Here is a 56,768-nt window from a genome sequence, read left to right on the forward strand (position 1 = left end):
CCGGTGGAGGCGCCGGGATCGTGGTCGGCGGGATCCGCGGGATCCGGGCCGGGACCGTCCGGGGAGCCGGGAGGATCCGGGCGGCCGGGAAGGCCCGGCGCATGGCGGGGAGAGGCCGGACGGCCCGCGTCCGGCGAGGTGGGGCGCCGCGGGTGTACCGGGGCGGCGGAGCTTTCGGGGCCGGGCTCGGCGGCGTACGCGGGCGTGGCGTACGTAGTGACGGTGCCGTACGGGGACAGGGCCGCCACGAGGACGAACAGCAGCCGTGTGCAGCGGTGTGTGATGTGCAGCCATGGAGTCACGTCGGTGACCTCTCGCAGCCCGGATGTCGTGATCGATGGATGACCGACGGAAATAAGCCTCACATTCACGAGCGAACAGGGCATTTCAGAATGCGCCGTCGGGTCTAAACGGTGGATCAGCCCCAAGAGGGGGCACCACGGTGATGAGGTGTACGGGTGCGAGAGAATGGCGGCATGGAGATGCCGAGGAACGAACGGTCGCCAGAGAACCCCCAGATCCTCGTCGTGGGCCAGGACGGGATGGCACTCGGCGGCGGCAACGGGGACGACGAGTCCCGCGAGATCCCGGTGACGGAGCAGGTGGAACAGCCGGCCAAGGTCATGCGGATCGGCAGCATGATCAAGCAGCTCCTGGAGGAGGTGCGCGTGGCTCCGCTGGACGAGGCGAGCCGGGTGCGGCTGAAGGAGATCCACGCCAGCTCGGTCAAGGAGCTGGAGGACGGCCTCGCGCCGGAGCTGGTCGAGGAACTGGAACGGCTCTCCCTGCCGTTCACCGACGACGCCACGCCGAGCGATGCGGAACTGCGGATCGCGCAGGCGCAGTTGGTGGGCTGGCTGGAAGGCCTCTTCCACGGGATCCAGACCACGCTGTTCGCCCAGCAGATGGCCGCGCGGGCCCAGTTGGAGCAGATGCGCCGCGCGCTCCCGCCGGGAGTGGGTGGCCACGAGGGCGACGACCCCCGCGCCGGGGGCCGCTCGGGCGGGCCGTATCTCTGACAGACCCTGCCTTCACCGACCCGTATCTGTGAGGGCCTTCACCGACCCGTATCTGTGACAAGCGGAGCCCGGCACGGACATCGTGCCGGGCTCCTTTGCCGTCTGCGGGCGGCCGGTGTCAGGCAGGCTTGCCGGTCGAGACCGTCAGCTGGATCGTGCCCGGGTTCTTCTTGTCGATGCCCGTGCCCTCGGCCGGGAACTGGTCCAGGACGGTGTCCTTGCCCCAGGTGTTGTCGTCCTGCGTGATGATCTTGTATTCCCAGCCCGCGGCCTGGAAGCACGCCTTCACGGAGTTGAGGTCCTTGTACCGGAAGTCGGGCAGGTCCACCTTGCTGGAGTCGTTCCAGGTCTCCGTCGGATCCGTGCACTTGGCCTTGTCGATGACCCGGGTCCGGTCCGGTCCGCGGTAGCCCACCGGGTTCGAGGACGCCGACGCCGACGCGCTCGCGCCGCCACCGCCCTTGTCGTCACTGCTGCCACCGCTCATCGTCAAGGCGACGACCAGGGCGACGACCGCGACGAGCGACACCACGACCGAGCCGATGATCACCGGCTTGTTGCTCTTGCCGCCGCCAGAGGCCGGCGTGGCCGGCTGGGCGGCGGGCTGGGTGGCCGGCTGCGGCGCGGCCGAGTACGCCGTCGGGCTCTGCGCGCCCTGCGGGCCGTAGCCCGCCGGAGGCGGCGTCTGGAAGCCGCCCTGCTGCGGGTAGCCGTAGGCCGGGGCGGGTGTCTGCGGCGTGCCGTACGGGCCCGGCTGGTACGGCGTCTGGACCTGGCCCTGGGCCGCCGGCGTGGTCCGGTCGACCGGCGGGAACACGGCGGAGCCGACGCCCGAGCCGCTCTGCGACGGACCGGCGCCCGCCACGATGCTCGGCGCGGCCGCCTGGAAGGAGGCGGCGACGCGCAGGCACTCGTCCCGCATGGCCTCGGCCGTCGGGAAGCGCTCGTTCGGGTTCTTCTTCAGCGCGCGGGCCACCAGCGCGTCCACCGCGGGCGGCAGGGAGCGGTTGATCGACGAAGGAGCCACCGGCTCCTCCTGCACATGCGCGTACGCGATCGCGAGCGGCGAGTCCGCGTCGAACGGCAGCCGCCCGGTGACCAGCTGGAACAGCATGATGCCGACCGAGTACAGGTCGGAGCGGGCGTCCACGCCCCGGCCGAGGGCCTGCTCGGGGGAGAGGTACTGGGGGGTGCCGACGACCATGCCGGTCTGTGTCATCGACGTCACGCCGGACTGCATGGCACGGGCGATGCCGAAGTCCATGACCTTGATGACGTTGCGCTTGGTCACCATTACGTTGCCCGGCTTGATGTCGCGGTGGACCAGCCCCATCTCATGGCTGATCTCCAGCGCGGCCAGCACGTCGGCCGTGACCTTCAGCGCCTTGTCGGCGGGCATCGCGCCGTGCTGCCGGATGTCCTGGTCGAGGACGGAGCCGAGCGGGCGGCCCTCGACGTACTCCATGACGATGTACGGCGTCGTCATGCCACCGAGATCGTCCTCGCCGGTGTCGAACACCGAGACGATGTTGGTGTGCGTGAGCTTGGCCACGGCCTGGGCCTCGCGGCGAAAGCGCTCGCGGAAGGCCTGCTCCCGGCCGAGCTCCGTGTGCAGCGTCTTGATCGCGACCTGGCGGTCGAGCACGGCGTCGTACGCCAGGTGCACCGAGGCCATGCCGCCCTCACCGAGCAGGTCCCGCAGCTGGTAGCGGCCGCCGGCCAGCGACTGCCCCGAGTACCGGCCGTGTGCGCCGTCCTGGCTCATCTCTCCGCGTCCCCCACTGGCCGTCCGGCGGCTTCGCTCATCGCACGGGCCTTGATCGAATGTGTCATTCCCGGCCAAGTCTGCCCCAGGGCAGTGACACGTCAAGCTCGGTGCCCGTTCCGTGACCGTACGCGCAAGAAGCGTCGCGCAAGCGTTACAGGGGCCCTACCACCGGTACACAGAATTTGCACGACAGCGCGTGCTAGAGGTTTTATGGCCGGTCTGGCTTCGGCCGGTCCCGGTTCCGGTTCCGAACCGGTGGCTCGCGCTAAGGCTGTAGCGTGGCCGACGGAGACCGTGACAACACCGCGCGCACCGCGGGCAGAAACGACGGCGAGGACTGATGGCACAGACGCAGCGCGCCCAGGGCCCGTCCGACCCCGAGGCGAGTGGCGGCGGTATGTCGGACGCGCCGGAGTTGTGGGGCAACGGAGGGCTTGTCGGCGACGGCCGGTACCGGCTGACCCACCGGCTGGGCCGGGGCGGCATGGCCGAGGTGTTCGCGGCCGAGGACGTCCGTCTGGGCCGTACCGTCGCCGTGAAGCTGCTCCGTGCCGACCTGGCCGAGGACCCGGTCTCCAAGGCGCGCTTCACGCGTGAGGCACAGTCCGTCGCCGGCCTCAACCACCACGCGATCGTCGCCGTGTACGACTCCGGCGAGGACTTCGTCGGCGGCCAGTCCGTGCCGTACATCGTGATGGAGCTGGTCGAGGGCCGCACCATCCGCGATCTGCTGCTGAACGCCGAGGCGCCGGGGCCCGAGCAGGCCCTGATCATCGTCTCCGGGGTGCTGGAGGCGCTCGCCTACTCGCACCAGCACGGCATCGTGCACCGCGACATCAAGCCCGCCAACGTGATCATCACCAACAGTGGCGCCGTCAAGGTCATGGACTTCGGCATCGCGCGTGCGCTGCACGGCGCACAGTCGACGATGACGCAGACCGGCATGGTCATGGGCACGCCCCAGTACCTCTCCCCGGAGCAGGCGCTCGGCAAGGCCGTGGACCACCGCTCCGACCTGTACGCGACCGGCTGCCTGCTGTTCGAACTGCTCGCGCTGCGGCCCCCGTTCACCGGCGAGACCCCGCTGTCGGTGGTCTACCAGCACGTCCAGGACATCCCGACCCCGCCCTCCGAGTTCTCCGACGGCTGCCCGCCGGAGCTGGACGGCCTGGTCATGCGTTCGCTCGCCAAGGAACCGGACGACCGGTTCCAGACGGCCGAGGAGATGCGCGGCATGGTCCAGTACGGCCTGCAGATGCTGTACGACCAGGGCGGCCACACCGGCACCTGGAACACCGGCCCGGTGGAGGCGCACGACGGCCGGCACACCCCGGCTGGCGGCTTCGCGGGGACGACCGCGATGCAGCACCCGGGCGCGTACGGCGCCGGCACCGCGCAGATCCCGCAGCCGATCCTGCCCTCCGGCTACGGCAACGGCGACGACGGAGGCTTCGAGGGGCACGGCAACAAGGGCAGCGGCCGCGGCAAGCTGTGGATCCTCGCCGTCCTCGCGGTCATCGCGATCGCGGCGGGCGTCGCGCTGGCCCTCAAGGGCACGGGCGCCGGCACCGGCACGGGCCCCGACACCAAGCCGCCGGCGACGCACTCGAAGTCCACGAAGGACGACACGGGCACCCCCACCCCGTCGGACGACACCACCGACCAGCCCTCCGACCCGGCCACCGACAACGGCTCCGACTCGAACTCGGGAGGGTCCGGCTACACGCCGTCGGACCCGCAGACGTCGCAGTCGCAGTCCTCGGGCCCGACCGACCAGCCGTCGGACCCGCAGACCTCGCCGTCGCAGTCCACGGACCCGACGACCGGCGGCACGGACGGCGGCACCACGGACGGCGGCACCACGGACGGCGGCACCACGGACGGCAGCGCGACGAACGGCGGCACCACGGACAGCGGCGCGACGAACGGCGGCACCGTCGCCGGCACCACGGCGGACGGCGGCGGCGCGGGCGACCCCACCGGTTGAAGGACACCCACGACACCGGCGACGGCCGCCTCCCCGTGAGCCGGCCCGTCGGCGCTCGCCTCCGCCGGCCCGTCCGCGCTCACTGCACGAACGCGTCGCACACCGCGTCGTACTCGCGTGTCCACCACACCGCGAGCGCCGACGCGGCCGGGAACTGGCAGTCCGCGCGCGTGTCACCGCGCTCGTAGTGCCAGCGCAGCATCCAGAAGTCGTTCAGGCGCTCCCACCAGACCCGGTGCACGGCCGCCGCCAGCTCGGAGGGCGCGGCATCGGCAGCGCGCCGGTACGCGCGCGCGTAGGCGCGCACTTTCGGCAGGTCCAGGGCGCCCACGGGGCGCACGAAGAAGATCGCGGCGGCGCGTACGGCCTCCTCGGCGCGCGGCTGTACGCCGAGCCGGTCCCAGTCGACGATGGCCGCCGGGGTGTCGTCCTTGTAGAGCACGTTGAACGGGTGGAAGTCGCCGTGCACCCAGCCCACCGAGCCGCCGGGCGGCGGGCGCCGGTCCTCGTGCTGCTCCAGGAGCGCGCGGCGTTCCAGCAGCCGGTGGCGGGCCAGTTCGTCGAAGGCGTCGGCGGGGCGGTGCCGGCGCACCTGGGCGAGCAGATCGTCGATGAGGGCGAAGGTGTCGGCGGGGTCGGCGCTCTCCACCGGGTGGGGGCTCGTGGCCGGGCGCGTGCGCCCCTTGGGTGGCATGACGCGCTCCAGACAGGCGTGCACGGCGCCCAGGAGCGCCCCCAGGCGTGCGCTCTCCCCACGGGTCAGCTGGCCGCCGTGACGGTGCCTGCCGTCGATCCAGGGGTGCAGGGCGTAGGCGTGGCCGCCGACGACGGCGACCGTACGGCCCTCGCGGTGCGCGAGCGGTACGGAGACCGGGACGCCGAGGTCGGCCAGGCGCTGGGTGGCGCGGTGCCGGCGCTCGATGGCGGCCGGGTCGGCGGTGTCGGGGTCGAAGTGGTGCTTGAGGAAATAGCGGCCGCGGGTGGTGCACAGCCGGTAGCCGCGGTTCAGCAGACCCTGGTCGACCGGCTCGCATGTGAGGGCGCTGCCCGCGGCGTACAGGCGGAGCAGGACGCCCAGAGGGGGCGCGTGGGAAGCGAGCGGTGGTACACATGAGCGCGGCACGCCGCAGATGTTAAGGCACGAAAAGCGGCTGTGAGCTGGGGCTTATCACAGGCAGTCGCCGACGATCGCTTTTGGTCACAGGGTACGCCGCACGCGCCAGGCTTTATCAAAGATTTCCGATACCGCGGCCGCCGCCGCTCTTTTCCGCTTGCATACGGGCGACATAAGCGGCGGCCTGCGAACGGCGCTGCATGCCGAGCTTGGAAAGCAGACTTGAGACGTAATTCTTGATCGTTTTCTCGGCGAGATGCAAACGCTCGCCGATCTGCCGGTTGGTGAGTCCCTCCCCGATCAGTTCGAGGATTTTCCGCTCCTGCTCGGTGAGTTGCGCGAGCTTGTCGTCCGTACGCGCGGTGCCGCCGTCGCGCAGCCGCTCCAGCACGCGCGCGGTGGCGACCGGGTCCAGCAGGGACTTTCCGCCGGCCACGTCCCGTACCGCCTGCAGCAGTTCATTGCCGCGGATCGCCTTCAGGACGTACCCCGAGGCGCCTGCCATGATCGCGTCGAACAGCGCCTCGTCGTCCGCGAACGAGGTCAGCATCAGGCAGCGCACCGTCTCGTCCCTGGAGCGGACCTCCCGGCACACCTCGACCCCGCTGCCGTCCGGCAGCCGTACGTCCAGCACCGCCACGTCGGGCCGGGTGGCCGGAATGCGCACCAGCGCGTCGGCCGCCGTGCCGGCCTCGCCGACCACCTCGATGTCCGGCTCGACGGAGAGCATCTCGTGGACTCCGCGGCGGACCACCTCATGGTCGTCGAGGAGAAATACCCTGATTTTTCCGCCTTCGTGCACGGAGTCAGTCTCACACACAAACTCTTCCCGTGAGCTGGGTCAGCGGGATAACGTGCGGTTGCTCCGGCCTTTCGCGAGGCTGTGACCAGCACGCTTCCGTACCTTCTCGATTTACTTGGAAATCCAAGCAAAATCGCAGGTCAGGTGGGGTTTCACAGAAATGTGGAGCACTGGGTAACGTGATGGTTGCAGGGCGCTCGCCGGGGCACCTGTCACGCCTGTTCCCGGCCGAGTGGCACCCACCCCGTGCCCGGTGGTCGAAACAGGTGAGCCGCACTGGCCTACCGGCAACCCCGGGGGCCGGAACGACGGAGGAGCACACGTGACCGTGGACAGCAGTGCCGCGCGCAAGCCGCGACGCAGCGCCGCAGGCAAGGCCGGCACCACCGGCAGCAAGACCGGCACCACCGGGGCGAAGTCCGGCACGTCCGGGAGCGCGTCCGGAGCCACCGGTACCAAGCGCACCACCCGCGCCGCGGCGAAGAAGAGCACCGAGCCGGAGCTCGTACAGCTGCTGACGCCCGAGGGCAAGCGGGTCAAGAACGCGGAGTACGACGCGTACGTCGCCGGTATCACCCCCGACGATCTGCGCGGCCTGTACCGCGACATGGTGCTCACTCGTCGCTTCGACGCCGAGGCCACCGCCCTGCAGCGCCAGGGCGAGCTGGGCCTGTGGGCCTCCCTGCTGGGCCAGGAGGCCGCCCAGATCGGCTCCGGTCGGGCTCTGCGCGACGACGACTACGTCTTCCCGACCTACCGTGAGCACGGCGTCGCCTGGTGCCGCGGGGTCGACCCCACCAATCTGCTCGGCATGTTCCGCGGCGTGAACAACGGCGGCTGGGACCCGAACGGCAACAACTTCCACCTGTACACGATCGTCATCGGCTCCCAGACGCTGCACGCCACCGGCTACGCGATGGGCATCACCAAGGACGGCGCGGACAGCGCGGTCATCGCCTACTTCGGCGACGGCGCGAGCAGTCAGGGCGACGTCGCCGAGTCGTTCACCTTCTCCGCGGTCTACAACGCCCCCGTGGTGTTCTTCTGCCAGAACAACCAGTGGGCGATCTCCGAGCCGACCGAGAAGCAGACCCGGGTGCCGCTCTACCAGCGCGCGCAGGGTTTCGGCTTCCCCGGTGTCCGCGTCGACGGCAATGACGTCCTCGCCTGTCTCGCGGTCACCAGGTGGGCGCTGGAGCGCGCCCGCAGCGGCGAGGGCCCGACCCTGGTCGAGGCGTACACCTACCGCATGGGCGCCCACACCACCTCCGACGACCCCTCCCGCTACCGGGCCGACGACGAGCGCGCCGCCTGGGAGGCCAAGGACCCGATCCTGCGCCTTCGCCGGTATCTGGAAGCCTCAAACCACACGGACGACGGATTCTTCACGGAACTCGAGGCCGAGTCCGAGACGTTGGGCAAACGAGTGCGCGAAGCGGTCCGTGCCATGCCCGACCCGGACCACTTCGCCATCTTCGAGAACGTGTACGCGGACGGGCACGCGCTCGTCGACGAGGAGCGAGCGCAGTTCGCCGCCTACCAGGCGTCGTTCGCGGACGCAAGCGAAGGGGGTCGCTGAGATGGCCGAGAAGATGGCGATGGCGAAGGCCATCAACGAATCGCTGCGCCGTGCCCTGGAGACGGACCCCAAGGTCCTGGTCATGGGCGAGGACGTCGGCAAGCTCGGCGGCGTGTTCCGGGTGACGGACGGTCTGCAGAAGGACTTCGGCGAGAGCCGTGTCATCGACACGCCGCTCGCGGAGTCCGGCATCGTCGGTGCGGCGATCGGCCTGGCCCTGCGCGGCTACCGCCCGGTGGTGGAGATCCAGTTCGACGGCTTCGTCTTCCCGGCCTACGACCAGATCGTCACCCAGCTCGCGAAGATGCACGCGCGCTCGCTGGGCAAGGTCAAGATGCCGGTCGTCATCCGCATCCCCTACGGCGGCGGCATCGGCGCGGTCGAGCACCACTCGGAATCCCCCGAGGCCCTCTTCGCACACGTGGCGGGCCTGAAGATCGTCTCCCCGTCGAACGCCTCCGACGCGTACTGGATGATGCAGCAGGCCATCCAGAGCGACGACCCGGTGATCTACTTCGAGCCCAAGCGGCGTTACTGGGACAAGGCCGACGTGGACGCCGAGGCGATCCCGGCCCCGCTGCACAGGGCGCAGGTCGTCCGCGAGGGCACCGACCTGACCCTGGCCGCCTACGGCCCGATGGTGAAGCTGTGCCAGGAGGTCGCGAACGCGGCGGCCGAGGAGGGCAAGTCCCTGGAGGTCCTGGACCTGCGCTCGGTCTCGCCGCTGGACTTCGACACCATCCAGGCCTCGGTCGAGAAGACCCGCCGCCTGGTCGTGGTCCACGAGGCGCCGGTGTTCTTCGGTTCCGGCGCGGAGATCGCCGCCCGGATCACCGAGCGCTGCTTCTACCACCTGGAGGCACCGGTGCTGCGGGTGGGCGGATATCACGCCCCCTACCCCCCGGCCCGCCTGGAGGAGGAGTACCTGCCGGACCTGGACCGCGTGCTCGACGCCGTCGACCGCTCGCTGGCGTTCTGAGGAGAGGGTCGTGACGACGATGACGGAAGCGTCCGTACGCGAGTTCAAGATGCCGGACGTCGGCGAGGGACTCACCGAGGCCGAGATCCTCAAGTGGTATGTCCAGCCGGGTGACACGGTCACCGACGGCCAGGTGGTGTGCGAGGTCGAGACCGCCAAGGCGGCCGTCGAACTGCCCATCCCCTACGACGGCGTGGTCCGGTCCCTGCACTTCCCCGAGGGCACCACGGTGGACGTGGGCACCGCCATCATCGCCGTGGACGTGGCAGGCGGCGGCGCGCCCGAGGCGCCGGCCGTGCAGCCGGAGGCGGAGCCCGCCGCCGTCGCGGAGGAGTCGAAGCCGCAGGGCCGCCAGCCGGTCCTCGTCGGGTACGGCGTGTCGACGTCCTCCACCAAGCGCCGCCCCCGCAAGAGCGCCGAGACCGGAGTCCCGGAGGCCGCCGCCCAGGCGATCCAGACCGAGCTGAACGGCCACGGCCACGGCACGGCCGTGGAAAAGCCCCGACCGCTGGCGAAGCCGCCGGTGCGCAAGCTCGCCAAGGACCTCGGCGTTGACCTGGCCACGATCACCCCGTCCGGCCCGGACGGCATCATCACGCGTGAGGACGTCCACGCGGCGGCCACGCCGCAGCCGGCCGGGCCGATCGAGCCGGCGGCCCCGATCGCAGCGGCCCCCGCCGTGCCGCAGACGCCGATCGCGTCGTACGACGGTGTGCGCGAGACCCGTATCCCGGTCAAGGGCGTCCGCAAGGCGACGGCGGCGGCGATGGTCGGTTCGGCGTTCACGGCACCGCATGTCACGGAGTTCGTGACGGTGGACGTGACCCGCACGATGAAGCTGGTCGAAGAGCTGAAGCAGGACAAGGAGATGCAGGGCCTGCGGGTCAACCCGCTGCTACTGATCGCCAAGGCCCTGCTGGTCGCCATCAAGCGCAACCCGGATGTCAACGCGTCCTGGGACGAGACCGCCCAGGAGATCGTGCGCAAGCACTACGTCAACCTGGGCATCGCGGCGGCCACCCCGCGCGGTCTGATCGTGCCGAACATCAAGGACGCGCACGAGAAGACCCTTCCGCAACTGGCCGAAGCACTCGGCGAGTTGGTGACGACCGCGCGCGAGGGCAAGACATCGCCCGCGGCGATGCAGGGCGGCACGGTGACGATCACCAACGTCGGCGTCTTCGGTGTCGACACCGGCACGCCGATCCTCAACCCCGGGGAGTCGGCGATCCTCGCGATCGGCGCGATCAAGCTCCAGCCGTGGGTCCACAAGGGCAAGGTCAAGCCGCGTCAGGTGACCACCCTGGCGCTGAGCTTCGACCACCGCCTGGTCGACGGCGAACTGGGCTCGAAGGTCCTGGCGGACGTGGCGGCGATCCTGGAGCAGCCGAAGAGGCTGATCACTTGGGCGTGACGGCGCTCGGGTAGGTAGTCTCGGAGATTCGGAAACGAGGCAGGCGGTCGCAACTTCGGATTGCGACCGCCCCCTCTACTCGTACGCTCCGTGTGTGGTTCCGTGACTTCCGGTCAGTGGCTCGAGACTTTCTCGATGCCCCTCCGGGACGTGATCGAGGAGAGCCTTGCGTGGCGTGGTGTAACCGAGTTCCGTGCACACATCCACCGCCGGGAACCAATGGTTCCCGTCCGGCATGGTCAGCCTTCGTACGCGGGCTCCGGTCGCCGCGTACGCGAAGTCGCTGATGTCGATCGCCTCGTACCGTTCGGACGCGTGTGATCGCTTGTTGAGTTCGCTCATGTGAACCACCTAAGTGAAGCTCGCCGGAAACGTGGGGCACGTGGACGTGCGTCAGCCTTCGCGATCCTGCACGGGAGTCCTGGTCCCCTCTTGACTACCGTAGATTTGCGGCATGGTGACGGGGGAGAAGGTCGCGGCTCGGCATGGGGAAGCGCGGGTGGCGGGAGGTGGTGTCGGGCGGGCCTCTGTGCTCATGGCCGGGGGGACCGTCGTCTCGCGGGCCAGTGGGCTGGTCCGGCAGGTGCTGCAAGGGGCCGCCCTCGGTACCGGGCTGCTCGCCACCACGTACAACACGGCCAACACCGTGCCGACCAGCCTGTACACCCTGCTCATCGGCGGTGCGCTGAACTCCGTGCTGGTGCCGCAGCTGGTGCGGGCGCGGGCCACGCACGCCGATGGCGGGCGGGCGTACGAGCAGCGACTCGTGACCCTCGTCCTCAGCGTCCTGGCCGTCGGGACCGTGCTCGCCGTGTGGGCGGCGCCGGAGATCGTCACCCTGTATGTCCGGGACACACCCAAGGAGCACGACGCGTTCCGGCTGACCGTCGTCTTCGCCCGGTTCCTGCTTCCGCAGATCTTCTTCTACGGCCTGTTCGCCATCTACGGCCAAGTGCTCAACGCGCGTGAGAAGTTCGGCGCCATGATGTGGACGCCCGTGCTCAACAATGTCGTCCTCGTCGCCATGTTCGGCATCTATCTCGGGATGATGACCGTCCCCGACTCCGTCGCCGACGTCACCGGCACCCAGGTCCGCTGGCTCGGTGTCGGCACGACCCTTGGGATCGCCGTACAGGCTCTCGCGCTCGTCCCGTTCGCCCGCGCCGCCGGGTTCCGGTTCCGGCCCCGTTTCGACTGGCGCGGCGCGGGACTCGGCTCCGGGATCCACGCGGCGAAGTGGACGCTGCTGTTCGTGCTGACCAACCTGGTCGGGCTCACCGTCGTCACCAACTTCGCCACCGCCGCCGACACGCGGCTGCCGAAAGCGGGCGTCGGCTACACGGCGTACAGCACCGCGCAGACGATCTGGATGCTGCCCCAGTCCATCGTCACCGTCTCCCTGGTCACGGCCCTGCTGCCGCGGATGAGCAAGGCGGCGGCGGAAGGGCGGATCGGGGATCTGCGCGCCGATCTGTCCCGGGCGCTGCGGGTCAGCGGAGTCGTGATCGTCCCGGCTGCCTTCCTGTTCACCGCGCTCGGGCCGGACATCGCCGTGCTGCTCTTCGGCCACGGCGCGGCCGACCCCGCCACGGCCCGCCCTCTCGGCCATATGCTCCAGGCCTTCGGGCTCGGCCTGATCCCGTTCTCGGCGCAGTATCTGCTGCTGCGTGGTTTCTACGCCTTCGAGGACACCCGTACGCCGTTCTTCATGGCCGTATGGACTCAGGCGGTGAACATCGCGCTCGCAACCGCCTGCCATCTGCTGCTGCCCACACGGTGGGCGGTCACCGGCATGGCCGGCGCCTACGCCGTCTCCTACGTCGTCGGTCTCGTCCTCACCGCCCGTCTGCTGGCCCGCCGCACCGGGGGCTGGCTCGACGACGGCACCCTGCGCCGCACCTACGTCAGGCTGCTGTGCGCCGGAGGCGGCGGCGCCGTGGCCGGCTGGGCGGCGGCGCGCGGCTGTGCCGGTGTGCTGGGGCATGGCACGGCGGGGGCGCTCCTGACGACCGTCGTCGGCACGCTCGCGCTGGCCCTCGGCTATCTGCTGCTGGGCAAGGCGCTGAAGATCGGCGAACTCCGCGGGATTCCCGGACTCGGCTGACATTTCCCCGCTCACCACCATGCCGGTCTCCCGCCCCTGACAGGGCCTCAGGGTCGGATCAGGGTGGTGTCGGGGACGTCACGGATGGTGGCGAAGTGGCTACGGCGGCACGCTGGTCACATGAAGAAATCCCGTGCCGCTGCCCCTGGTTCCCCTTCCGCCCGCCGGGCCGCCGCCGTCGCGGGCGCCGCTGTCCTCGCCGGTACGGCGGCGGTGTGCGCGCCGGGTGTCGCCTACTCCGCGCCTCGCGTCCCCGCCGCGGCCGCGACCGATTTCCGTGACTGCCCGTCCCTCCCGGGCGGCGTCGACCCGGCCCGCTGGAGATGTGAAGTGCACACCGCCGCCCCGCGGTTGACCATGGGGAGCGTCACGGTGGACCTCGCCCCGATCACCATGACGCACGCCGAAGGCCCGTTGCCGGACGGCGGCAAGGGGCAGGTGTGGGGTGCGATGCACAGCTCCCCCACCGCCATACCGGGAGGACTGACCGGCACCCCCGCAGGCGATCGCTCGGCCGTCCTGGCGCTGGCGATACAGCCGGAGTACGGCGGCCGGTCGGACTTCTACACCGGACAGTTCAGCCTCCGCTTCAGACTCGTCGGCCCGATGGTGCCGCACGGCTGCACCATAGGTGCGAGCGACCCCGTCGACTTCCAGCTGAAGCGCTCGGGCCCCTCCACATGGGTCTCCCAGGATCCCCCGGTGATCGAGTTCTCGGCGTACGACGACACGTTCACCGCCCCGGCCGCCGCACACTGCGGACCGCTCACCGGCCTCGTCAACCGACGGCTCGGCCTGCCGGCCACCGCCGGGAACCTGATGTCGTACGACGCCTCGTACACCTTCAGGACCTACGACCAGCTTCCGACGAAGGAGGGAACCTGACGAAGGAGGGAACCTTTCGCGCCGGCCCCGACTCCTGACCCGGCGACGCGGGCCCGAGGGGGGACCGCGCCGGCCGAGAGGAGCCACGCATGGCACCGCACACCGAGCATCCACTGCCAGAGCACCCACTGCCGGAGCATCCATTGCCGGAGCGTCCGGCGGACGCCCTCGCGCTGCGTCGCACGGCCGTCGTTCCCCCCCGGATGTCCATGCCCGGTTCAGTCCCGCCGGCGCAGTGCGTTCAGCAGGGCCGCGCCCCGCTCGGCGTCGTCCACGCTCACCGCGAAGTCCGCGCGGCGGCCTCGGGGGCGTATGACCAGGCAGTCGCCGGCGCGGAGCATGACCGTCGTGCCGAGGCCGCTGAGGCGGAAGCCCCAGCCGCCGACCTGGGACGGCAGCCGGTGTTCGGCGCGGGCGGACTCGATGGCGTCCGGGGCCCAGTGGCGGGCGGGCCAGCCGAGCGGGCCGAACGACACATCCAGGCCGGCCTCGGACACCTTCGCCTGCACCGAGGAGAAGGCGGCGCCGGCGAGCGAGGCGACGGCGCAGCCCCCGCACACCGGCCACAGCCCGGCGGGGTCGGCCAGTCCGACGGCGAGGGCGACCAGGGCGCCGACGGCGATCAATCCGGTCAGCGCGGCCAGCAGTTGCAGCCAGGGGTTGGCGGCGCGGGAGAACCACACCAGCCGCTCGCCCTCGGGCAGGTTCAGCGCGGGGGTGGCGGTGGCCGGGTCGCGGGTGGGGCGGGTGCTCACCCGCCAGGCCAGTACGACGGCGACCGCCGTCGACGCCAGGACCAGCACGATGTCCAGGCCCGGTTCGCGGGCGTCGTGCCAGTCGGCGCGGTCGAGGTTCGCGCGGACGATGGACGCCTGTGCGCCGATGAGCGCGGTCGCGGTGGGCGCCAGCGTCATCGTCCGCCAGGGCCGTACGGCCGGCCAGGAGCGGCGCCAGCGCACGCTCACCGCGAGGGCGATCAGCAGCCAGAGGCCGGCCGGGAACAGGGCGGCCGCCCACAGCGGCATCGAGTCGTCGGGGGCGGCACCGCCGCTCCAGTGGGTCGCCAGTCGGCCGGGCAGCCGGTCGCGCGCGGCCCAGGGCAGGCCCGCGAGCAGCACCGCGACGGCGGCGACGCATCCCGCGCGCCCCCAGCGTGCGGTGCGTTCGCGGCCGGCTCTGCCGATTTTGTCGTAGTCCCCGTCTGTCATGGTGTCGTGTCCCCGTTCGTCATGCGGTGGTCCCCCGGATCATGTCGATGAGATCGGTGCGGCTGTAGCCGAGGCGGGATGCCTCCGCGATCAGCTCCCGCACCTTGATCTGCAGTCCGGAGCGCCCGGCCGCCCCTTCGGCGACGGTGATCCCGCGGCCCCGGCGGAACTCCAGCAGGCCCTCGTCCCGCAGTTCGCGCAGGCCGCGCAGGACGGTGTTGACGTTGATGTCCAGGGTCGCGGAGAGGTGGCGGGCCGACGGCAGTCGGTCGCCGGCGCGGCACTCGCCCTCGGCGACGGCCCGCCGGATCGCCGCCGCGACCTGCTCGTGCAGGGGGCGGGTGTCGGTCGTGTCCAGACGCAGCAACATGGTGCTAATAAGACTAGCACCAACAGCTTCATTGTGGGGTGGGTGGGCAGCAGAACGGGCCCGCCGCTGGTCGCGATGGGCCCGTGGGTGCGGGGGGCGTGTCAGCCGAGCTTGGAGAAGCTGTAGTTGAGGAGCTTCGTGGCGTCCGTCGCGCGCTGTGCGTACGTGGTGGAGGCCAGGACCGTGCCGATGACCGTCTTGCCGTTGCGGGTGGCGGCGAAGACGAGGCAGGCGCCGGCCTCGGGGCCGGAGCCGGTCTTCACACCGATGGTGCCGCTGTAGCTGGACAGCAGCGTGTTGGTGTTCGTCCACGTGCCCATCGTGCGGGTGCCGCCCGTCTTGGTGACGGTCTTCGCGGTGTACGACTTCGTCTTGACGATCGCGCGGAAGTTCGCGCTCTTCATCGCGCTGCTGGCGATCTTCGTCAGGTCGCGCGGCGTCGAGTAGTTGTTGCCGTTGCCGATGCCGTCGAAGGAATCGAAGTGCGTGTTCTTCAGGCCCAGGCTCTTCGCGGCGGCGTTCATCTTGCCGATGAAGTTGGTCACGCGCGCGTCACGCGTGGAGCCCGAACCGTAGGTGTCGGCGAGCGCGTAGGCGGCGTCGCAGCCGGACGGCAGCATCAGCCCGTACAGCAGCTGGCGCACGGTGACCTTGTCGCCGACGATCAGGTGCGCCTGGGAGGCGTTGTTCTTGACGACGTAGTCGCTGTACGCCTTCTGGATCGTCACCTGCTTGTCGAGGTTGAGGTTCGACTGCGCGAGGACGACCTTGGCGGTCATGATCTTCGTGGTGGAGCCGGTGGAACGCTTGGTGTCCGCCGCCTTGGTGTAGAGCGTCGTACCGCTCACGTTGTTCATCACGTAGCCGCCCTTGGCCACGATCGAGGGGGCCGTGACGGCCTGCGCGGGCACCGCGGTGAGAGCGCCGGTCGCGAGCAGTGCGCCGGAGGTGACGCTGACGGCGGCGGCTCTGCGGATACGCGTGTTGCGGGTGCCCTTAATGCCGGTAATCAAAGTGATGTACCCCGATTGTGTTGAATGCCCCTGAGGTGCGGCCGAGTTGAGGTGGCGAGAGCAGGGGGCCGCACGTGTGAGACACGTAAGTAGCACAGAAGGTTGTGCGCCTGCTGCGGGCGAATCGCGCCACGTCCGGATACTGGACGCCGCTGCCGCATGTGTACGTGTTGTATCTATCATGTGGCCATGAAGACGGCCGTACAGCACACCCGCCCCCGGCACCAGAAGCCGCCGCCCGCCGCCGACCGCGTGTACGCCCACGTCAAACAGGGCGTCCTGGACCGCCGCTACGAGGGCGGCACCCTGCTCACCGAGGGCGAGCTGGCCGAGGCCGTCGGGGTGTCGCGCACCCCGGTGCGGGAGGCGCTGCTGCGGCTGGAGGTCGAGGGCCTGATCCGGCTCTATCCGAAGAAGGGCGCCCTGGTGCTGCCCGTCTCCGCGCAGGAGATCGCCGACGTGGTGGAGACCCGTCAGCTGGTCGAGGAGCACGCCGCGCGCAAGGCCGTACCCGCCCCGCCCGGTCTGCTGGAGCGGCTGGCCGAGCTGCTGGAACTGCAGAAGGCACAGGCCGCCGCCGGTGACCTGGCCGCGGCCGCGGTCACCGACCGCTCCTTCCACGCCGAGATCGTGCGCAGCGGCGGCAACGAGATCCTGTCCCGGCTCTACGACCAACTGCGCGACCGGCAGCTGCGGATGGGCGTCGCCGTCATGCACTCCCACCCCGACCGGATCGCCAAGACGCTCACCGAGCACGAGGAGATACTGGACGCGCTGCGCGCCGGGGACGCGGAGGCGGCCGTCGAGGTCGTGCACCGGCATGTCAGCTGGTTCGAGCACCTCGCCCGGGGTGAGGTCCGATGAGCAGCCCGGCGCGGAACCTCACTCTTCCGGGTGATCCGCCGGGTGGCCGACGCGCCGTCACCGTGTGGTCCATAGGCGTCGGCGTCTACTTTGTCGCCGTTATCTTCCGTACGTCATTGGGTGTGGCGGGACTGGACGCGGCAGACCGCTTCCATGTGAACGCCTCCGCCCTGTCGACGTTCTCCATACTTCAGCTGCTGGTCTACGCCGGCATGCAGATACCCGTCGGCCTGCTGGTCGACCGGCTCGGCACCAAGAAGGTGCTGAGCCTCGGCGCCGTACTGTTCACGGCCGGACAGCTCGGTTTCGCCTTCTCCCCGTCGTACGGCACCGCCCTCGCCTCCCGCGCCCTGCTGGGCTGCGGTGACGCGATGACCTTCATCAGTGTGCTGCGGCTCGGGACCCGCTGGTTCCCGGCCCGGCGCGGGCCGCTGGTCGCCCAGCTCGCGGGGCTGGTCGGCATGGCGGGCAATCTGGTCTCCACCCTGGTCCTCGCCCGGCTGCTGCACGGCCTCGGCTGGACCCCGGCGTTCGCCGGCAGCGCGTTCGCGGGTGTCGTCGTCCTCGTGTTGACGCTGCTGTTCCTGAAGGACCACCCCGAGGGATTCGAGCCCGAGCCGTCCCGGCATCAGGGCGCGGCCTATGTCCGCCGGCAGATCACGGCGGCCTGGCGGGAGCCCGGCACCCGCCTCGGGATGTGGGTGCACTTCACCACCCAGTTCCCGGCGATGGTGTTCCTGCTGCTGTGGGGTCTGCCGTTCCTGGTCCAGGCGCAGGGGCTCAGCCGGGCCTCGGCCGGTGAACTGCTCACGCTCGTCGTCCTGTCCAACATGGTGATCGGGCTGGTCTACGGCCAGATCGTCGCCCGGCATCACGCGGCGCGGCTGCCGCTGGCGCTGGGCACGGTGGGGGCGACCGCGCTGGTGTGGGCGGCGACGCTGCTGTACCCCGGGGCGCATGCGCCGATGTGGCTGCTGGTCGTGCTGTGCGCGGTGTTGGGGGCGTGCGGGCCGGCCTCGATGCTCGGGTTCGACTTCGCGCGGCCGGCCAACCCGCCCGAGCGACAGGGGACCGCGTCCGGTATCACCAACATGGGTGGTTTCGTCGCCTCGATGACGACGTTGTTCGCGGTCGGGGTGTTGCTGGATGTGACCGGGGACGACTACGACGTGGCGTTCTCGGCGGTGTTCGTGCTGCAGGCGCTCGGTGTCTCGCAGATTCTGCGGCTCCGGGCGCGGGCCGCGCGGCGCGAGCGTGAGCGGCTCGTGGCCAGCCGGGTGGAAACGCTGCACGTGCCTGCGGCTTAGCCGACTTCTCCCACCACGCACCGGTCTTCGCTACGGCGTCACCGTGAAGTTCTGCAGGATGGCCGTCGTCAGGGCCGGGTCGCCCTCGGTCTTGACGCGGTCCGCCACAGACTCGGGCGTGGTGCGGCCGCAGGCGAGGCGGACGTAGGTCTCCCAGTCGAGGGTGAGGGTGGCGGCGGGGCCGAGGGCCGGGGCGGTCTCCAGGCTGCCGCGGCCCTGGATGTCGACGCGGATCGTGCGCAGGAACTCCACCGGGCCGTGCACATCGAACACGATCGCCGAACTGCGCGGCGCGTGCGCGTCCTTCGCGACGACCTTGGGGAGCGCTTCGAGGAGCACGTCCCGGACGACGAGCGCGCCGGGCGAGTCCAGATTGCCGGGCATGCCGAGGGCCGTGCGCAGATCCTGCTCGTGCACCCAGACGTCGAACGCGCGGGTCCGGTAGGCCTGTTCCACCGTGACGTCCCGGCCCAGCGGGCCGCGCACCGTGGTGCCGGGATCGCGGGATTCGTTGCGCAGCTGGCGGTTGCGGCGGATGACCGTGTACTCCAGCTCGGCCGTCATCTCCGGAGCCGTGTGGTGGCGGCGGACGTCGACCTGCATCTCCATGTACCGCTGGTACTCGGTGGTGACGTGGAAGAGGTCACGCGGGAGCGAGTGGATGGGGCGCGGGTCGCCGAGCATCTCGCAGTCCATGCCGATCACATGGGACACGACGTCCCGTACGGACCAGCCGGGGCAGGGGGTCCGCCGGTTCCACTCGCCCTCGGCGAGCGACTGGACCATCTCGGATATCGCTTCGATGGAGTGCGTCCAGGCGTCGGCGTAGGGCTGGAGGGTGGGATGCAGACTCACGGAACGGGACCCCTCGGCGGTCGGTACACGGTCAGGTTGTGGCGGCGTTGCCAATGGGTGGCGGCACGGCGGCGGCGTCTGAGCCTCCCCCCGTTCTCGGCTTCGCTCGAACTGGGAGGACCCCCAAGTTACGCTGCTTGCAGGCACCCCGGCAGTGCTTTCGTGTGACGATCGTAGGCCTGTGTGGACGACTCGAATGCCAGGACGGTGGTAGTGTGCGCGCCTCGTTGATCCAGATCGCCGTGAACGAGGAGGAATCGGTCGACTCCCGGCGACAGCGGGTGGCCGAGCTGGTCCGCCGGCAGGCCGGTTCCGATCTCGTCGTCCTGCCCGAGCTGTGGACGACCGGCGCCTTCGCCTACGAGGAGTTCGGCCGCGAGGCCGAGCCGCTCGAAGGGCCGACGTACGAGGCCATGGCCAAGGCGGCGAGCGACGCGGGCGTATGGCTGCACGCCGGCTCCGTCCCGGAGCGCGACCCGGACGGGCCTCTCTACAACACCTCTCTCGTCTTCTCCCCCTCCGGTGAGCTTGCCGCCGCCTACCGCAAGATCCATCGCTTCGGCTTCGACAAGGGCGAGGCCGTGCTGATGGGCGCCGGGCGGGACCTGGTGACGGTCCGGCTGCCCGGGACCACGCTCGGCGTGGCCACCTGCTACGACCTCCGTTTCCCCGAACTCTTCCGCTCACTGGTCGACGTCGGCGCCGAGACGCTGGTGATCCCGGCGGGCTGGCCCGAGCGGCGACGCGCGCACTGGACGCTGCTGGCTCAGGCGCGGGCGGTGGAGAACCAGGCGTTCGTGCTCGCGTGTGGAACGGCCGGGACCCATGCCGGAGTTCCGCAGGCCGGTCACTCGATCGTGGTGGATCCGTGGGGCGAGGTGCTCGCCGAGGCGGGCCCGGACGAGGAGGTCCTCACCGTCGACTTCGACCCGGCGAAGGTGGCGGTGACCCGCGAGCAGTTCCCGGCGCTGAAGGACCGGGTGCTGGGTCTTGAGCCGCCGCGCCGCTGAGGGCCTCGCGACGGGCCTCGCGACGGGCCTCAGTCGTCCTCGCGTTCCTTCTGGGCCAGGTGGATCACGCACACCGCCACCGCGATGAGCAGGGCCGGATCCGCGTCGTCGCGCACGATGTCGACGCCGTACGTGTCCCTCAGGTGCAGCCAGCGGCGGGAGATCACCGCGAGGAGCTCGCCGTCGTACTCGATGGCGAACTCGTGGTCGAGGATCTTGCCGCTGACGTCCAGCTCGGTGCCGTCGGTCAGGGCTACCCGGTAGTGGTTGCGCAGCAGGGACAGCCGTTTGCGCTTGATGGTGGCGAGGCCCTCGCCGTCCCGCTCGATCACCATGGTGTCGCGCAGCGCGAGCATCTTCTGATGGATGTCGATCAGGACGCGTCCATGGGCGTCCTTCAGCTGGAAGGTGTCCCGCAGCCGCATGGCCTTGCCGTCGACGAGGAACACCTTCCGGCCGTGCTCGTCCTCGATCCAGTAGTCGTCACCGATACCGAGGAGCCGGTCGCGTACGAGGAGTCTCATACGGCTACCGTTCCCCGCCGCGGCGCGATCATCACAAAGCCGCGGGAAGGGGCTCACGGAGCCGGGAGCAGGGGGGACCGCGGGCCGAAACGGCGCCGGTAGTCCGAAGGGCTCAGCCCTGTCGCGCGGCGCAGCCGGGCCCGCAGGTTGGCCGCCGTACCGAGGCCGCTGCGGGCCGCGACGACGTCCAGGCGCTCCTCGCCCCGTTCGATCAGCCGGCACGCCAGCGCCACCCGCTCGCCGGTGAGCCAGGCCAGCGGAGTCGTCCCCAGCTGGGTGCGGAAGCGGCGGTGCAGCGTGGCGGGGCTGACGGCCGCGCGGGCGGCGAGGTCCGCCACGGCCAGCGGTTCGCCGAGCCGTTCCTGCGCCCAGGCCAGCAGCGGGCCGAGCGACTCGTCGGGCACGTCGGGCACCGGGCGCTCCACGAACTGCCGCTGGCCGCCGTCGCGGTGGGAGGCGAAGACGAGGCGCCGCGAGACGGCGTTCGCGAGCTCGGCGCCGTGGTCGCGGCGCCAGAGGTGCAGGCCGAGGTCGAGCGCGGCCGCGCTGCCGGCGGCGGTGAGGATGTCGCCCTCGTCGACGAACAGCACATCCGGCTCCAGCAGCACCCGGGGATGCAGTTCCCGGAAGGTGTCCGTCCACATCCAGTGCGTGGCGGCCCGCCGCCCGTCGAGCAGCCCGGCCTCGGCGAGGGCGAAGCTGCCCGTGCAGAAGCTGACGACGCGTGCGCCGCGCGCGTGGCTGCGCCGGATGGCGTCCAGGACGTCGGCACCGCGCGGTACGACGTTGTCGGGGCGGCCCGGTACGACGACGGTGTCGGCCCCGTCCACCGCGTCCAGGCCGGGCACGCCGGTCAGGGTGAAGAAGCCGTGGTTCATCCGCACCCCGGACGCGGGCGCGCACAGCGTCACCTCGTACAGCGGCCCCCGAAGGCCCAGTTCGGGCCTGGGCAGCCCGAACAGCTCGGTGGCGACCCCGACCTCGAAGGGGTTGGTGCCCTCGTCGACGATCACGGCGACCCGGTGCGGACGCGAGTGAGAGGATCCTTGCGGCATATGCGATTCCTAGCACTCGTCCGCCGGGTCCGGCCACCCGCACGATGAACCCATGGAACCGATCTTCGAACCCGGGCAGCCCGTCTCTCTCGCGCAGGCCCTCGCCTCCTTCACCGAGCAGTGGAGCCCGCGCATCGTGACCACCGTCAACGACTACGACGTACGCGTGGCGAAGGTGGCGGGCGAACACCTCTGGCACGTCCATGACCACACCGACGAGTTCTTCCTGGTCCTCGACGGGGAACTGCACATCGGTCTGCGCGAGCCGGCCGGCGAGCGCACGGTCGTGCTGCCCAGGGGCTCGGTGTTCACCGTCCCGCGCGGGACCGAGCACAAGCCGTACGCGCGCGTGCCCACCGAGATCCTCGTCCTGGAGCCCAGCGGCACCCTGTCGGTCGGCGACCGGCACGAGGAGGTGCCGGACCACGTGGACGCCACCATCGGCCACGCCCTGTCCTGACGGTTCATCGGAATCCATGGGTCGGGCCGGTGTCCCCCAGGTGAACTTCGGTTGCAGACAGGCAAGTTGACCAACCTTGGGCAACGGCCGCGAGTCGGACGTGGGGTAAGGCACACCACTGGCCACGTCCCTTCCGGAGGACCACCCGCCATGAGCCGCATACCGTCCGTACCCGCACTGGCCCTCGCCCTCGGCGCCGCCCTGGCCGTACCTCTCACCCTCGCCGGTACGGCCGGCGCCGCCACGGCACCGGCCACCGCCGCCGTCAACCAGTACGACTGGCAGCTCACCTACCGGGCGGCAGCCGGGCAGAACAACAACGCCACCGTCACCGCGTCGCTCACCGCGGACCGCACGGGCATCACCTATGTGATCGACGACGTCGTGCGGATCAGCGCGGGCCACGACTGCGTCTACCCCGACAGCGCGGACCACACGAAGGTCTCCTGCACCGTCACCCGCGTGGACAGCCAGGATCCCTACGCCGCTCTGGTCATGGACCTCGGCGACCGCGACGACACGGTCGTCTACAAGAACGCCACCGACCAGGTCTACTCCTACGCCGAGATCTCGCTGGGCGCGGGCAACGACAAGGCGACCGACTCCGGCCGTCTCGACGGTGCCTATGTCTCGGGTGACGCGGGTGACGACACCATCACGGTGGGCAGGCTGGGCCTGGCCTGGGGCGGCGCCGGCGACGACAGGATCGACGCGAGCGGCGGCGACAACATCGTGAAGGGCGGCAGCGGCGACGATGTCCTGCACGGCGGCGCCGGCGCCCAGGACCTCTCCGGCGACGACGGCAACGACACGATCACCGGCGGATCCGGCGCCGACACCCTGTACGGCGGCAGGGGCGACGACGTCCTCCACGGCGACAGCGGCGACGACCGGCTGTACGGCAACAGCGGGAACGACAAGCTGTACGGCGGCGCCGGCCGGGACATGCTCTCCGGCGGCCCCGGCACGGATGTGATCCACCAGGACTGACCGGCCGGGGTTTTCCACAGGCGTCGAAGGTTTCCACAGGCGCCGAAGGGCTGTCGGCGCCGGCTGGCACTCTTGGAGCCATGACCGACTCCGCACCTCGACGTGTCCGCGTCCGCGCCCCCGAGCTGATCGGCAAGGGCGGCTGGCTGAACACCGGCGACACCCAGTACACCCTTGCCGACCTGCGCGGACGCATCGTCGTCCTCGACTTCTGGACCTTCTGCTGCATCAACTGCCTGCATGTCCTGGACGAGCTGCGCGAGCTGGAGGAGAAGCACCGGGACACCGTGGTGGTCATCGGTGTGCACTCCCCGAAGTTCGTGCACGAGGCGGAGCACCAGGCGGTCGTCGACGCGGTGGAGCGCTACGGCGTGGCGCACCCGGTGCTGGACGACCCGGAGCTGGCCACCTGGAAGCAGTACGCGGTGCGGGCCTGGCCGACCCTGGTCGTGATCGACCCGGAGGGTTATGTCGTCGCCCAGCACGCGGGCGAGGGCCATGTGCACGCCATCGAGCGGCTGGTGACGGAGCTGGAGGCCGAGCACGCGGCGAAGGGCACCCTGCGCCGCGGCGACGGTCCGTACGTTCCGCCGGAGCCCGAGCCGACGACGCTGCGTTTCCCGGGCAAGGCGCTGCCGCTGCCCGGTGGGACGTTCCTGGTCAGCGATACCACCCGGCATCAGCTGGTGGAGCTGGCCGAGGACGCCGAGACCGTCGTACGCCGCATCGGCTCGGGCGGTCGCGGGTTCGTGGACGGCGGCCCGGACCAGGCGTCCTTCAGCGAGCCGCAGGGCCTCGCCCTCCTCGACGACGGCTCGGTGGTGGTGGCCGACACCGTCAACCACGCCCTGCGCCGCCTGGACCTCGCCACCGGTGCGGTGAGCACCCTGGCCGGCACCGGCAGACAGTGGTGGCAGGGGTCGGCCACCGCCGGCCCGGCCCGTGCCGTCGACCTCTCCTCCCCCTGGGACGTGGCGGTCTTCGGCGGCCGGGTGTGGATCGCCATGGCGGGCGTCCACCAGCTGTGGACGTACGACCCCGCGGCGGACACGGTCGAGGTGGCCGCGGGCACCACCAACGAGGGCCTGGTCGACGGCCCCGGCGCCGAGGCCTGGTTCGCCCAGCCCTCCGGCCTCGCGGCCGGCGCCGGCCGGCTCTGGCTCGCCGACTCCGAGACGTCCGCCCTGCGCTGGGTGGATCCCGACGGATCCGTCCACACGGCCGTCGGTACCGGTCTGTTCGACTTCGGTCACCGTGACGGCGCCGCCGGGCAGGCGCTGTTCCAGCACCCGCTGGGTGTCACCGCCCTGCCGGACGGCTCGGTCGCGGTCGCCGACACCTACAACCACGCCCTGCGGCGCTACGACCCGGCGACCGGTGAGGTCACGACCCTCGCCACGGATCTGCGCGAGCCCAGCGACGCCGTGCTCGCCGGCGCGGACATCGTGGTCGTGGAGTCGGCCCGGCACCGGCTGACCCGGCTGCGGCTGCCGGAGGAGGCGGTGCGGGTGGAGCCGGTCGCGCACCGCACGCAGCGCGCGGCCACCGAGGTCGCCCCGGGCCGGCTGAGACTGGACGTCGTCTTCCAGGCCCCGCCCGGCCAGAAGCTGGACACCCGGTACGGCCCCTCCACCCGTCTGCTGGTGTCCTCCACCCCGCCCGAGCTGCTGCTCAAGGGGGAGGGCGCGGACACGGAGCTGAGCCGCGAGCTGGAGCTGAACCCCGCCGTCCCGGAGGGGGTCCTGCATGTCTCGGCGATGGCGGCCTCCTGCGACACTCCGTCCGGGAGCGGCTCCGCCGACGCGTACCCCGCCTGCCATGTCCACCAGCAGGACTGGGGCGTCCCGGTCCGCCTCACCGAGGGCGCGACGGACCGGTTGCCGCTGGTGCTGGCGGGGATGGACGAGTAGCCGCCCGCTCAGCTCGCCAGAAAGGCCGTCAGGGCGTTCGCCAGCATGAACGGGTCGTCGGCGCCGCAGAGTTCACGGACGCTGTGCATGGAGAGGATCGCCACGCCGATGTCCACGGTCCGGATGCCGTGCCGGGCCGCGGTGATCGGGCCGATGGTGGTGCCGCACGGCATGGAGTTGTTGGAGACGAAGTTCTGGAAGGGGACGTTCGCCTTCTCGCAGGCGGCGGCGAAGACGGCGCGGCCCGAACCGTCGGTGGCATAGCGGTTGTTGACGTTGACCTTGAGGATCGGGCCGCCGTTGACGCGGGGGTGGTGCGTCGGGTCGTGCCGCTCCGCGTAGTTGGGGTGGACGGCGTGGCCGGTGTCGGAGGACAGGCACACCGTGCCGGCGAAGGCGCGGGCCCGGTCCTCGTAGGAGCCGCCGCGGGCGAACACCGAGCGTTCCAGCACGGATCCGAGCAGCGGGCCGTCCGCGCCGCTGTCCGACTGGGAGCCGTTCTCCTCGTGGTCGAAGGCGGCCAGCACCGGGATACGGGTCAGCGGTGCGCCGCAGGTCGCGACGGCGGCCAGCGCGGCCACGCCCGCGTGCACCGACAGCAGGTTGTCCATCCGCGGACCGGCGACCAGGTCCCGGTCCCGGCCGAGGTAGGCCGGTGCCTCCACCGGGTGCGTCATCAGGTCCCAGCCGGTGACCGAGCCGGCCGCGAGCCCGGCCTCCTGCTCCAGGAAGGCGATCAGATCGCCGTCGCGCACATCGTCACCGAGGCCCCAGACGGGCTGCAGATGGCGCTGCTTGTCGAGCTTGAGCCCCTCGGTGCTGACCGAGCGGTCCAGGTGGATGGCGAGCTGGGGCACCCGCAGCAGCGGCCGGTCCACGTTGACCAGCACCGTGGAGCCGTCGCGCAGGCTCAGCCGGCCGGCCAGGCCCAGGTCGCGGTCCAGCCAGGAGTTCATCAGCGGGCCGCCGTAGATCTCGACGGCGACCTGGCGCCAGCCGTGCGCTCCGCTGTCGGGCCGCGGCTTGATCCGCAGGTTCGGGGAGTCGGTGTGCGCGCCGACGATGTGGAACGGCGTGTGTGCCACGGCGTCCTCGGGGACGTACCAGGCGACGATCGCGCCGCCGCGCAGCACGTACTTGCCGCCGGTCGATCCGTCCCAGGCGTCCGTCTCCGCGACCTGCCGGAAGCCTGCCTTCTCCAGCCGCTCGGCGGCGCCTGCCACCGCGTGGTACGGCGACGGGCCGGCCGCCAGGAAGGACATCAGGTCGTCGGTGTGGCCGCGGTCGAAGGTGAGAGGGGGGCGCGAAGCGCTCCTTGGAGGGGCGGCGGCGGGCGACGGGCGGGAGGGTGCGGTCATGGGATTCACCTTAACGACGTGCACGGGCCCGCTCCCGGAAAGGGAGCGGGCCCGCACAGGATCTACAGGGACGTATCCGACAACGGCTTTCTAGAAGGCGGCCTCGTCCAGCTCCATCAGGTCCAGCTCGACGCCCTCGGCGACCTTGCGGGCGAGGGTGACGCCCGGCAGGACGTTCGCCGCGAAGAACTTCGCCGCGGCGATCTTGCCGGTGTAGAAGGCCTGGTCCTTGGCGGAGGCCGAGGCCAGCTTCTCGGCGGCGATCGCGGCGCCCTTCAGCAGCAGGTAGCCGACGACGACGTCACCGGAGGCCAGCAGCAGGCGGGTGGTGTTCAGGCCCACCTTGTAGATGTTCTTGGTGTCCTGCTCGGTGGCCGCGAGGTCGGTCAGCATCAGGCCGACGATCGCCTCCAGCTCCACGGCCGCCTTGGCCAGGTGCTCACGGGCGCCGGCCAGCTGCTCGCCGCCGGTGCCGAGCGCCAGGAACTTCTTGATGTCCTCGGCGAGGGAGTTCAGCGCGGCGCCCTGGTTGCGGACGATCTTCCGGAAGAAGAAGTCCTGGCCCTGGATCGCGGTGGTGCCCTCGTACAGGGTGTCGATCTTGGAGTCCCGGATGTACTGCTCGATCGGGTACTCCTGCAGGAAGCCGGAGCCGCCGAAGGTCTGCAGCGACTGGGCCAGCTGCTCGTAGCCCTTCTCGGAGCCGTAGCCCTTGACGATCGGCAGCAGCAGGTCGTTCAGCGCGTTCTCGGCGGCGGCGTCCTCGCCGTTCGCCTCCTTGACCTGGATCGCGTCCTGGACCGAGGCGGTGTACAGCACCAGGGCGCGCATGCCCTCCGCGTACGCCTTCTGCGTCATCAGCGAGCGGCGCACGTCGGGGTGGTGGGTGACGGTGACCTTCGGCGCGGTCTTGTCCAGGAAGTTCGCCAGGTCGGGACCCTGGACGCGCTCCTTGGCGTACTCCAGCGCGTTCAGGTAGCCCGTGGACAGGGTGGAGATCGCCTTCGTGCCGACCATCATGCGGGCGAACTCGATGATGCGGAACATCTGGCGGATGCCCTCGTGCTTGTCACCGATGAGCCAGCCCTTGGCGGGGTGCCGGTCGCCGAAGGTCATCTCGCAGGTGTTCGAGGCCTTCAGGCCCATCTTGTGCTCGACGTTGGTGGCGTAGACGCCGTTGCGCTCGCCCAGCTCGCCGGTCTCGAAGTCGAACTCGTACTTCGGCACGAGGAAGAGGGACAGGCCCTTGGTGCCGGGGCCGGCGCCCTCGGGACGCGCGAGCACGTAGTGGAGGATGTTCTCCGACATGTCGTGCTCACCGGAGGTGATGAAGCGCTTCACACCCTCGATGTGCCAGGAGCCGTCCTCCTGCTGGACGGCCTTGGTGCGGCCGGCGCCCACGTCGGAGCCCGCGTCGGGCTCGGTGAGCACCATCGTGGAGCCCCACTGCTTCTCCACGGCGATCTTGGCTATGTGCTTCTGGACCTCGTTGCCCTCCTCGAAGAGGATGCCGGCGAACGCCGGGCCCGAGGAGTACATCCACACGGCCGGGTTGGCGCCCAGGATCAGCTCGGCGTAGGCCCAGATCAGGGAGCGCGGCGAGGTGGTGCCGCCGATCTCCTCGGGCAGGCCGAGCCGCCAGTACTCGGAGTCCATGAAGGCCTGGTAGCTCTTCTTGAAGGAGGCCGGGACCGGCGCGGTGTTGGTTTCCGGGTCGAAGACCGGCGGGTTGCGGTCGGCGTCGGCGAAGGACTCGGCCAGCTCGTTCTCCGAGAGGCGGGTCATCTCATCGAGGATGCTCTTGGCGGTGTCGACGTCCATCTCCTCGAACGGGCCGGTGCCGTACACCTTGTCGCGCCCCAGCACTTCGAAGAGGTTGAATTCGATGTCGCGGAGATTCGGCTTGTAGTGCCCCATGGCGACGGCTCCGTAGAGGGATCGGCGAGGCACTGGCTCCTCGCACCTAGTTCACGTACCAACAAGTAGCTACGATGATGCTACCCGTCGGTAATAAGAAGCAACCCCTATCGGCCCAAGTGTGAGAAGGGTCTACTACCCACTTAAATTCTTGCGCGCCCCACCGCGCCGCTCCCGCTCGGTACGCTTGCGCCCATGTACGGATACGGCCAGCCCATGGATGGTGGCGCTGCTCAGCAGCAGTACGGCTCGCCGCAGCAGATGCCGGGCGGTGTCGGCGGGTACGGCCAGCAGCCCCCGCTCTACCCGGAGCCGTCCCCGCCCTCGCTCGCGGACGCGGTGCGCGCCTTCACCACCGGGCAGATGTCCGCCGAGGACTTCCAGCAGATCTTCGCCACGTCGAAGGTGTACTGCCCACGCGGTGACACCCCGGGCTTCCTTGCCCTGCACAACACCCAGCAGCCGGTGATCCCGATGTTCACCTCGCTGAAGGAACTGCGCCGGTACGCGGGCAAGGAGTCCAAGTACTTCGTGATCACCGGCGCGGAGGTGATCGACCTGCTGCCCACCGGCTACGGCTGCGTCCTGGACATGGAGGGCGAGCACCGGATGGTGTTCGACGCGAAGGCGGTCGAGCAGATGGTCGACTTCGCGATGCGGCGGATGTACGGCTGACCCGCGCCCCTGATCGTGAGCCGGCCGGAGCCGGCCGTGAGCCCGGAGGGAATTCCCTCCGGGCTCTCTCTGTTGGGAGTGGCAGAAAGTTCAATGCTCAACTAAAGTGGGCGCACAAGGAGGTACCTTCCATGCCTGCACACGTACATCATCGACGGGATCTTCGACCACCAGGACTCGCAGGGCGGTGGCGGCACCATCACCAACGGTGACACCCAGTGGATGACCGCGGGCTCGGGCCTGCTGCACATCGAGGCCCCGCCGGAGTCCCTCGTCATGTCCGGCGGCCTCTTCCACGGGCTGCAGCTGTGGGTGAACCTCCCGGCCAAGGACAAGATGATGGCCCCGCGCTACCAGGACATCCGCGGCGGCAGCGTCCAGCTGCTGACGACCGCGGACGGCGGTGCCCTGCTGCGGGTCATCGCGGGCGAGCTGGCCGGCCACCAGGGTCCCGGCATCACCCACACCCCGATCACGATGATCCACGCGACCGTCGCCCCCGGCGCCGAGGTCACCCTGCCCTGGCGCGAGGACTTCAACGGTCTGGCCTACGTCCTCGCGGGCCGCGGCAGCGTCGGCGCCGAGCGCCGTCCGATCCACCTGGGCCAGACCGCGGTCTTCGGCGCCGGCGGTTCGCTGACCGTCCGCGCGGACGAGAAGCAGGACTCCCACACGCCGGACCTGGAGGTCGTCCTCCTCGGCGGACAGCCCATCCGTGAGCCCATGGCCCACTACGGCCCGTTCGTCATGAACACCAAGGACGAACTCATGCAGGCCTTCGAGGACTTCCAGAAGGGCCGCCTGGGGACGATCCCGGCGGTGCACGGGATGACCGAGGGCGGGCCGCAGGGCCGCTAGGGCCTGTCGGCAAACTCCCTCCCCCACTGCCTTGAGGGCGTGGGAGGTGCCCCCAGCCCGGCGGGGTCTGGCACGCACTCCCCCAGAGGGGGCACCCCCAGCGGCGTTGTCGTCGGTCGCCGACACGCCGTGTCGACTCCCTCCTCCGCCTTGCAGCTGCACGCGCCAGTCCCCGCCGGGCCCGCCCTCCGGGCGGACGACGGGAGTTTGACGACAGGCCCTAGGCCCGTCGGAAGCCGGTCGAAAGCTCGTCTCCCGTACTGGGCGGGGCCGTATCGGGGCTCCTGGCAACACGCCGCGCCGACACGGATGGCCCAACTCCGCAAGGCGTCGCACCGGGCGGGCCCCTAGCGTCGCAAGTGCGCTACTCGTTCCAGTGCGCGCTTGAGTGGTCGCTCCTGGTGGCCGACACCTCGCGCACAACCAGTTCAGGAGACACATATGAGCAGCATTCGCAGGGCCGTGGCGTGCACGGCGGCAAGCGTCCTCCTCTCCGTCGGCGGCCTCGCGATGGCCGCCCCCGCCCAGGCCGACCCCGCGCCGACAGCATCCGTCCAGGTGAGCACGCCCACGGTCGGCCTCCTCGGCAACGGCGGCGGCGACAACGGGGCCAACTGCGGCCTGCTGGGCCTCGGTTGCCTCCTGCACGGGGTCCTCGGCATCCTCTGAGGACCACGGCACCTCAGCCGGCAGTGAGCGGCCGCCTCGCGCAGAGAGGCGGCCGCTCACGCCTGTACGGGGCCCGGCGCCGCCCGGCCGGGCACGCCTCACCCGGCCGGCCCCGTACGGCAGGACACCCGCCGGCGCCCATGATCGGCTGGAGGGGTGCAGCTGCTGCCCGATCCCGTGCGCCGTGTCGCGGCCTGGTGTGCCGTGCTGCTGCTCGTCGCCGGGGTGGGCTGGGTCGGCGTGCGGCTGTGCGGCGAGTTCCGTACGGCCGTCACACCGGTGCTGCTCGCCCTGCTCGGGACCGCCCTGCTCGGCCCGCTGTACCGGCGGCTGGTGCGGGCCGGCGTGCAGGCGTCGGTGGCGGCCGGGCTCACCTGTGTCGCGGTCGTCGCCGTGGTCGGCGGCGCCGTGTACATCGTCGTCGCCGCGCTCATCGACACCGGCGACCAGATCATCGCCTCGCTGCGGGACGCCGCCAGGTCCGTCTCCCAGCACTTCGGGGCCGCCGGCACCGGTCTGGACGACCTCGCCGCCAACTCCCGCAAGCTGCTGAGCAGGTTCGGCGGTACGGCCGCGTCCAATGTCATCAGCGGGGTCAGTGTCGCCGCCGAGAGCATCGCCATGGCCGTACTGGCCCTGCTGCTCGTCTTCTTCTTCCTGCGGGACTCCCACCGGGCCGTCGAGACCCTCCGCTCGATCGCGCCCGGCGACACCGCCGACACTCTGGAGGCGATGGCCCGGCGGGCCTTCGAGGCGGTGGAGGGGTTCATGCGCGGGACGACCGTCATCGCGCTCATCGACGCCGTGTGCATCACCGTCGGCCTGCTGATCCTTCAGGTGCCCGGAGCGGTCGGGCTCGGCGCGCTCGTCTTCGTCGGCGCCTACATCCCCTACCTCGGCGCCTTCATCTCCGGCGCGGTGGCCGTCCTCGTCGCCCTCGCCGACCGCGGCTTCGTCATCGCGCTGTGGGCGCTCGGGGTGGTGCTCGCCGTGCAGGTGCTGGAGGGGCATGTGCTGCAGCCGGTCATCCAGAGCCGGACCGTGCAGATGCATCCGGCCGTGGTGATGCTCGCCATCACCGCCGGGGCCTCCGTCGCGGGCATCCTCGGCATGCTTCTCGCCGTACCGCTGACCGCGGCCGCCTTCGGCGTCGGACAGGAGCTGCGGACCCGTTACGCGGCGCCCTCCGACGCCTCGCCGTCCGGCCCGTCCGCCGCGGCACCGCCCTCGGACGCGCCGTCCGGTTCATAGAGCTCGAACCAGATGCTCTTGCCCTCGCCCCGCGGGTCCACCCCCCAGGCGTCCGCGAGCAGCTCGATCAGCATCAGTCCGCGGCCGGAGGAGGCCAGTTCGCCGGGCCGGCGCCGGTGCGGGAGGTCGTCGCCCGCGTCGGTGACCTCCACCCGCAGCCGCCGTGCCCCCGCCTCGCCGAGCACCTCGGCGAGCAGCAGGGCGTCGGCGTCGGTGTGGACGAGCACGTTGGTGACCATCTCGGAGACCAGCAGCACCGCCGAGTCGACCTGTTCGGTTTCGGCCCAGTCGTGCAGCAGCTCGCGCAGATGCTGGCGCGCCTCGGAGATCCGGTCCGGCTCGTCCTGGGCCACCGACAGCAGCGTGCGCCGCACCTGCGGCCGCAGGGGCACCGTGGTGCCGCAGCCGAGGTCGTCCTCCGGGCGGCACACCAGCACCAGCGCGATGTCGTCCTCGCGCCGGTCGGTCAGCGGGCCGACGGTGTGGTGCGAGGACGGCCCGTGCACCCCCTGCACCAGAGCGTCGGCGAGCGTCTCCAGGGCGGCGCCGTCGTCCCACTCATGGGCCTCCAGGATCGAGCGCAGCCGTCGCCAGCCGCTCTCCAGGTCGTGCCCGCCCGTCTCGATCAGACCGTCGGTGCACAGCATCAGCGTCTCGCCGGGTTCCAGGGTGAACCGGGTCGTCGGATAGTCCGCGTCCGGGTCGATGCCGAGCGGCAGCCCGCCCGCCGTCGGCCGCCTCATCACCGTGCCGTCGGTCATCCGGATCACCGGGTCAGGATGCCCGGCACGGGCGATCTCCAGCAGGCCGGTCACCGGGTCGGCCTCCACATACACACAGGTCGCGAAGCGGAGGTCGGTCAGCTGCTCGTCGTGGGTGATGCCGTGCAGGAACCGGGAGGCGCGGGAGAGGACCGCGTCCGGGCGGTGGCCCTCGGAGGCGTAGGCGCGCAGGGCGATACGCAGCTGGCCCATGAGGCCCGCGGCCCGGACGTCATGGCCCTGTACATCGCCCATGGCCAGCGCGAAGCGGCCGGAGGGCAGCGGGATCAGGTCGTACCAGTCGCCGCCGACCTGGAGGCCGCCTCCGGTCGGGATATAGCGGGCGGCCACCTCCATCCCGGGGATGGCCGGGCCGAGCGAGGGCAGCATGGAGCGCTGCAGGCCCTCGGTCAGCTCCCGCTCGGACTCGGCGGCCTCGGCCCGGGTCAGTGCCTGTGCGAGCATCCGGGCCACCGTCGTCAGGACGGCCCGCTCGTCGGGGGTGAACGCCACCGGGTAGGTGAAGGCCGCCAGCCAGGCACCCATCGTGCGTCCGGCCACGGTCAGCGGCAGAAAGGCCCAGGAACTGCGGTTGAAGTGCTTGGCGAGCGGCCAGGTCGCCGGGTAGCGGGCCTTGTACTCCTCGGGCGAGGACAGATACACCGCGCGGCCCGTGCGGGCGACCTGGGCCGCGGGATAGTCGGTGCTCAGCGGCATGTTCGAGAAGGGGCCCAGATCGCTGGGCTGGTGCCCGTGCTGGCCGATGATCCTCAGCCGGTCGCCCTGCACCCCGAACACCACCAGCCCGTCCGGCGAGAACCCCGGCATCGACAGACCGCCGGCCACCCGCAGCACCTCGGCCGTGGACGCCGCCTCCGCCAGCGCCCGGCCCGCGTCCAGCAGGAACGCCTCCCGCGAGCGCCGCCAGTCGCCGGTGACCGCACTGCGCGCGGCCCGGGTGCCCGGGGTTGGCTCGGTGACCTCCTGGAGGGTGCCGATCAGCTGGTAGGCCTGGCGCTCGGGGTCGTACGACGGCTTCGAGCGGCTGCGGACGACCCGCAGGATGGTGCCCCGCTCGTCCATGATCCGGATGCGTACCTCGGCGAGCGTGCCCTCGGCGACCGCCAGCGGGATCACCCCGGTGATCTCGTTCCAGTCGACCGGATGCAGCCGGGCCCGGGTCTGGGCCTCGGTGAGGGTGGTCGCCTCCGCGGGCAGCCCGAGCAGCCGCGCCGCCTCCGCGTCGACGGTGACCAGACGGGCGCCTGTGTCCCAGTGCCACATCCCGGTCGCGAGGGCGGCGAGGACGTCCCCGACGGACGGGAGAGACTCGCCAGTGCGCATTGCCCCACTTTATGAAGATCCGCCCGAAGGGTGCCACCGTAGAAAAGGAGGATCCTTCCCACCCTGATGTACGGAGGATCCTCCAGTGCGTGGCGCGGGAAATGGTGGGGAGCCGATCTTTGGGTGCCCGGTACCCTTGATGGGTCCGGGCCCCGTGCCCGTTCTCGCCGGGGGGAGCACCCCCGCCGCAGACCCACACACGAAGGACGATGAACGACGATGCATCGGTACAGGTCCCACACCTGCGGCCAGCTCCGCGCCTCTGACGTCGGCACCGACGTCCGGCTGAGCGGTTGGCTGCACAATCGGCGCGACCTGGGCGGCATCCTCTTCATCGATCTGCGCGACCACTACGGCATCACCCAGCTGGTCGCCCGCCCCGGCACGCCCGCGTACGAGGCCCTGGACTCGATCTCCAAGGAGTCCACGGTCCGCATCGACGGCCGCGTTGTTTCACGTGGAACCGAGAACGTGAACCCCGATCTGCCCACCGGTGAGATCGAGGTCGAGGTCGCCGAGGTCGAGCTGCTGGGTGCCGCCGCCCCGCTGCCCTTCACGATCAACGCCGAGGACGGGGTCAACGAGGAACGGCGCCTGGAGTACCGCTTCCTGGACCTGCGCCGCGAGCGCATGCACCGCAACATCATGCTGCGTACGGCGGTCATCTCGGCGATCCGCCACAAGATGACGGCGCTGGGCTTCAACGAGATGGCGACGCCGATCCTGTCCGCGACCTCCCCCGAGGGCGCCCGCGACTTCGTCGTCCCCTCCCGGCTGAACCCGGGCAAGTTCTACGCCCTGCCGCAGGCCCCGCAGCAGTTCAAGCAGCTGCTGATGATCTCCGGCTTCGACCGCTACTTCCAGATCGCGCCCTGTTTCCGCGACGAGGACGCCCGCGCCGACCGCTCGCCGGGCGAGTTCTACCAGCTCGACGTCGAGATGAGCTTCGTCGAGCAGGAAGACGTCTTCCAGCCGATCGAGCAGCTGATGACCGAGCTCTTCGAGGAGTTCGGCAACGGCCGCCATGTCACCTCTCCCTTCCCGCGGATCCCGTTCCGCGAGGCGATGCTGAAGTACGGCTCCGACAAGCCGGACCTGCGCGCCAAGCTGGAACTGGCGGACATCACCGATGTCTTCGAGGGCTCGGAGTTCAAGGCGTTCGCCGGCAAGCATGTGCGCGCACTGGCGGTGCCGGCGGTCCAGGACCAGCCGCGCAAGTTCTTCGACCAGCTCGGTGACTTCGCCGTCTCGCTGGGCGCGAAGGGCCTGGCCTGGGTCCGCGTGGGCGAGGACGGCGCGCTGTCCGGCCCGATCGCGAAGTTCCTCACCGAGGAGAACGTCGCCGAGCTGACCAAGCGGCTGTCGCTGGCCGCCGGCCACGCGGTCTTCTTCGGCGCGGGCGACTTCGACGAGGTCTCCAAGATCATGGGCGCGGTGCGGGTCGAGGCCGCCAAGCGCGCCGGTCAGTTCGAGGAGAACGTCTTCCGGTTCTGCTGGATCGTCGACTTCCCGATGTACGAGAAGGACGAGGACACCGGCGCGATCGACTTCTCGCACAACCCGTTCTCGATGCCGCAGGGTGGTCTTGAGGCCCTGGAGACCCAGGACCCGCTGGACATCCTGGGCTGGCAGTACGACATCGTCTGCAACGGCGTCGAGCTGTCCTCCGGCGCGATCCGGAACCACGAGCCGGACATCATGCTCAAGGCCTTCGAGATCGCCGGCTATGACCGCGAGACCGTCGAGGAGAAGTTCGCGGGCATGCTCCGCGCGTTCCGCTTCGGCGCCCCGCCGCACGGCGGCATCGCCCCCGGCGTGGACCGTATCGTCATGCTCCTCGCGGACGAGCCCAACATCCGCGAGACGATCTCCTTCCCGCTCAACGGCAACGCCCAGGACCTGATGATGGGCGCCCCGACCGAGCTGGAGGAGACCCGCCTGCGCGAGCTGCACCTGAACATCAGGAAGCCGCAGCCGAAGTAGGAAGCCGCCGCCGAAGGTACGGCGCCGTTCGTCAGTCCCCCGCGTCGGGATCGGACTCCGTGTCCGGCTCGATGTCGGGGGACGCGCCGTCCTCCAGCAGCCGCTCGGCGATGTCGTCGGACCACTGCTGGGCCCAGGCACGCAGGGCGATGACCTGTTCCTCGGTCAGGCCGTACCGCAGGAAGTCCCGGTCGGAGTAGAAGTCCGTGCCGGTCAGCCGGGACTGCAGCGTGGGCAGGTCGAACGGGTCGTGGGCGTGCCTGCGGCCCAGCTCCTCCAGACCGGGCAGCGAGAACCGGGCCGCGGCGGCCCGCGCGTCGATCAGATCGACGGCCGCGCCCCGGTCGTACAACGCCCGGATCTTCGTACCCACGGCGTCTTCGAGTGAGAGCGCGGGCCCCAACTCGGTGAGCTGCGGCGGCTGCCAGAACGCCTCCTTGTGCAGCGCGAGGGCGCAGGGCTCGCCGGTCGGCGGGTCGGTGACCGTCAGCTGGGCGGTGAGCGCCGTGACGGCGGCGGTCTGCGTCTGCCGTCCCCGCGCCTCCAGGGTGGCGCCGACGGCGGCCGCGATCCGCTCCATGGACTCGGAACTCTCCGTTGCGAAGTCGAGGTTCGCATGCGGACGCCGCATCAGACCGTGCGCCTGAAGGGCATAACCACCGGCGAGCACCAGCCCGTACGGACCGCCCGCGGTGACGACGTCGGCGAGGAGCCGGTGGTGGGGTTCGGGGACGTTCAAGATTTTTTCCGGGTTCCTGTCACACGGGCGCGGGCTGGGGGTTCAGAGAGGTGTCCGAGTCCGAACGCCTCTCTTCGGGAGCTTCTCATGCACATCGCCCATGTCGTCGTCACCCTGCTCGCCGCGTTGATGGCCGGGTTCTCCGCAGTCGTGCTGCTCACGCGGGCCCAGTGGATCGTGAAGGCGCTCACCGACTACTCCGTGCCGCAGAGCTGGTGGACGCTGCTCGGCGTGGCCAAGGCCGCCGGCGCCATAGGGCTGGTGGTCGGGCTGTTCGTGCCGGTGATCGGGGTGCTGGCCGGGATCGGTCTGGTGCTCTACTTCCTCGGGGCCGCCGTCACCGTGGCACGGGCCCGCTGGTACTCCCACATCCCGTTCCCGCTCGTCTACGCCGCACCGGTGGTCGGCGCACTCGTCCTCGGGTACGCGGGCTGAGCCGGCGCGGTCCGGGAATCCCTCCGGTGCGCGGCAACTTCCTTATGGGCGGCGGCCACTGAGGAGTCGTAAGGAAAGTTCAGCACTCCCTAAGGACTCCTCCGTGGCTGTTCCCTCCCACCGCCGGTCCCTCCGCAAGCGGCGCACCCTCGCCGCGTCCGCCGCCGTGGTGGCCGTCGGTATCGGTGCCGGTGTATTCGTGATGAGCGCGAACGCCGACGCCGTCGACCTCTCCCACCAGACGCTTCCCGCCAAGGACGGCTGGGCCGCCGCCGGCACCGGCACCATCGGCGGCTCGAAGGCCGACTCCGCCCACACCTTCACCGTCTCCACCCGGGCCCAGCTCGTGAAGGCGCTGGGGCCGGCCTCCGACACCGGCGCGCGGATCATCCGGATCAAGGGCACCATCGACGCCAACACCGACGACAGCGGGAAGAAGCTCACCTGCGCCGACTACGCGGCCGGCACCGGGTACTCGCTCTCCGCCTACCTCAAGGCGTACGACCCCGCCACCTACGGACGCTCCAAGCTGCCCTCCGGCACCCAGGAGAAGGCGCGCGCCGCCGCCCAGGCCAAGCAGGCGAAGAACATCGTCTTCAAGGTGCCGGCCAACACCACCGTCGTCGGCGTGCCCGGCACGAACGCCGGCATCACCGGCGGCAACCTCCAGGTGAAGGGCGTCGACAACGTCATCATCCGCAACCTCGCCTTCTCCGCCACCGAGGACTGCTTCCCGCAGTGGGACCCCACGGACGGCGCCAAGGGCAACTGGAACTCGCAGTACGACGCGGTCACCCTGCGCGGCGCGACCCATGTCTGGGCGGACCACAACACGTTCACCGACGCGCCCCGCCTCGACACGAGCGACCCCACGTACTACGGCCGCCAGTACCAGATCCATGACGGCGCCCTCGACATCACCAACGGCTCCGACCTGGTCACCGTCGAGCGCAACCGGTTCACCGACCACGACAAGACGATGCTGATCGGCAGCAGCGACAAGGACAGCACCGGCAAGCTGCGCGTCTCGATCCACCACAACGTGTGGAAGGGCATCGTCCAGCGGGCGCCCCTGGCCCGCATCGGCCAGATCCACGTCTACGACAACGTGTACGACACGACGACGGTCGACGGCTACGCGCCCCAGTACAGCATCGACTCGCGTGCCAGGGCCCAGGTCGTGGCCCAGGCCAACTACTGGAAGGTGCCCTCCGGCGGCAAGGTCGCGGGGCTGCTCAGCGGCGACGGCACCGGCTCGGTCGCGGGCAGCGGCAACCTCGTCAACGGCACGCGGACCGACCTGGTCGCCGCGTACAACGCCACGGCCGCGAAGAAGATCAGGACGACGGTGAACTGGACGCCGACGCTCACCGCGGGCCTGGAGACGTCCGCGAAGAACCTGCCGGCGGAGCTGGCGACGACGACCGGCGCCGGGGTTCTGAAGTAACCGCGGTGCTCGCACGGCGGGCCCGGGAAGAGGTCTTCCCGGGCCCGCTCCCGCTGTCTGCCGTGAGGATCAGGCTTCCTCGCCGCCGAAGCGCTCCTTGTACGCCGCCAGGTCCTCGTCCGTCAGCTTGGCGAACAGCACCGGCGGGACCGTGAACGGGGTGCCGGCGGGGACGGCGGCCAGGGCCTTCGCCTCGTCGGCGCCGACCCAGGAGGCGGTGTCGTCCGCGAGCGTGAACGCCTCGCGCATCGCCTTCGCCGTGGCCGGGATCAGCGGCTCGGAGACCACCGCGTACAGGTGGATCAGATTCATCGCCGTACGCAGCGTGAGGGCCGCGGCGTCCTTGTCGGTCTTGATCTGCAGCCAGGGGGCCTTCTCCTCCAGGTAGGAGTTGCCGGCCGACCACAGGGCGCGCAGGGCCGCGGCGGCCTTGCGGAACTGCAGGGCCTCCATGTGGCCCTCGTACTCGGCGAGGAGCTCGGCGATCTGCTCGCCGAGCCTGGTCTCGGCCTCACCGGGGGTGCCGCCGGCGGGGACCTCGTCACCGAAGCGCTTCTTCGAGAAGGACAGCACGCGGTTGACGAAGTTGCCGAGGGTGTCGGCGAGGTCCTTGTTGACCGTGGCCGTGAAGTGCTCCCAGGTGAAGGACGAGTCGTCCGACTCGGGGGCGTTGGCGATGAGGAAGTAGCGCCAGTAGTCCGCGGGGAGGATGTCCAGGGCCTGGTCGGTGAAGACGCCGCGCTTCTGCGAGGTGGAGAACTTCCCGCCGTAGTACGTCAGCCAGTTGAAGGCCTTGACGTAGTCGACCATCTTCCAGGGCTCGCGGATGCCCAGCTCCGTGGCCGGGAACATCACCGTGTGGAAGGGGACGTTGTCCTTGGCCATGAACTCGGTGTAGCGGACGGGGTTCTCGCCGGCGTCCGCCTCGTACCACCACGACTTCCAGTCGCGGTTCTCCGGGTCCTGGTCGGACCACTCCTTCGTGGCGCCGATGTACTCGATCGGGGCGTCGAACCAGACGTAGAAGACCTTGCCCTCGGCGGCCAGCTCCGGCCACGTGTCGGCCGGGACCGGGACGCCCCAGTCCAGGTCACGGGTGATCGCGCGGTCGTGCAGGCCCTCGGTCAGCCACTTGTGGGCGATGGAGGAGGCCAGCTGCGGCCAGTCCTTGTCGTGCCGGGCGACCCATTCACGGACCTCGTTCTCCAGCTTGGACTGGAGGAGGAAGAGGTGCTTGGTCTCGCGGACCTCCAGGTCGGTGGAGCCGGAGATCGCCGAGCGCGGGTTGATCAGGTCGGTCGGGTCCAGGACGCGGGTGCAGTTCTCGCACTGGTCGCCGCGGGCCTTGTCGTAGCCGCAGTGCGGGCAGGTGCCCTCCACATAGCGGTCCGGGAGGAAACGGCCGTCGGCGGGCGAGTAGACCTGGCGGATCGCCCGCTCCTCGATGAAGCCGTTCTCGTGCAGCCTGCGGGCGAAGTGCTGGGTGATCTCGCGGTTCTGCGCGGAGGAGCTGCGGCCGAAGTAGTCGAAGGCCAGCGCGAAGCCGTCGTAGACCGCCTTCTGGGCGTCGTGGGCCTGGGCGCAGAACTCGGCGACCGGGACGCCCTGCTCCTTGGCGGCCAGCTCGGCGGGGGTGCCGTGCTCGTCCGTCGCGCAGATGTACAGGACGTCGTGGCCGCGCTGGCGGAGGTACCGGGAGTACACGTCCGCCGGGAGCATGGACCCCACCATGTTGCCCAGGTGCTTGATCCCGTTGATGTACGGAAGGGCGCTGGTGATGAGGTGTCGAGCCATCGTGGCTGCTCCCAGGTCGCTGCGTTTTCTGCGGTTTCGAACCTTGAAATCGTAGCCGACAGGGGTGGGCCGCCCGCTTCCCGTTTTGCAGGGTGGGAAAGGGGCGGCCCGGGGGTGTGATCGTCGGTGTGGTGGCCTGCGGCCGGATACGGCTGGTTACGGCCGCCAGTCGGCGAGTACGCCTTCGTACAGCTCGGTGTCCGTCAGCTCGCGGGGGGCGGGGCCCGCGTGGAAGAAGGACGTGTTGGCGGTCTTCAGTTTGCGGAGGTAGTCGAAGGCCTTGTTGTCGTGCTCACCGAAGGCGACGAAGGAGAAGAAGACGGCGGGGTGCGAGTCCGCGGCCGCGGTGAGGGCCTGGGTCGCGGGGGTCTTCGCGTCCGGGGCGCCGTCGGTCTGGAAGACCACGAGGGCGGGGGTGGCGGGGCTCGTGTCCTTCTCGTACTGGTCGTAGTGGGCGAGTACGGCTTCTACGGCGGCGTGGTAGCTCGTACGGCCCATACGGCCGAGGCTTGCGTGGACGTCGTCGATCTTCGTCTCGTGGTCCGGGGTGAGGGTGAGGTCGGTGGTGCCGTCGGTCTCCGTGGAGAAGAAGACGACGTGGACCGTGGCCTCGGGGTCCAGGTGGGCGGCGAGAGCGAGGGTCTGGTCGGCGAGGGCCTGGGCGGAGCCGTCCTTGTAGTACGGGCGCATGCTCGCGGAGCGGTCGAGCACGAGGTAGAGCTTCGCGCGGGTGCCGGTCAGGCCGGTTGTCCTGAGGGTGGCGGTGGCGGCCTTGTAGGCGGTGGTGAGGGCGGGGGTGCGGGACTTGACCTTGGCGAGGGAGGTGGCGGCCGCGAGGGTCGGTTCCGCCTTGGCTTCGCCTTCGGCGCCGGTGTCCCCACCCGCACCACCCGTGCGGGTTTCGTCGTCGAGTGCGGGTGGCCCCTGCGGGGTGTCCTCGCCGTCGGCGGCCTCCGGCACGGCGGTCTCCGGCACGGCCGTGTCCTCGACCGTCTCCGCAAGCTGTTCTTCTACCGCGGGCTGCGCTCCGGCCCCGGCCACAACGGACGCCTCGGCCTCCGGCTCGGGCTGGGCTCCGGCTTCGGCCGCGACGGGCGTCTCGGCCTTGGGCTCGGCCGCGAGGGTCGGTTCCGCCTTGGCTTCGCCTTCGGCGCCGGTGTCCCCACCCGCACCACCCGTGCGGGTTTCGTCGTCGAGTGCGGGTGGCCCCTGCGGGGCGTCCTCGCCGTCGGCGGCCTCCGGCACGGCGGTCTCCGGTGCGGCGGTCTCCGGCACGGCGGTCTCCGGTGCGGCGGTCTCCGGCACGGCGGCCTCTGGTGCGGCGGTCTCCTCGACCGTCTCCGCAAGCTGTTCTTCAACCGGGGGCTGAGCTCCGGCCCCGGCCACGACAGACGCCTCGGCCTCCGGCTCGGGCTGGGCTCCGGCTTCGGCCGCGACGGACGTCTCAGGCTCGGGCTCGGCTTCGGTCTCGGCCGCGGCCTCGGCTTCCGGCCCGGCGCTCGCCTCGACCGTTTCTGTGGGCTCGTCTTCGACCGCCGACTCGGCGCTGTCTTGCGCCTTCGGCTCGGCCGGCGCCTCAGTGACGACCGCGACCGGGGCCTCGGGCTCCGGCCCGGTGGGGTTCTCGGCCGGCTCTTCGGTCTGTGACTCGGGCTCGGGCCGCTCCTCGGTCTCCGGCTCGGCCTCGGGCGCTTTCGCGGCCGGGGTCTCGGGCTCGGGCTCGGTTCGTACCTCGGCCTTGGTCGGCTCCGGGGCCGGGGCCTTGGGCTCCGGCTCGGGGCTCTCCTCGGCCTGTTGGGGGACCTTGATGTTGTTGAAGGCGGCGGAGACCAGTTCGTGTTCGTCGGGGGACGAACGGCGAGGTTCGGGGACGGTGGGGGCCGGGTCCGGGGTGGAGTGTGCCGAGGGGGTCTCGGTCTCGGTGGGGGCCGGATCCGTGGAGGTCGGGAGAGGGGTGGACGGCTGTGCCGGGAGGCGGTCCGCACCCTCTGCCTCGGCGGCGCGCGCCTTGCGTGAGCGGCCGAATGCGTTCCGCAGGAGAGTGAGAATGCCCATGTGCGCAACCCTTCGCGTGAGTTGATGCCCGTAGATCCCTGGCCAGGACGGACACGTAAGGTTAGCGAAGCGGTCAGTGGGGGGAAGCGATCGACCGGGCCGCGGCGACCTCCTGGCGCAGGGGTTCCAGAACGCTGCCGGCGGGACCGGTCAGGTCCGTGCGGACCGGCGTCAGGGTCTTCGCGTCGCGTACGCCGTCCGACAGCTCTCTGAGCTGCAGGACCACCTGGGTGATCTCGGCTGTGGACGGCGCCGCCGCCCCGTGCCGCACGCGGACGCGGGCCGCGGTCGTGGCGTCGATGATGCGTTCCACGGCGACGACCAGCGGCCACCAGGCGGCGGCGCGCCGGCCGGTCGGCGGTGGTTCGGTCAGGGCCCGCTGGAACTCCGTACGGATCACCGAGAGGTCGCGGTAGAGGCGGCGGCGCAGGCGGGCCCGCGCCAAGGGGTCGGTGGCCGGGCCGAACGCCGTCTCCACGTAGGTCGCCGTGTCCGCCACCGCGTCCGCCAGCCGGTCGCCGACGCGCGTGCGCCAGCTCTCCGGCCAGAGGAGGTAGCCGGCCGTCAGCGCGATCGCGCAGCCGAGGAGCGAGTCCGTCAGGCGCGGCAGCAGCAACGCCGTGCCCTGGTGGTTCAGGATGTCCGACAGCAGCAGGATGACGGGGGTGATGGCCGCGGTCTGGTAGCCGTAGCCGCGTGGGGTCAGGGCCGGGATCAGGGGGGCCAGGACCAGCATCGCCGGGACGTCCCACCAGCCGAGCGGGACCTCGGCCAGGACCACCGCCGCGATCACCAGGCCGGCCACCGTGCCGAGGGCGCGCAGCAGGGCGCGGGAGAAGACCGAGCCGAAGTCGGGCTTGAGGACGAAGGTGATGGTCAGGGCGACCCAGTAGGAGCGCGGCACCGGGATCAGGGAGACGAGGGCCTGGGCGATGCCGATGCAGACCGCGAGGCGCAGGCCGTAGCGCCAGGAGTTGGCCGACAGCATCACATCGCGGGCCGCTCGCGCGGCGCGGATGCGGAGCGTGGCGGGGCGGCCGAGGCGGTCGTCGATGCCGCGGGGGTCGATGTCGGGGGCCGTGACGACCTCGGCGGTGTGCCGCAGGGCGTGGTCCACCGCGCGTGCCGTCTCCGTCGTGGGGAGCGGGAGGTCCAGCGCTGCCGGGCCCGTGTGGCCCGTCTCGATCGCCCCGGCCAGGTGGTCGACCGCCGCCGGGATCTGGGGCGGCAGGGGCCGGCCCGTCAGATGGGCCGCGGGGGCCGCCTCCACCACCGGGATGATGGCGTTCAACTGGGCCAGCAGACGGGTGAGTTCGGGGCTGCGGCCGTGGTGGCGGGCGCGCCGGGCCAGGATCAGGTCGTAGGACTGGTTGAGGGACTGGGTGACGGTGTGGCGGGCCTCCTCGTACTCCTCGGCGCGCTCGGTGCCGGAGGCGGCGAGGAGGGCCGCGACCGTGCGGTAGGCGGCCGCCACCGCCGTGCGTTCGGGTACGCCCGAGCGCAGTGGCCAGGCCAGCAGGGCGAGGAGGAGGATCAGCAGGCCGCCCCCCGTCATCAGGACCGGGGCCAGCCACCACGGCTGCGGGAGCGGAAGACCCGCGCCGACCACGCAGTTCAGAAGCAGGAGCAGGCCCGAGACCGACGCCACCGCGCCGATCGTCGAGATCATCCCGGAGAGCAGGGCGATCCCGGTCACCGCGGTCACCGCGTACCAGCCGTGGCCGTACACCAGGGTGCCCAGCGTCACGCCGATCGCGCCGAAGAGCTGCGGTACGGCGATGTTGAGGATGCGCATGCGGTAGGCGTCGGCGGTGTCGCCGATGACGCCGGACAGGGCGCCCATGGAGGCGAGGGCGCCGTACGCCGGGTAGCCGGCGGCGAGGCCGATCGCCAGGGGGAGGGCCATGCCGAGGGCGGCACGGGCCATGGCGGCCTTGTTGACGGGGGCCTGCTGGGGGCGGAGGTTCCGGACCAGCCAGTCGGGAGGGGTGAGGCCGATGGGGAACTCGCGCGACATGCGGCCATTATCGCCGTCCGCCGCCGTTCACTCCGGACCGCCTCGGGTCATCCGCGCTGGTGGAGGGCGATGTCGACGACGAGGGCGCGGTGGTCGCTGCCGGCCACGCGCAGGAAGCGGGCGTCGGTCGCGGTGAAGTCCGCGGAGAGCAGGACGTGGTCGATCTGGACGCCGGCGACCGCGGCGGTGCGCGCGGGCCAGCTGGGCACGCGGTCGTGTCCGTCGAGGCGGGCGGCGTCGGTCAGTCCGGTGTCGAGGATGTGGCGGAAGGCCGCGTGGTCCTGGGTGGCGTTGAAGTCGCCGGCGAGGATCGTGGGGGTGTGCGGGTCGGCGGCCGCGAAGGCGCGGAGCCGGCCGAGTTCGCGCCGCCACAGGCCGACCTGCCGGGGCAGCGGGGGCATGGGGTGGGCGAGTTGGAGCCGTACGGGATGGCCGCGTACGTCGGCGACGGCGCCGGGCATGCCCATCGTGCCCGGGACGCCCGCAGTGGGTTTCAGCGGGAAGCGGCTGAGGATGAGGGAGCCGTGGGAGCCGGCCGCGCGGACCGCGTCCCGGTAGGGGTAGGCGGTCCGGAAGTCGTTCTCCAGCGTGGCCTGGCAGGTGTACTCGCACTCCTCGACGAAGACGATGTCCGGCCGGCGGTCGCGGATCCGCGGGACCAGTGCGGGAGTGCCGTGCCCGAACTCGACGTTGGAGGTCAGCACGCGCAGGGAGGCGATCGGCAACCCCGGTGGCTCGGCGGTCTTGCCGTACGGCTCCAGGTACCAGGCGAGCAGGCCGAGTACGACGACCGAGACCACGAGGCCGGGCCACCAGCGGGCGAGCAGTGAGCACAGCAGGGCGAACCCGGTCGGCACCAGCAGCCAGGGCAGGAAGGCGAGCAGCTGGGGGACGGGGGTGACGCCGTCGGTGTCGGCGACCCGGCAGCCGACGACCACGCCGACCACGGCCAGCAGCAGTCCGGCGCACCAGGCGCCGAGCCGGCGTCCGGGGCGTCGATTCACGGCCCGAGCCTACGGTGGGCCGGCCATCGGGCGCCAGGAGATCAGCGTGGCGGCCTCGCGGCCTCGACGGCCTCCAGGGCCTCCGCGGCCACCACGGGCTCCAGGGCCTCCACGGTCCCGGCGGTCCCGGCGGCCCCGGAGACTGTGACGGCCGCGGCGCGGTCAGACCCGGGCTCGGGTCGGTCCCTCGGCCGGCGCGGGCCGGTGCGGAGGAGCGGGAGGGGAGGGGGGAGCAGAAGGGACGGTGGGCGTGGGAGGAGCGGCGGGCGCGGGAGGAGCGGTGGGAGTGGCCGGGGCACCGGGAGGGGGAGGAGGAACGGGGGCGGCGGCCGGGCGCGGGCCCGTCGGGGCGGACGCGTGCGCGAGCGCGGGGCGGGACCGGCGCAGACAGCGGGTCAGCCAGGTCGCGCAGGCCACGACGAGGCCCAGGCCGAGCAGCAGCCAGGAGACCGTGCGCAGGGTGCCGGTGAGGGCGTCGTAGACCGCGCCCGCGGCCGGGTGGGACATGTCGGCGGGCAGGTCGTCGAGGGTGAGGTCGCGGGCGACGGCGAGGGCGAGGGCGAGCAGGGCGCCGCCCAGCGCCGTGCCCAGCGCAGTCGCGACGACGGCGCGGCGGCGGTGGAGGGCCAGGGCGATCCCGGTGACGGCGAAGGCGACGGCCGCCACCGGCAGCCAGAGCCCGGCGACTTCGAGCACGTGGAACCCCTTCCGGAGCGAGACCAGTTCGTCCGCCGGGAGCACGGAGACCACGGTGTGCTGCACCGGGATGCGTGCGGCCAGCGGCACATGGTCCCGGGTCAGCTGGCGTTTGACCTGGTCGGTGACGGGGGCGAAGTCGACGGTGACCGCCTGCTCCGCCGCGGTGGCGCCGTCCTCGTCGCGCAGGGCGCGCAGGACCGCGTCATGGGTGACCCGGTTGCCGGTGTCCCAGGCCAGCCGGAAGGCCTCGGTCTGGGTGAAGGAGCGCACCACGTCGTGCAGGAACGGGCGGACGGTGCCGGGCACCTGGCGGACGTCCAGCCGCTGGTCGACCTCGCGCAGCAGGCCGTCGCCGACGGTCTCCGCCACGGCCTCGCGCACCCTCGGGTCGGCGGCGAGCGGCGCCATCGTGGTGACGTACCTGCCTGTGTCGGTGAGCCCGTACGCCGCCCAGGCCGCCAGCGCGCCGAACGGCACGAGCAGGCAGGACAGGGCGAGCAGTACGGCCGACAGGGCGCTCCGGAGGTGTGGGGGCACGTCTCCAGCCAACGGTCCCCTGGGCGCGGGCGCCAGCGGGGGGCCTGCGATCGGGGGACGGGCGGGCCGCACGGGGCATTGCGCTCTCCGGTGGAGGGCTGGCCCGAACGGGTGTTTCCTGGTGCTGGGGAGGAGGAAGCGACACACGTGGTGCCGGGGAGGAGAGGAAAAGAGGGGGTCACAGGGGAGTGCGTGGGCCCCGGTCGGCCGGCCGGGGCCCACGCACCCGGGTTCCTCAGCGGACGCGGTTGCCGAACGCGTCCTCGCGCGTGTAGTAGCGGTAGAAGAACACGGCGAAGGTGCATCCCGCGACGACCAGCGACATCAGCACGGACCGCCAGACCGAATGGCCCGTCTGGATGTACAGGAAGCCGAACGCGATACCGGTGAACGCCGTCCACAGCAGCGCGTGCAGCTCCCGCGGCATCCGCGGGGCCAGCGTCAGCAGGGCGACGCACACCACCGCGAACACCAGCGCGCTGAGCCAGCCGAGCAGCAGGTTCCCGCCGGTGATGGCGCCGCCCTGGCGGGCGTCGGCGGCCACCCAGTAGCCGTAGACCAGCCCCAGGACGACCGGGACGGCGATGTGGGCGACGCGATGGGCGCGCGCGTCGAAGACGTCCGGCGGCCGGGTGCGCCCCTTGGCCTCCCGGGCCTCGATCTGAGGCGTACGGCCGGGGCGGGACATCCCGCCGGGCGCGGGTGCCGCTTGAGCCATGAGAGCACTCCTCTCTCCTCGCCCCCGGCTTCCAGAGCACACCTGGGGGCAGGGCCTGGCAAGTCGGCCAGGAGCGTGACGGATGCCCGGATGCGGCCCGTTCCCCGCCGTGCTTGTCTGGGGGCATGGAGGGCTGCCCGCCGTGACGGAGATCGAGTACGGGCGGCAGAAACAGCTGCTGCGCGTGCGTGGCCGGAACGTCGCCTGGGTGCCGCCCCTGCTGCTGCTCGCCGGGATCGTGCTGCTGGACTTCAACACCACCGAGCACTTCCGCATCATCACCTGGATCGTGCTGGTCCCGGGCAGTGCCGCCGCGATCTGCGGGGTGTGGACGACGGGTGCCTTCGCCGCGCTGGCGGTGGTGACGTACGTCGCCGTCGACAGCGCCTGGCCGGGCCAGTACCAGGCCGGTCTCGGCGACTTCGTGCTGGTCGCGGTCGGCGGCCTGATGGCCACGTTCGCCTCCGCCGTGCGCGTGCGCAAGGAGAAGCAGGCCCTGCACTTCCAGGACATCGCCGAGACCACCCGCCGTACCGTGCTACGGCCGCTGCCGCCGCGCTGGGCCGGTCTGGAGCAGGCCGGGGTGTATCTGGCGGCGGACGTGGACGCCCGGGTCGGCGGCGACTTCTACGACATCCAGCCCGGCCCGCACGGCACCCGGGTCTTCGTCGGCGATGTGCAGGGCAAGGGCCTCGCCGCGGTGGAGACGGCGGCGGCGCTGCTCGGCACGTTCCGGGAGGCCGGCTATCACGAGAAGGATCTCGCGACCGTCGCCGAGCGCCTGGAGATCCGGATGCTGCGGCACCGCTCGCACACCACCGCGCTCGGCCGGGACGACGGCGAACGGTTCGCCACCGCCGTGCTGATCGGCTTCCCCGAAGACACCGAAGACACCGCCGACACCCCGGACATCATCGAGATCGTCAACTTCGGCCATGAGCCGCCGCTCGCCGTCGGCCCGCACGGCGTCCGCGAGCTGCCCAGCGGCGACGGACTGCCGCTGGGCCTCGCCGATCTCGCGGACGGCGCGCCGGTCGTGCACCGGGTGCCGCTCGCCGCCGACGAGACCCTGCTGATGGTCACCGACGGTGTGACCGAGGCACGCGATCGGACGGGCGGCTTCTATCCGCTGGCCCGGGACCTCGCCTCCGGGGACCCCGCCTGCGGCGGCGCCGGAGCGGGCGGCGCCGAACCCTGGGAGCTGGTCCGGCGGGTGCGCGACGGCGTCCTGCGGCACAGCGGCGGCCGGCTGGGCGACGACACCACCGCGTTCGCCGTACGGCGGATCCGGCAGGCGGGGGGCGAAGGCGGCGAACAGGGCGGTTTACGGTCCTGAGGCGCGGGTTCGCAGGCGCAGCGGTTACGGTGCTGGCTGGAAGGTGCAAGGCGGATCAGGGTCGACAGGGGGAGGGACGATGCCCGGAACCGTGCTGTTGCTCGCTGCCGCGCCGCTGGGCAGAGGGCGGCTGGTGGACGCGGCCGGTGTGCTGCCGGTGCTGTCCGCCGTCGCTCCCGCCGTGCTGTCCGGCACCGACACCGCCAACGTGGTCGAACTCGTGGACCCGTTGGAGCCGCAGGCCGTGCTGACCCGGCTGCGGGCCGCGGCGGCGGCGCCCGCGCCGCTGACGGTGTACATCGCCGGGCAGCTGCAGTTGGACCGCCGGCAGCGGCTGCCGCATCTCGCGCTGGCCCGCACCACGCCGGCGACCGTGCGCTATACGGCGTTGCCGTGGCACTGGGTCCGGGAGGAGCTGCGGTTGCGCTCCGCGGCGGACACGGCGCTCGTGGTGGATCTGCACGCGGACGCGGAGGCGTGGCAGTACGTCGCCGAGCGGGGGCTGGACTGCGGTCCCAACGCCGCGGTGTACGGGCGGGTGGCGCCGGCGGCCGGGCGGCGGGTGGCCGAGCCGGCGTACATGAAGGCCGTGGCGACGTTGTTGAGGAGCGGGCATCGGCCCCCTCTCGGGCGGCTGCACGAGCAGGCGTGGGCCCGGGTCGCGGAGTCGAGCGCCGGGCGGGACCTGGTGCTGGCCGTACCCGGAGCCGCCTCGCACCCCCGTACCGTCCAGCACACCCCCCGTACCGTCCAGCGCGACCCTCATACCGTCCACCGCGATCCCCACGCCGCCATCAGCACCGCCGTGCAGGACGGGCGCCACGGTGATGCCGACGTTCTCGCCGCTCAGCACGAGCGACTCGCCGTGGCCGCCGGCGGGCCCGCCTCGGACGCGGCCCTGCACTGGGCCGAAGTCCGGGCCGATCTCGCGATGTTCGCGGGGGATCCGGCGCGCAGCTGCCGGGCCTGGCTCGCGCTCGCCGGAGCCCGGCTGGCCGCGGGGCAGGCGGCCGACTCGGCCGCGGTGGAGGCGGCGGTGGACCGGGCGCACCATCAGTGGAACAGGATCACGGACCCGGCCCCCGCCCGTGAACTCGGTTCCGCGCTCGCGGAGTTGAGGCTACGGGTGCCGGGCCGGCGAAGCGGTGCGCTGGAGAACGTCCGGCAGCACCTGCGCCAGCTTCAGGCGGCCCCGTAATCACACGCAGGCCCCCCCGGGCGCGCAGGCCGCCTCCCGATCCCTCCTCAGCCCGCCGCCAGCATCGCCAACGCCCCCGACACCAGCGTGCGGACGCCCGGGGCGACCGTGGACAGGTCGGGGGCGAAGTGGGGGCTGTGGTTGCTCGGGACGGAGGCGAGCTTCTCCGGGAGGGTGTCGCCCAGGGCCTCGTCCCACACCTGGGGCGGGGTGGTCGTCACGAACCAGTACGAGTACGGGATGGCGCGGTCCAGCGCCAGTCCGGGGAAGTCCTCGCTGCCCATCGCCGGGCCCGGGTCGAACACCGTGTCCGCGCCGAACACCTCCCCGTGCACGGCGGCCACCACGGCGTCCGTGGCCGCGTCGTTCACGGTCACCGGGAAGGTGCTGCCGACGGTCACCTCCGGCTCGCGCGGGCAGCCGGCGGCCAGGCACTCACCGTGCGCGATGCGCCGGATCGCGGCGAGCATCCGCTGCCGTACCTCCTCGGACTGGCTGCGCAGGTTCAGTGAGATGCGCGCCTCGGACGGGATGATGTTGTGCCGGGTGCCGGCCTCGATGCGGCCCACCGTCAGGACCGCGGAGTCGCCGGCGGCCAGTTCCCGGGAGACCACGGTCTGGAGCCGGGTGACCAGGTAGGCGGCCGTGACCACCGGGTCCACGGTCGCCTCCGGGCGGGAGCCGTGGCCGCCGCGGCCGTGGACGACGATGTCGACCTCCGTCGACGCCGACATGATCAGACCCGGTGCGTGCGGGTACAGGCCGGCCGGGCCGGGAGCCGCGTGCTGGCCGAGGAGGACGTCCGGGCGTCCGAAGCGGTCGTACAGGCCGTCCGCGACCATGCGCGCCGCGCCCTGTCCGGTCTCCTCGGCCGGCTGGCCCACCACCAGCAGGGTGCCCTGCCAGGTCTCCCGCCCGGCGGCCAGTGCCTCGGCGGCCCCGGTCAGCCAGGTGACATGCAGATCGTGTCCGCAGGCGTGCATCACCCCGTCCGTCCGCGAGGCGTACGACAGCCCGGTCTCCTCCCGGACCGGCAGCGCGTCCATGTCGGCGCGCAGCAGTACGGTCGGCCCGTCGCCGTTGCGCAGCCGGCCCACGACACCGGTGCCGCCGACACCCTCGGCGGTCTCGAACCCGGCCTCCCTCAGCCGGCCGGCGAGCAGTCCGGCGGTGCGGTGCTCGCGCAGGGACAGCTCGGGGTGGCGGTGCAGGTCGCGGTAGAGGTCCTCCAGGGACGGGACCGGGAGGTCGGCGGTGAGGTCCAGCGCGGTCCGGGCGGCGGGAGCGGGAGTGGTCACGGGACCCAGCGTAGGCGGGCCGGGCGCGCGGGAACCCCGGGGCGAATCAATCCCGAATCAACGAGGTCCGTGTGACGTGGGCGGCCGGGGCCGGTGCCGTGGCGTGGGCCGGGCCCGCGTTCGCCGCGGTGATCAGGGCCGCCACGGCCACCACCGCTGCGGCGACGCCGCGGACATACCGGGTGTTCTGCCGTTCGTAGGGTGCGGAAGGACGTCCGGGCACGGTGACCTCGCAACACAACAGCGACCTATTAAGCAGACTTAATCCGCCATTTAACCTAGGGGCTGAACGGGCCGAACGGCAAGAGGTACCAAGGGAGTTGGGAGCATCAGGGATGCGGGAGCGAGACAACCCGGCGGTCATCGGCCGGCGCGTACAGCAATTGCGTACCCAACGTGGTCTCACCCAGCGACAGCTGGCGGAGCCCGCCTACACACCCGCCTACATCTCCACCCTGGAGGCGGGCCGGGTGCGGGCCTCCGACGAGGCGCTGCGGCACATCGCCGGGCGGCTCGGCGTCGCCTACGAGGAGCTGGCCGTGGGGCGGCCCGCCCACCTCGCCACCGGTCTGCGGTTCCGGCTCACCGAGGTCCAGCGGATCCTCGCCGACGGCCGCGCCGAGGAGGCCGCCGTCCAGTACACGGAGCTGCTCGCGGAGGCGGAGACGCACGGCCTGCGGAGCGAGCAGGCGGCCGCGCTGCTCGGGCTCGGCGAGTGCGCGCTGGAGACCGGGGAGCTGGCGGGGGCGCGGGAGTTCTTCGAGCGGGCCGAGGCCTGCCTCGGGGAGGAGTCGCTCCCGGTGCGCGTACCGGCCGTCCGCGGCCGCGCCGTCTCGCACTACCTCGCCGGGGAACTCCGGTACGCCGTCTACCTCCTGGAATCCACCCTCGACGAGCTCAACCGCGGCGGACTGCACGACCCGGACGCCCTGCTGCTGCTCTACGCCAGCGTCATCGGCCCGTACATGGACATGGGCGCGCACGCCCGCGCCGCCCAGGCCGCCGAGTTCGCCCTCGCGCTCGCGCCGCAGGCCGGGGACCCCGCGCTGATCGCCCGGATGCACCGCTCGGTGGCCCGCACCCTGATCGCCGAGGGCCGGGTCGCCGAGGCCGACGCCTCCCTCGCCAAGGCGGCCGAGCTGTACCGCCAGCTGCGGCTGCGCACCGAGCTGGCCAACTGCCACTGGATGCGTGGCTATGTGTACGCCCAGAACGGCGACCTGGAGCGCGCCGAGAGCGAACTGCGGCAGGCGTACACCATGCTCTCCGAGAGCCGGGCCGCGCTCTACCGCAGCCAGGCCGCCGTGGAACTCGCCGATGTGCTGCACCGGCGGGGCGCGTCCGCCGAGGCCGCCGTACTGCTGGAAGGCGTCCTCGGCGACTTCTCCTCGGAGCGCGGCGCGGTGCACGCCGCCGCGGCCCACCGCCTGCTCGGCATCATCGCCGAGGACGCCCGGGACACCGAGGCCGCCGAGGAGCACTACGTCCGCGCGCTCAGCCTGCTGGAACGCGCGGGCGCCGCCGGCGACCTGGCCGACCTGTGCCGCCTCCTCGGCGATCTGCTGCGCCGCACGGGCCGGATCGAGGCGGCCCTGGACGCCTACCGCACCGGTCTCGGGCATCGCACGATGCCGGGCACCACCACCCTGGGCCCGGCCCCCGCCCAGCCACCCCTGTGATCCCTGTGACCCCAGTGGCCCCAGTGGCCCCCGCCGGGCATGCCCCCGCTCACCCCCGCGGCGGGGCGGCCGGCGCCGAGCCGAACACGTCCGCCCGGACCCCTGCCGCCAGCTCCCCGGCCGAAGCCGGCAGATGAGCCGGCCCCGCGGGGTGGCCCCTGGCCGCCGGACGCTCGGCGAACAGCGCGGTGGTCAGGGAGAGCCCGGCGCTGTACGACGACTGCCACAGGGTGCGGGTACCGGGGCCCGTACCCGCACCGCCCGTGTACGTCGGCTGCGGTCCTGCGGCGGCCTGCTTCGCCGCGACCGTGACCGCACCGGGCGCCAGCACCCGGTGTGTGTCCGGGCGGGCCGTGTAGAGGGTGCGGCCGCCCCGGGTGATCCGCGCCACCGTGTACGGCGCCGCGTATGTGCCGTCCGCCGCCGCCGTCGCGTACGCCGAGGCCACGGCCAGCGGCGTCGGTGCCGCGGTGCGCGGCAGCCCGGTCAGCGGGGCGCCGAGCCGCAGCCCGGCGAACGGCCGCAGCGCCGTACCGGCCTCCACCGCGCCGGACAGCGCGTCGTTGAAGGGCTGGCGGGCGTAGTCCGTGCCGCCGAACAGGACACGGACCGCGCCGTCGCCGGGGACCGTGGCGACCACGGCCGCGTGCAGCCGGGTGTCCTTCGGCAGGCCCATCGCGCCCGCGCGCTCGCGCACCCGCTCCGAGACCGCGTACTGGGTGCTCAGGTCGAAGGTCGTACGGACCGTGTAGCCGCCGCGCGCCAGCTGTTCCGGCGAGACGCCGAGGCGCCGGGCGGCCTCCGCGGCGGCCGCGTCGATCAGGTACTGGCGCTGGCCGTCCGTGTTGCCCGGCGGATAGAAGCGGAAGGCGGGGAAGGCGGCCGAGGAGCGCTGCGCGGCCGTGATGCCGCCCGAGGAGCGCATCGCGTCCAGCACCCAGCGCCAGCGCTTCTGCAGCGTGGTGGTGACCTGCGCGTCCGAGCCCGCCCGTTCGTAGTACGTCGGCCGGTTGATGATGGCCGCGAGCGCCGCGCCCTGCGCCACCGTGAGGTCCTTGGCGTCCACGCCGAAGTAGTTGCGGGCCGCGGACTGGATGCCTGCCGCGCCCCGGCCGAAGTACACGGTGTTGAGGTAGCCCGCCAGGATCGTGTCCTTGGAGCGGGTGCGGTCCAGCTTGACGGCGATCAGCGCCTCGCGGGCCTTGCGGCTCAGCGACTGCTCGGGGCTCAGCAGGGCGTTCTTCACATACTGCTGGGTGATCGTCGAACCGCCCTGGCGCTCGCCGCCGGACAGCGCGGACAGGGCCGCGCGGACGATCGCGCTGGGCGAGACGCCCGAGTCCGTGCGGAAGGAACGGTTCTCGGCGGCGATCACCGCGTCCTGGACGTGCCGGGGCACCTGGGAGAGGGGCACGTCCTGCCGGTCCACCGGCCCGCGCCGGCCCAGGTACTCCCCCTCCGCGTCCAGGAAGACCGTGCTCTGGCTCACCGTCTCCGGGTGCGGGGCGGGAATCGTCGTGAGCAGGTACGCCACCCAGACCGTGCCGGCGAGCGCGAGGAACAGGGTGAGCAGTCCCACGAGGATCCGCCGGAGCCAGCGGCCCCGGCGGCGCCGCAGATGGACGAGCAGGCGCCGCAGACGCATGAGCAGACGCTTCACGAGCTGACGCCTCACGAGCAGACGCTTCACGAGCCCACCCCGCCCCGCGCCAGCACCCTGCCGTCCGCGCCGTACACCGTGACCTCGACGTTCGGCAGCATCCGCTTGTCCCGGGCGGCGTCGAACGGGGCGGTCGCGTACCAGACGTCCCAGCCGGGGCTGCCCGCCAGCGTGAGCACGGTCGCGGGGAACCGGCCCGACGGTGTCCGCACCTCGACGCGGGCGGCCGGCCCGCCGCCGTGGTGGACACCGGACAGCAGCAGCCGCCGGTCCGCCGCCTCCAGCCGCACGGTGACGGCAGGGGTCTTCGAGGAGAGCCCCGCGACCGGCAGGAACTCGCCCCCGCCCTGCGGCGCCGACCAGTGCGCCCCGTCCTTCGTCAGCCACAGCTCCGTGCCGGCCAGCGGCCGTACATGCTCACCGGCCGCCACCACCCGCACGGTCCCCGAGGCCACGGTCCTTCCGGACGTCGCGGCCCCGGCCCCGGACCCGCCGGCCAGCCGCCAGGTGACATAGCCGAGCGGGCCCAGCACCAGCGGACAGCAGGTCAGCAGCGCCACGATCCGGCGCCGGCGCCGCCGCGTACGCCCCTCGCGCTCGATGGCGGCGAGCGGGACCGGCGTCGCGGGCCCGTCGCCCGACGCCGCGGCGAACGCCTCGCTCAACTCCCCTTGCAACGGCTCCGGTTTCCGGCGTTTCATCCCGCTCCCAGGGCCTTCAGCCCGCGTCGTTCGTACGACTTCACCGCCCCGACCGACCAGCCGAGCATCTCGGCGATCTCCAGCCGGCCCAGGTCCTCGCCCAGGCGCAGGACCAGCACCACCCGCTGGCGGGCGGGCAGGGCGGCGAGCGCGCGGGTGAGCGGGGTCTTCGGGCGGAGCCGGGTCCCCGCGCCGCGCGGCCGGCGGCGCAGGTGCCGGCGTACCAGCAGGCGCCGCACGTAGAAGTCGGTGTCGTTGCCCGGGATGCGCCGCCAGCGGGCGTACGCGTCGGACAGGGCGGTGCGCGCCAGGGCGTCGGCCCCGGCCGGGTCGCCGGTCAGCAGCCGGGCCGTGCGCAGCAGCCGCGGCCAGGCCACGGCGGCGTACTCCCCGAACTCGGGCCTGTCGCCCGGGCGTCGGGCGCGATGGCGGATGCGGTGGCCGGCTCTGGTCGTCATCGGGTTCCCCTGCGATGTGTTTCGATGTGCGGCGTACGGGACCTGTACGCACCGCGAAGCGGTCCGGGTTGCACGGCGGTTCGGGGAAGTTGGGGCACCGATGGCGGGGGCGGCATGACCGAGGACGAGTTCGACGCGTTCTACGCCGCCGCGTTCCCCCGGCTGACCGGCCAGCTCTACGCCTTCACCGGAGACCACGGAGAGGCGCAGGACGTCGTGCAGGAGGCGTTCGTACGGGCCTGGGACCGCAGACGGGACTTCCTCGCGGACGGGGCGCCCGAGGCGTGGGTCAGGACCGTCGCGATGCGGCTCGCCGTCAGCCGGTGGCGGCGCGCCCGGCGGTGGCTGGAACTCGTGCGGCGCACCCCGCCACCGGAGTCCGTGCCCGGGCCCGACCTTGAGCACGCCGCGCTCGTCGTCGCGCTGCGCGCCCTGCCCGAGGCCCAGCGGATGGCGGTCGTCCTGCACCATCTGTGCGACCTGAGCGTGGAGCAAGTAGCCTCGGAAACCGGGGCCCCGGTGGGCACGGTCAAGGCCCGGCTGTCCCGTGGCCGCGCGGCACTGGCCCGGGTACTGGCCCCGGGCGAGGGGGAGAGGGAGGGCGAGCGTGTCCGATGACCGCGGCTACGACGCCGGCCCCGACGGCACAGGGCGGCCGCCCGAACTGTCCGGCGCGCTGCGCACACTGGCCGAGGAGCACCAGGTGGCCGCGCCCGTCCCCGGCGCGGAGATCCGCCGCCGTGCCGTGCGGCGCGGCCGTCGCCGGCGTACGGCCGTCGCGCTCGCCGGGGTCACCGCCGCGGCGGCCCTCGCCGTCACGCTGACCGCCGGCCTCGGCCACCACTCCGACGCCGGCCCCGGCCGCCGCGCCACCCCGGCCACCGGCCTCAGCCCGCGCCCCAGCCCGGCCCCCTCCCGTACCGCCCCCGCCGACGCCGTCGTCGACCTCACCAAGCTGAC

Annotated in this window: 48 protein-coding genes and 2 pseudogenes (2 of these 50 running past the window's edge); 25 read left to right on the plus strand and 25 right to left on the minus strand. The window is 71.8% G+C overall.

Annotated elements, in window-relative coordinates; all coding sequences use genetic code 11:
• Window positions 1-302, minus strand: the beginning of a protein-coding gene (locus IE277_RS16740; RefSeq protein WP_189953118.1) for a hypothetical protein. The gene continues 436 nt to the left of window position 1, outside the view; only the first 302 of its 738 coding nucleotides appear in the window; it begins with the start codon at window positions 300-302; its stop codon lies beyond the left edge, outside the window.
• Between the two features lie 174 nt (window positions 303-476).
• Here IE277_RS16740 and IE277_RS16745 point away from each other — a divergent pair, with 174 nt between their 5' ends.
• Window positions 477-1,019, plus strand: coding sequence for a bacterial proteasome activator family protein (locus tag IE277_RS16745; protein ID WP_189953120.1), 543 nt, complete (start codon window positions 477-479; stop codon window positions 1,017-1,019).
• Between the two features lie 118 nt (window positions 1,020-1,137).
• Here IE277_RS16745 and IE277_RS16750 read toward each other — a convergent pair whose 3' ends face one another.
• Window positions 1,138-2,784, minus strand: a complete 1,647-nt coding sequence (locus tag IE277_RS16750) for a Stk1 family PASTA domain-containing Ser/Thr kinase (protein ID WP_189953122.1) — start codon at window positions 2,782-2,784, stop codon at window positions 1,138-1,140.
• A 343-nt stretch (window positions 2,785-3,127) separates the two neighbouring features.
• Between IE277_RS16750 and IE277_RS16755 the strand changes: the two genes are divergently transcribed.
• Complete coding sequence (locus IE277_RS16755; protein ID WP_189953124.1) at window positions 3,128-4,774, plus strand: protein kinase domain-containing protein; 1,647 nt, start codon at window positions 3,128-3,130, stop codon at window positions 4,772-4,774.
• Between the two features lie 79 nt (window positions 4,775-4,853).
• On the opposite strand, the gene IE277_RS16760 is transcribed toward IE277_RS16755, so the two are convergent.
• Together IE277_RS16760 and IE277_RS16765 are read right to left on the minus strand one after the other, a co-directional pair.
• The gene (locus IE277_RS16760) at window positions 4,854-5,897 is read right to left on the minus strand and encodes a phosphotransferase (protein ID WP_189953126.1); all 1,044 of its coding nucleotides are present in this window, start codon (window positions 5,895-5,897) and stop codon (window positions 4,854-4,856) included.
• 106 nt (window positions 5,898-6,003) lie between these two features.
• Entirely contained in the window at window positions 6,004-6,690 is a 687-nt protein-coding gene (locus tag IE277_RS16765) for a response regulator (protein WP_189953127.1), read from the minus strand.
• Window positions 6,691-7,012: 322 nt separating this feature from the next.
• Here IE277_RS16765 and pdhA point away from each other — a divergent pair, with 322 nt between their 5' ends.
• From pdhA to IE277_RS16780, 3 genes are read left to right on the plus strand one after another with little or no spacing between them, the layout of a single operon-like run.
• Entirely contained in the window at window positions 7,013-8,269 is a 1,257-nt protein-coding gene (gene pdhA / locus IE277_RS16770) for a pyruvate dehydrogenase (acetyl-transferring) E1 component subunit alpha (RefSeq protein ID WP_189953129.1), read from the plus strand.
• Between the two features lies 1 nt (window position 8,270).
• Complete coding sequence (locus IE277_RS16775) at window positions 8,271-9,248, plus strand: alpha-ketoacid dehydrogenase subunit beta (RefSeq protein WP_189953130.1); 978 nt, start codon at window positions 8,271-8,273, stop codon at window positions 9,246-9,248.
• Between the two features lie 10 nt (window positions 9,249-9,258).
• A complete protein-coding gene (locus tag IE277_RS16780) occupies window positions 9,259-10,662 on the plus strand; it encodes a dihydrolipoamide acetyltransferase family protein (RefSeq protein ID WP_189953133.1) in 1,404 nt (467 codons plus the stop codon).
• 102 nt (window positions 10,663-10,764) lie between these two features.
• Here IE277_RS16780 and IE277_RS16785 read toward each other — a convergent pair.
• A pseudogene (locus tag IE277_RS16785) lies at window positions 10,765-11,004 on the minus strand (BRO-N domain-containing protein); the annotation flags it as partial.
• Window positions 11,005-11,197: 193 nt separating this feature from the next.
• On the opposite strand from IE277_RS16785, the gene murJ reads away from it, so the two are divergent.
• Both murJ and IE277_RS16795 read left to right on the plus strand, forming a co-directional pair.
• Entirely contained in the window at window positions 11,198-12,766 is a 1,569-nt protein-coding gene (murJ, locus tag IE277_RS16790; RefSeq protein ID WP_189953135.1) for a murein biosynthesis integral membrane protein MurJ, read from the plus strand.
• Window positions 12,767-12,886: 120 nt separating this feature from the next.
• On the plus strand, window positions 12,887-13,651 hold the full coding sequence (locus IE277_RS16795) for a hypothetical protein (RefSeq protein ID WP_229881602.1): 765 nt from the start codon (window positions 12,887-12,889) through the stop codon (window positions 13,649-13,651).
• Window positions 13,652-13,869: 218 nt separating this feature from the next.
• On the opposite strand, the gene IE277_RS16800 is transcribed toward IE277_RS16795, so the two are convergent.
• From IE277_RS16800 to IE277_RS16810, 3 genes are all read right to left on the minus strand, one after another.
• Entirely contained in the window at window positions 13,870-14,859 is a 990-nt protein-coding gene (locus tag IE277_RS16800) for a DUF1648 domain-containing protein (protein WP_189953137.1), read from the minus strand.
• A gap of 19 nt (window positions 14,860-14,878) precedes the next feature.
• Window positions 14,879-15,229 (minus strand): GntR family transcriptional regulator, encoded by a 351-nt coding sequence (locus IE277_RS16805; RefSeq protein ID WP_189953139.1) that lies wholly within the window; start codon window positions 15,227-15,229, stop codon window positions 14,879-14,881.
• A 101-nt stretch (window positions 15,230-15,330) separates the two neighbouring features.
• Window positions 15,331-16,242 carry a D-alanyl-D-alanine carboxypeptidase family protein gene (locus tag IE277_RS16810; protein WP_189953140.1) on the minus strand — a complete coding sequence of 304 codons (912 nt, stop codon included), beginning with the start codon at window positions 16,240-16,242 and terminating at the stop codon, window positions 15,331-15,333.
• Between the two features lie 189 nt (window positions 16,243-16,431).
• Between IE277_RS16810 and IE277_RS16815 the strand changes: the two genes are divergently transcribed.
• Both IE277_RS16815 and IE277_RS16820 read left to right on the plus strand, forming a co-directional pair.
• Window positions 16,432-17,106: a GntR family transcriptional regulator gene (locus IE277_RS16815; RefSeq protein WP_189953142.1), complete on the plus strand. Its 675-nt coding sequence runs from the start codon at window positions 16,432-16,434 to the stop codon at window positions 17,104-17,106.
• A complete protein-coding gene (locus IE277_RS16820; protein WP_189953144.1) occupies window positions 17,103-18,413 on the plus strand; it encodes an MFS transporter in 1,311 nt (436 codons plus the stop codon). The genes IE277_RS16815 and IE277_RS16820 overlap by 4 nt, the downstream gene beginning before the upstream one ends.
• 30 nt (window positions 18,414-18,443) lie before the next feature.
• Here IE277_RS16820 and IE277_RS16825 read toward each other — a convergent pair whose 3' ends face one another.
• Window positions 18,444-19,268: a maleylpyruvate isomerase family mycothiol-dependent enzyme gene (locus IE277_RS16825; protein WP_189953146.1), complete on the minus strand. Its 825-nt coding sequence runs from the start codon at window positions 19,266-19,268 to the stop codon at window positions 18,444-18,446.
• A 215-nt stretch (window positions 19,269-19,483) separates the two neighbouring features.
• Here IE277_RS16825 and IE277_RS16830 point away from each other — a divergent pair, with 215 nt between their 5' ends.
• The gene (locus IE277_RS16830) at window positions 19,484-20,278 is read left to right on the plus strand and encodes a carbon-nitrogen family hydrolase (RefSeq protein ID WP_189953148.1); all 795 of its coding nucleotides are present in this window, start codon (window positions 19,484-19,486) and stop codon (window positions 20,276-20,278) included.
• 29 nt (window positions 20,279-20,307) lie between these two features.
• Here the strand turns inward: IE277_RS16830 and IE277_RS16835 are convergent, their stop codons facing one another.
• Together IE277_RS16835 and IE277_RS16840 are read right to left on the minus strand one after the other, a co-directional pair.
• Window positions 20,308-20,802: an LURP-one-related/scramblase family protein gene (locus IE277_RS16835; RefSeq protein ID WP_189953150.1), complete on the minus strand. Its 495-nt coding sequence runs from the start codon at window positions 20,800-20,802 to the stop codon at window positions 20,308-20,310.
• Between the two features lie 53 nt (window positions 20,803-20,855).
• Window positions 20,856-21,857: a GlxA family transcriptional regulator gene (locus IE277_RS16840; RefSeq protein ID WP_189953152.1), complete on the minus strand. Its 1,002-nt coding sequence runs from the start codon at window positions 21,855-21,857 to the stop codon at window positions 20,856-20,858.
• 52 nt (window positions 21,858-21,909) lie between these two features.
• Between IE277_RS16840 and IE277_RS16845 the strand changes: the two genes are divergently transcribed.
• From IE277_RS16845 to IE277_RS16855, 3 genes are all read left to right on the plus strand, one after another.
• Window positions 21,910-22,317, plus strand: a complete 408-nt coding sequence (locus IE277_RS16845; protein ID WP_189953155.1) for a cupin domain-containing protein — start codon at window positions 21,910-21,912, stop codon at window positions 22,315-22,317.
• A 150-nt stretch (window positions 22,318-22,467) separates the two neighbouring features.
• Window positions 22,468-23,307: a calcium-binding protein gene (locus IE277_RS16850; protein ID WP_189953156.1), complete on the plus strand. Its 840-nt coding sequence runs from the start codon at window positions 22,468-22,470 to the stop codon at window positions 23,305-23,307.
• An 80-nt stretch (window positions 23,308-23,387) separates the two neighbouring features.
• Entirely contained in the window at window positions 23,388-25,217 is a 1,830-nt protein-coding gene (locus IE277_RS16855; RefSeq protein WP_189953158.1) for a thioredoxin-like domain-containing protein, read from the plus strand.
• A gap of 8 nt (window positions 25,218-25,225) precedes the next feature.
• On the opposite strand, the gene IE277_RS16860 is transcribed toward IE277_RS16855, so the two are convergent.
• Together IE277_RS16860 and IE277_RS16865 are read right to left on the minus strand one after the other, a co-directional pair.
• Window positions 25,226-26,575: a M18 family aminopeptidase gene (locus IE277_RS16860; protein WP_189953160.1), complete on the minus strand. Its 1,350-nt coding sequence runs from the start codon at window positions 26,573-26,575 to the stop codon at window positions 25,226-25,228.
• 90 nt (window positions 26,576-26,665) lie between these two features.
• Complete coding sequence (locus IE277_RS16865) at window positions 26,666-28,492, minus strand: acyl-CoA dehydrogenase (protein ID WP_189953316.1); 1,827 nt, start codon at window positions 28,490-28,492, stop codon at window positions 26,666-26,668.
• A gap of 195 nt (window positions 28,493-28,687) precedes the next feature.
• On the opposite strand from IE277_RS16865, the gene IE277_RS16870 reads away from it, so the two are divergent.
• From IE277_RS16870 to IE277_RS16885, 4 genes and pseudogenes are all read left to right on the plus strand, one after another.
• Window positions 28,688-29,167: an SseB family protein gene (locus tag IE277_RS16870; RefSeq protein WP_189953162.1), complete on the plus strand. Its 480-nt coding sequence runs from the start codon at window positions 28,688-28,690 to the stop codon at window positions 29,165-29,167.
• Window positions 29,168-29,308: 141 nt separating this feature from the next.
• Window positions 29,309-30,025 (plus strand): annotated as a pseudogene (locus IE277_RS16875) (pirin family protein); the annotation flags it as partial.
• Between the two features lie 441 nt (window positions 30,026-30,466).
• Window positions 30,467-30,694, plus strand: a complete 228-nt coding sequence (locus IE277_RS16880) for a hypothetical protein (RefSeq protein ID WP_189953165.1) — start codon at window positions 30,467-30,469, stop codon at window positions 30,692-30,694.
• Window positions 30,695-30,850: 156 nt separating this feature from the next.
• Window positions 30,851-31,945 (plus strand): AI-2E family transporter, encoded by a 1,095-nt coding sequence (locus IE277_RS16885; protein ID WP_189953166.1) that lies wholly within the window; start codon window positions 30,851-30,853, stop codon window positions 31,943-31,945.
• On the opposite strand, the gene IE277_RS16890 is transcribed toward IE277_RS16885, so the two are convergent.
• Entirely contained in the window at window positions 31,867-34,050 is a 2,184-nt protein-coding gene (locus IE277_RS16890) for a SpoIIE family protein phosphatase (protein WP_189953168.1), read from the minus strand. The genes IE277_RS16885 and IE277_RS16890 overlap by 79 nt on opposite strands.
• Window positions 34,051-34,269: 219 nt before the next feature.
• Here IE277_RS16890 and aspS point away from each other — a divergent pair, with 219 nt between their 5' ends.
• Window positions 34,270-36,033 carry an aspartate--tRNA ligase gene (gene aspS / locus IE277_RS16895; protein WP_189953170.1) on the plus strand — a complete coding sequence of 588 codons (1,764 nt, stop codon included), beginning with the start codon at window positions 34,270-34,272 and terminating at the stop codon, window positions 36,031-36,033.
• Between the two features lie 31 nt (window positions 36,034-36,064).
• On the opposite strand, the gene IE277_RS16900 is transcribed toward aspS, so the two are convergent.
• Window positions 36,065-36,772 carry a nucleotidyl transferase AbiEii/AbiGii toxin family protein gene (locus tag IE277_RS16900; RefSeq protein WP_189953172.1) on the minus strand — a complete coding sequence of 236 codons (708 nt, stop codon included), beginning with the start codon at window positions 36,770-36,772 and terminating at the stop codon, window positions 36,065-36,067.
• An 87-nt stretch (window positions 36,773-36,859) separates the two neighbouring features.
• On the opposite strand from IE277_RS16900, the gene IE277_RS16905 reads away from it, so the two are divergent.
• Entirely contained in the window at window positions 36,860-37,207 is a 348-nt protein-coding gene (locus IE277_RS16905; RefSeq protein ID WP_189953174.1) for a DoxX family protein, read from the plus strand.
• A 103-nt stretch (window positions 37,208-37,310) separates the two neighbouring features.
• A complete protein-coding gene (locus IE277_RS16910; RefSeq protein WP_308433389.1) occupies window positions 37,311-38,654 on the plus strand; it encodes a pectate lyase family protein in 1,344 nt (447 codons plus the stop codon).
• 69 nt (window positions 38,655-38,723) lie between these two features.
• On the opposite strand, the gene metG is transcribed toward IE277_RS16910, so the two are convergent.
• From metG to IE277_RS16940, 6 genes are all read right to left on the minus strand, one after another.
• Entirely contained in the window at window positions 38,724-40,448 is a 1,725-nt protein-coding gene (metG, locus tag IE277_RS16915; RefSeq protein ID WP_189953176.1) for a methionine--tRNA ligase, read from the minus strand.
• Window positions 40,449-40,604: 156 nt separating this feature from the next.
• The gene (locus IE277_RS16920) at window positions 40,605-42,503 is read right to left on the minus strand and encodes a VWA domain-containing protein (protein WP_189953178.1); all 1,899 of its coding nucleotides are present in this window, start codon (window positions 42,501-42,503) and stop codon (window positions 40,605-40,607) included.
• A gap of 73 nt (window positions 42,504-42,576) precedes the next feature.
• Complete coding sequence (locus IE277_RS16925; RefSeq protein WP_189953181.1) at window positions 42,577-44,520, minus strand: FUSC family protein; 1,944 nt, start codon at window positions 44,518-44,520, stop codon at window positions 42,577-42,579.
• A 47-nt stretch (window positions 44,521-44,567) separates the two neighbouring features.
• Window positions 44,568-45,524, minus strand: coding sequence for an endonuclease/exonuclease/phosphatase family protein (locus IE277_RS16930; RefSeq protein WP_189953183.1), 957 nt, complete (start codon window positions 45,522-45,524; stop codon window positions 44,568-44,570).
• Between the two features lie 162 nt (window positions 45,525-45,686).
• Window positions 45,687-46,760, minus strand: coding sequence for a hypothetical protein (locus tag IE277_RS16935; protein ID WP_229881604.1), 1,074 nt, complete (start codon window positions 46,758-46,760; stop codon window positions 45,687-45,689).
• Window positions 46,761-46,995: 235 nt separating this feature from the next.
• Entirely contained in the window at window positions 46,996-47,478 is a 483-nt protein-coding gene (locus IE277_RS16940; protein WP_189953185.1) for a hypothetical protein, read from the minus strand.
• 142 nt (window positions 47,479-47,620) lie between these two features.
• On the opposite strand from IE277_RS16940, the gene IE277_RS16945 reads away from it, so the two are divergent.
• Window positions 47,621-48,814, plus strand: a complete 1,194-nt coding sequence (locus IE277_RS16945) for a PP2C family protein-serine/threonine phosphatase (RefSeq protein WP_229881605.1) — start codon at window positions 47,621-47,623, stop codon at window positions 48,812-48,814.
• 79 nt (window positions 48,815-48,893) lie between these two features.
• The gene (locus IE277_RS16950) at window positions 48,894-50,012 is read left to right on the plus strand and encodes a hypothetical protein (protein WP_189953189.1); all 1,119 of its coding nucleotides are present in this window, start codon (window positions 48,894-48,896) and stop codon (window positions 50,010-50,012) included.
• Window positions 50,013-50,059: 47 nt separating this feature from the next.
• On the opposite strand, the gene IE277_RS16955 is transcribed toward IE277_RS16950, so the two are convergent.
• Window positions 50,060-51,310, minus strand: a complete 1,251-nt coding sequence (locus IE277_RS16955; RefSeq protein ID WP_189953191.1) for an amidohydrolase — start codon at window positions 51,308-51,310, stop codon at window positions 50,060-50,062.
• A gap of 335 nt (window positions 51,311-51,645) precedes the next feature.
• On the opposite strand from IE277_RS16955, the gene IE277_RS16960 reads away from it, so the two are divergent.
• Complete coding sequence (locus IE277_RS16960) at window positions 51,646-52,989, plus strand: helix-turn-helix domain-containing protein (protein WP_189953194.1); 1,344 nt, start codon at window positions 51,646-51,648, stop codon at window positions 52,987-52,989.
• Window positions 52,990-53,038: 49 nt separating this feature from the next.
• On the opposite strand, the gene IE277_RS16965 is transcribed toward IE277_RS16960, so the two are convergent.
• From IE277_RS16965 to IE277_RS16975, 3 genes are read right to left on the minus strand one after another with little or no spacing between them, the layout of a single operon-like run.
• Window positions 53,039-54,649, minus strand: coding sequence for a transglycosylase domain-containing protein (locus IE277_RS16965; RefSeq protein WP_229881607.1), 1,611 nt, complete (start codon window positions 54,647-54,649; stop codon window positions 53,039-53,041).
• 26 nt (window positions 54,650-54,675) lie between these two features.
• Window positions 54,676-55,350 (minus strand): hypothetical protein, encoded by a 675-nt coding sequence (locus tag IE277_RS16970; protein WP_189953196.1) that lies wholly within the window; start codon window positions 55,348-55,350, stop codon window positions 54,676-54,678.
• Entirely contained in the window at window positions 55,347-55,808 is a 462-nt protein-coding gene (locus IE277_RS16975; protein ID WP_189953198.1) for a sigma factor-like helix-turn-helix DNA-binding protein, read from the minus strand. The genes IE277_RS16970 and IE277_RS16975 overlap by 4 nt, the downstream gene beginning before the upstream one ends.
• Window positions 55,809-55,922: 114 nt before the next feature.
• On the opposite strand from IE277_RS16975, the gene IE277_RS16980 reads away from it, so the two are divergent.
• Both IE277_RS16980 and IE277_RS16985 read left to right on the plus strand, forming a co-directional pair.
• Window positions 55,923-56,426, plus strand: coding sequence for a SigE family RNA polymerase sigma factor (locus IE277_RS16980; protein WP_189953200.1), 504 nt, complete (start codon window positions 55,923-55,925; stop codon window positions 56,424-56,426).
• Window positions 56,416-56,768 carry the start of a L,D-transpeptidase gene (locus tag IE277_RS16985; protein WP_189953201.1) on the plus strand. Its footprint extends 421 nt past the window's final position, so 353 of the gene's 774 nt are visible here — the first part of the coding sequence; its start codon is at window positions 56,416-56,418; its stop codon lies beyond the right edge, outside the window. The genes IE277_RS16980 and IE277_RS16985 overlap by 11 nt, the downstream gene beginning before the upstream one ends.

This window comes from Streptomyces alanosinicus (assembly GCF_014650595.1).
GTDB lineage: Bacteria > Actinomycetota > Actinomycetes > Streptomycetales > Streptomycetaceae > Streptomyces > Streptomyces alanosinicus.

Bases quoted from the DNA above. Each gene is read 5' to 3' on its own strand.
- IE277_RS16950 (WP_189953189.1), top strand. From the start codon at position 48,894: ATGCCCGGAACCGTGCTGTTGCTCGCTGCCGCGCCGCTGGGCAGAGGG.
- IE277_RS16775 (WP_189953130.1), top strand. From the start codon at position 8,271: ATGGCCGAGAAGATGGCGATGGCGAAGGCCATCAACGAATCGCTGCGC.
- IE277_RS16905 (WP_189953174.1), top strand. From the start codon at position 36,860: ATGCACATCGCCCATGTCGTCGTCACCCTGCTCGCCGCGTTGATGGCC.
- IE277_RS16840 (WP_189953152.1), bottom strand. From the start codon at position 21,857: ATGCCGCAAGGATCCTCTCACTCGCGTCCGCACCGGGTCGCCGTGATC.
- IE277_RS16975 (WP_189953198.1), bottom strand. From the start codon at position 55,808: ATGACGACCAGAGCCGGCCACCGCATCCGCCATCGCGCCCGACGCCCG.
- IE277_RS16960 (WP_189953194.1), top strand. From the start codon at position 51,646: ATGCGGGAGCGAGACAACCCGGCGGTCATCGGCCGGCGCGTACAGCAA.
- IE277_RS16880 (WP_189953165.1), top strand. From the start codon at position 30,467: ATGAGCAGCATTCGCAGGGCCGTGGCGTGCACGGCGGCAAGCGTCCTC.
- IE277_RS16835 (WP_189953150.1), bottom strand. From the start codon at position 20,802: ATGAGACTCCTCGTACGCGACCGGCTCCTCGGTATCGGTGACGACTAC.
- IE277_RS16815 (WP_189953142.1), top strand. From the start codon at position 16,432: ATGAAGACGGCCGTACAGCACACCCGCCCCCGGCACCAGAAGCCGCCG.
- IE277_RS16800 (WP_189953137.1), bottom strand. From the start codon at position 14,859: ATGACAGACGGGGACTACGACAAAATCGGCAGAGCCGGCCGCGAACGC.
- aspS (WP_189953170.1), top strand. From the start codon at position 34,270: ATGCATCGGTACAGGTCCCACACCTGCGGCCAGCTCCGCGCCTCTGAC.
- IE277_RS16755 (WP_189953124.1), top strand. From the start codon at position 3,128: ATGGCACAGACGCAGCGCGCCCAGGGCCCGTCCGACCCCGAGGCGAGT.
- IE277_RS16920 (WP_189953178.1), bottom strand. From the start codon at position 42,503: ATGGGCATTCTCACTCTCCTGCGGAACGCATTCGGCCGCTCACGCAAG.
- murJ (WP_189953135.1), top strand. From the start codon at position 11,198: ATGGCCGGGGGGACCGTCGTCTCGCGGGCCAGTGGGCTGGTCCGGCAG.
- IE277_RS16745 (WP_189953120.1), top strand. From the start codon at position 477: ATGGAGATGCCGAGGAACGAACGGTCGCCAGAGAACCCCCAGATCCTC.
- metG (WP_189953176.1), bottom strand. From the start codon at position 40,448: ATGGCTCGACACCTCATCACCAGCGCCCTTCCGTACATCAACGGGATC.
- IE277_RS16805 (WP_189953139.1), bottom strand. From the start codon at position 15,229: ATGTTGCTGCGTCTGGACACGACCGACACCCGCCCCCTGCACGAGCAG.
- IE277_RS16940 (WP_189953185.1), bottom strand. From the start codon at position 47,478: ATGGCTCAAGCGGCACCCGCGCCCGGCGGGATGTCCCGCCCCGGCCGT.
- IE277_RS16925 (WP_189953181.1), bottom strand. From the start codon at position 44,520: ATGTCGCGCGAGTTCCCCATCGGCCTCACCCCTCCCGACTGGCTGGTC.
- IE277_RS16845 (WP_189953155.1), top strand. From the start codon at position 21,910: ATGGAACCGATCTTCGAACCCGGGCAGCCCGTCTCTCTCGCGCAGGCC.
- IE277_RS16870 (WP_189953162.1), top strand. From the start codon at position 28,688: ATGTACGGATACGGCCAGCCCATGGATGGTGGCGCTGCTCAGCAGCAG.
- IE277_RS16970 (WP_189953196.1), bottom strand. From the start codon at position 55,350: ATGAAACGCCGGAAACCGGAGCCGTTGCAAGGGGAGTTGAGCGAGGCG.
- IE277_RS16890 (WP_189953168.1), bottom strand. From the start codon at position 34,050: ATGCGCACTGGCGAGTCTCTCCCGTCCGTCGGGGACGTCCTCGCCGCC.
- IE277_RS16980 (WP_189953200.1), top strand. From the start codon at position 55,923: ATGACCGAGGACGAGTTCGACGCGTTCTACGCCGCCGCGTTCCCCCGG.
- IE277_RS16750 (WP_189953122.1), bottom strand. From the start codon at position 2,784: ATGAGCCAGGACGGCGCACACGGCCGGTACTCGGGGCAGTCGCTGGCC.
- IE277_RS16855 (WP_189953158.1), top strand. From the start codon at position 23,388: ATGACCGACTCCGCACCTCGACGTGTCCGCGTCCGCGCCCCCGAGCTG.
- IE277_RS16820 (WP_189953144.1), top strand. From the start codon at position 17,103: ATGAGCAGCCCGGCGCGGAACCTCACTCTTCCGGGTGATCCGCCGGGT.
- IE277_RS16795 (WP_229881602.1), top strand. From the start codon at position 12,887: ATGAAGAAATCCCGTGCCGCTGCCCCTGGTTCCCCTTCCGCCCGCCGG.
- IE277_RS16860 (WP_189953160.1), bottom strand. From the start codon at position 26,575: ATGACCGCACCCTCCCGCCCGTCGCCCGCCGCCGCCCCTCCAAGGAGC.
- IE277_RS16865 (WP_189953316.1), bottom strand. From the start codon at position 28,492: ATGGGGCACTACAAGCCGAATCTCCGCGACATCGAATTCAACCTCTTC.
- IE277_RS16850 (WP_189953156.1), top strand. From the start codon at position 22,468: ATGAGCCGCATACCGTCCGTACCCGCACTGGCCCTCGCCCTCGGCGCC.